Source organism: Synechococcus sp. FACHB-909 (assembly GCF_014698945.1).
In the GTDB taxonomy this organism is placed as follows: domain Bacteria; phylum Cyanobacteriota; class Cyanobacteriia; order PCC-6307; family Cyanobiaceae; genus Cyanobium.
Window position 1 is genome coordinate 1 of the sequence record NZ_JACJTY010000008.1, and the last position, 56536, is coordinate 56536.

Genomic DNA, 56536 nt, shown 5'->3' on the forward strand with positions numbered 1-56536 from the left:
GTGGGATCGAACTTCTCGACACCCCGCACCAGGCCGATGGTGCCCTCCTGGATCAGGTCCAGGAGTTCCATGTTCCGCTTGGTGTACTTCTTGGCGACGCTCACCACCAGACGCAGGTTGGCGGCCACCATCCGCTCCTTGGCGCGGCGGCCGGCGTGCAGGCGCTTGCGCAGCACCTCCGGCCGCAGGCCCGCCGCCGCCGCCAGCTCCTGCTGGCTGGGCTCGCTGCCGCCGGAGCGCATCTTCAGCTCCTCGCGCATCTCCTCGAGGGCCATCAGCTCCTGCACCTGGCGGCCCAGGGTGATCTCCTGCTCATGGCTGAGCAGCGGCACCCGGCCGATGTCCCTCAGGTAGGAACGGACTAGGTCGCCGTCCACCGGCGGCATCGAGCGGCCGGAGGAGGCGCGGACCACGGCCTGGACCGTGTCGGAAACCTGGATCGTCTCGGCGATCTGGACCGTGTCGGACGTCGAGGGTTGGGCGTAGGCGAGGGCGACGACCATGGATCCGATCCATAACTGTCTGTAAAGCGTAACATCACGAAGTGTGAACTCCTCTCAGAAACGGGAGGGCCCAGAAACGCGGTCCGGACGGGCCCGCATCAGCCGGTGCCGAGCCGGGGCAGCAGCAGCTGGGCGGTCCTGAGGTAGATGAACACGCCGGCCACGTCGGTGGCCGTGGTGATGAACGGGGCCGACATCAGGGCCGGATCCAGCCCCAGGCGGTCGAACAGCAGGGGCAGGGCCGCTCCGGCGGTGGCGGCCAGGGTGGTGATGGCCACCAGGCTGATGCCCGCCGAGGCGGCCACCAGCGGACTGCCCCCCATGGTCCAGGCCCAGGGCACCACCACCACCGCCAGCAGCCCGCCCAGCAGCGCCCCGGCGACCAGCTCCCGGCCGATCGTGCGCCAGGGGCCCAGGGACTGCAGCCGCTGGGTGCTGAGACCCCGGATGACCACGGTGGAGCTCTGGGCGCCGACGTTGCCGCCGGTGCCGATCAGCAGCGGGATGAAGGCCGCCAGGAGCACCACCTGCTTGAGCACATGCTGCTCGGAGGCGATCACGGCCGAGGTGCCGGTGTTGGCCACCAGCAGCACCAGCAGCCACACCACCCGGCGCCGCGCCACGGTGAACAGGTTGCTGCGGAAGTAGTCGTCCTCGTCACCGGCCTGCACGGCGCCGGCCGCATAGAGGTCGCGGGTGGCCTCCTGCTGGATGACGTCGATGACGTCGTCGACGGTGACGATGCCCACCAGCCGCTGCTCCCGGTCCACCACCGGCACGGCCAGGAAGTCGTAGCGCTGGATCACCCGGGCCACCTCCTCCTGGTCGGTGTCGGTGCTGACGCTCATGACTTCCCGGGTCATCACGTCCCCGAGCCGGTCCTCCGGATCGGCCGTCACCAGATCCCGCAGGGACAGCATGCCGCTGAGGTGCCGGGAGGCATCGGTCACGTAGAGGCTGTAGATCGTCTCGGTGTCCCGGGCCCGGCGACGCACGATGTCGAGGGCCTGCTGGGCGCTGTGGAATTCCTTGAGGTCGATGAACTCGGTCGTCATCAGGCGACCGGCGGTCTCGGCCTCGTAGCCGAGCATCTGGGCGGTGACCCGCCGCTCCGCCGGGCTCAGTTCCGCCAGCAGCCGCCGGACCACCTTGGCCGGCAGTTCATCGAACAGTCGCACCCGGTCGTCCGGGGACATCTCCTCCACCAGCTCCAGCACCTCGCCGGAGCGCAGCCGCTCCAGCAGGCTCTGCTGCACCGATCCGTCGAGGTACTCGTAGACCTCGATGGCCTCGTTCTTGGGCAGCAGCCGGAAGGCGAGGGCCTGGAGCGTGCGCGGCAGGGTGCCGATCGCCTCGGCGGAATCCACCGGCTGCACGGGCTGCAGCAGCAGTTTGGCGCCGTCGTAGTTGCCCGCCTGCAGCAGACCCTCCAGCTGGCGGGCCACCACCTCGGCGACGGCGGAGGCCTCAGCCATCGCTCCTCAGATGCCGGTGGGTACGAGTGTATGGGCTGAGCCGCTAGGGTCCGCGGCGTTCTCCCCTCTCCAGGAACCCATGGCCGTCAACGTGAGCGACGTGGTGGTGCGCACCGCCGCCGGCCAGGAGCGCCGGCTCGGCGAGTGGGCCGGCCGGGTCCTGCTGATCGTCAACGTGGCCAGCCGCTGCGGCTTCACCCGCCAGTACGCCGGCCTGCAGGCCATCCAGGACCGCTTCGGCCCCCAGGGCTTGGCCGTGCTCGGCTTCCCCTGCAACGACTTCGGCGCCCAAGAGCCTGGGACCCTCGACGAGATCCAGCAGTTCTGCTCCACCACCTACGGCGTCGGCTTCGAGCTGTTCGACAAGGTGCACGCCACCGGCTCCAAGACCGCCCCCTACGACACCCTCACCCAGGCCGAACCCGCCGGCGACGTGGCCTGGAACTTCGAGAAGTTCCTGATCGGCAAGGACGGCACCGTGGTGGCCCGCTTCAAGAGTGCGGTGGAACCGGACGGGGCCGAACTGACCGCCGCGATCGAGAAGGCACTGGCGGCCTGAATCAGCCGGGCAGCCAGCCCCGGCTGGCCCGGCCGTCGGCGGTGGAGGTCTCCACCCGCAGCCAGCGGCGGCCGCCGGGCTCCAGCCATTCCCGCAGCACCCGCAGTGGAGCGCCGGTCTCCAGGCGCACCAGCACCGGTGCCTGGCAGCGGGGGGCGCAGTGGAGACCGAGGCTGCCGCTGCTGATCAGGGGCTCGGCCTGGCGCTCTCGTCGCCGCACCTCCGGGAGCCGTCGCTCACCGCCGCCAGCGGGCAGGGCGGCGGGGGCCATCAGGGCGAAGCCCAGAAGGGCGGCCCAGCGCCAGGCCGGCAGAGGCATCGCAGGGCGCGGCCGCATCAGATGTCGAGCTGGGCGAAATCCAGCTCGGCGCTGTGGGTCTCGATGAACTCCCTGCGGGGGGCAACCTTGTCGCCCATCAGGATGGTGAAGATGCGGTCGGCCTCGAGGGCATCCTCGATCTCGACGCGCTTCATCATGCGGGTCTCCGGGTCCATGGTGGTTTCCCAGAGCTGCTTGGGCATCATCTCGCCCAGACCCTTGAAGCGCTGGATGTTGTAGTTGGCCTTCTCGCCGAAGCCTTCCAGCACCTTCTTGAGCTCGTTTTCGTTGTAGCAGTAGTTGTGGTTCTTACCGCGCTCCACCTTGTAGAGCGGCGGGCAGGCGATGTAGATGTAACCTCCTTCCACCAGTGCCTTCTGGTAGCGGTAGAAGAAGGTGAGCAGCAGGGTGCGGATGTGGGCGCCATCGACGTCCGCGTCCGTCATGATGACGATGCGGTGATAGCGGAGATTCTTCTCCTCGAAGTCCTCGCCCTTGATGCCCAGTCCGAGGGCCGTTATCAGGGCCTGAATCTCGGTGTTCTTGTAGATCTTGGCGTCGTCGGTCTTCTCGATGTTGAGGATCTTGCCCCGCAGGGGCAGGATCGCCTGGAAGCGGCGGTCGCGGCCCTGCTTGGCGGAGCCACCGGCCGAGTCCCCCTCAACGATGTAGATCTCCGATTCGCTGGGGTCGCGGGAGCTGCAGTCGGCCAGCTTGCCGGGCAGGGTGGAGCTTTCCAGCACCGACTTGCGCCTGACCAGCTCCCGGGCGCGGCGGGCGGCCTCGGCGGCATTGAAGGCCTGGATCGCCTTCTCCAGGATCAGGTCGATCACCTGGGGGTTGAATTCCAGGTATTCGCCGAGCGCCTCACCCACCGTGGTGTCGACAATGCCGCGCACCTCGGTGTTGCCCAGCTTGGTCTTGGTCTGGCCCTCGAACTCCGGATCCGGCACCTTGACCGACAGCACGGCCGTGAGGCCCTCGCGGATGTTCTCCCCGGCCAGGTTGGTGTCGGCGTCCTTGCGCTTGCCCCGCTTCTTGGCGAACGTGTTCAGGGTGCGGGTGAGCACCGTCTTGAGGCCCTCGATGTGGGTGCCGCCGTCGACGGTGCGGATGTTGTTGGCGAAGCCCAGGATGCTGTCGGAGTAGGCATCGACGCACCACTGCAGCGCCGCCTCCACCTGGACGCCGTCCTTGGTGGCGTTGACGTAGATGATCTCGGGATGCAGCGGATCCTTCTCCGCATTCATATACGCGACGTACTCCCTGATGCCACCTTCGTAGTGGTAGATCTCCTCGTGGGCCGCACCATCGGCGCCGGCGGCGGCGCTGCGCTCGTCGCGGAAGACGATGCGGACACCACCGTTGAGATAGGCGAGCTCCCGCAGCCGGGCGGAGAGGGTGTGGTAATCGAACTCGATCCCGCCGCTGAAGATCTCGATGTCGGGCCGGAAGCGCACCGACGTGCCGGTGTGGGCGTCGGCGGCGTCCTCGGAGGCGAGGGTGCCGATCGGCAGGCCCCGCTCGAAGCGCTGGCGGTGGACCTGGCCCTGGCGGTGGACGGTCACCTCCACCCACTCGCTGAGGGCGTTGACCACCGAGATGCCGACGCCGTGCAGGCCGCCGGAGACCTTGTAACCGCCGCTGCCGAACTTGCCGCCGGCGTGGAGCACGGTCAGCACCGTCTCGAGGGCGCTGCGGCCGGTGCGGGGATGGATGTCGGTGGGGATGCCGCGGCCGTTGTCGGTGACGCTGGCGGAGCCATCTCCGTGCAGGGTGACCAGGATCTCGTCGCAGTGGCCCGCCAGGGCTTCGTCGACCGAGTTGTCGACGACCTCATAGACGAGATGGTGGAGACCCCGGGGCCCGGTGGTGCCGATGTACATGCCGGGCCTTTTGCGCACCGGCTCCAGGCCTTCCAGCACCTGAATCTGTTCGGCGCCGTAGGCCGCTTCGACTTTGATGGCGTCGCTCATTCAGAAAAGGTTTCCCCAGGGGGCTGACAAGGGCGGCGAATCCCAGGGGCGGTGGGGCGGCAATGGGGCGAAGCGGCTCCGAAAGGACGCTGCGCAAAGGTCAATCTACCACCGCCGTCCCGTAGAGCCCCAGAGACGCCTCTGAGAACCGATTTGGATCGGGGGTGCAATCACCGCCTGCGTCCCCCTCCGGCAGGATGGCCCGATTCCCCTGTCGCGTCCGGCCTGCGGCCGCCGCTCCCGACCCCCGTGGTGTCCCTCCCCGGCGCCGATCTCCCCCTGGTGATCGCCCTGCTGGGCCCGACCGCCAGCGGCAAGACCGCCCTTGCGATCGAGCTGGCCGAAGCCCTCGACCTGGCCGTGCTGTCGGTGGATTCCCGCCAGATGTACCGCCACATGGACGTGGGCACGGCCAAGCCCAGCGCCGAGCAGCGGGCCCGGGTGCGGCACGAGCTGCTGGATCTGAGCGACCCCGACCGGCCCCTCACCCTGCAGGAGTTCACGGCCCTGGCCACCGCCGCCATCGAAGCGGAGCATCGCCGCCGCGGCGTGGCCCTGCTGGTGGGGGGCAGCGGGCTTTACCTGAAGGCCCTGCTGGCCGGCCTGCGGCCGCCGGCGGTGCCACCCCAGCCGGCCCTGAGGGCCCAGTTCGCCGCCCTGGGCCAGCCGTTCTGCCACCAGGTGCTGCGCCATGCGGATCCGGTGGCGGCCGGTCGCATCGCCGCGGCGGATGCGTTCCGCACCAGCCGGGCCCTGGAGGTGCTCTACGCCACCGGCAGGCCCCTGTCGGCCCAGCAGGGCCTCTCCCCTCCCCCCTGGCGGGTGCTGGAGCTGGGCCTGGATCCGGCCGACCTGCCCCAGCGCATCCGGCGCCGCACCGCCGCCCTGTTCGCCGACGGCCTGGTGGAGGAGACGGCGCAGCTGATCGAGCGCTTCGGGGCCGACTGCCCCCTGCTGGAAACGATCGGCTACGGCGAGGCCGCCCGGCTGCTGCGGGGTGAACTGGAGCCCGACGCCGCCGTCGCCCTGACGGAGCGGCGCACCCGGCAGTACGCCAAGCGCCAGCGCACCTGGTTCCGGCGCCAGCACCGTCCCCTCTGGCTGACGGACGCCGCCGCGGCCCCGGCTTCGGAGGCGGATGTGCTTCAGCGTGCCCTGGGGGCGGCCACGGGCGGTTTATGGTGAAGGTCTAACCGCCCCTGTGAATGCCTCCCCGTCCCCGTTTTGATCGCCGTGCTCCCGTGCGGGAGCTGCCCAACATCAACGACCGCATCAGCTACCCCAACCTTCGTGTGGTGGATGCGGACGGCAGTCAACTGGGAGTCATCACCCGAGAGGCGGCCCTCGATGTCGCCCGCGACCGGGAGCTGGATCTGGTCCTGGTGAGCGAGAAGGCCGATCCGCCGGTCTGCCGGATCATGGATTACGGCAAATACAAGTTCGAGCAGGAGAAAAAGGCCAAGGAGGCCAAGAAGAAATCGCACCAGACCGAAGTCAAGGAGGTGAAGATGCGCTACAAGATCGATTCGCACGACTATCAGGTGCGCATCGGTCAGGCGGTCCGCTTCCTCAAGTCCGGCGACAAGGTGAAGTGCACGGTGATCTTCCGGGGCCGGGAGATCCAGCACACGGCCCTGGCCGAGCAGCTGCTCTACCGCATGGCCAAGGACCTCGAGGAGAACGCCGAGATCCAGCAGCCCCCCAAGCGCGAGGGCCGCAACATGATCATGTTCCTGAGCCCGCGCAAGCAGGCGGCCGGCAAGACGCCAGCTACGGCGGCCAGCTGAGGCGCTCCGGCTGAGCCCCCCTCGCTCTCCTGGCGGAGCACGTTTTCAGCCTCCCGCCCGGTGCCTGTCGGGCCCCAGCTGGCTCTCAAACGCGTCCAGCAGCAGCGACCAACCGGCCGCCGCCGAAGCGGGGTGGTGGTCGGAGCGGGCCGCGCACATGAAACCGTGGCCCCCCTCCAGCAGCACCAGCCGGTGGAGCCCCGTGGAGGCATTGACCGCAGCCCGGGCGGCGTTCGCCGCGGCCAGGGCCGTTTCGATCGCCGCCACCTCGGCGGCCGGGATCAGGGGATCCGCCCGGCCGCAGATGCACAGCAGGGTGCCCCCGATCGTCGGCACCAGCTCGAGGCTGGGCGGGCCACCCCCAGGACGGCCCGCGGCCACGCCGGCCCCGTAGAAATCCACCGTGGCGGCCACCGCCGGCAGGCTGGCCGCGAGCAGGGCGACGTGGCCGCCGAAGCAGAAGCCCACGCACCCCAGGCCTCCGGCGGCGGCCGCGGGGGGCAGCTGCTGCTGCAGCCACGCGGCGGCCAGGCCCACATCGGCGAGCAGCTGGTCGGTGCGGGTGCGCTCCTTGTGGCTGCGCCCGAGGGCCAGCTCATCGGGGCCGTAGCCCAGCTCCAGATCGGGGGCGGTGCGGGCGAACAGGGGCACCGCCAGCGCCGCGTAGCCCGCCGCCGCCAGTCGCTCCGTCACGCCCCGGATCCAGCCGTTGAGGCCGAACACCTCCGGCAGCACCAGCACACCGGCGCGGGGAGGCCCGTCGGCGGGCCGGGCCCACCAGCAGCGCAGCGGCACCTGGTCCGGGCGGCGGGGGTCGATCGACTGCCAGGAGGCGACGCAATCGGAGGGGGACAAACCGGCACAGGGCAACCGGCACATGGTCGTATGCCAACGAGGGAATTGTCACGGGCCCCAAAGCTCCGTAGGGTGGCGGCCAAGGACACCTTGGCCACACCGGCGTGCGATTCCATATTCAGCAGGAGAGCGACATCCCGGCGTCGACCCAGCTGTACAACCAGATCTGCTTCGCCATCGCCGCCCGGCACTACCCACCGGGCCACCGGCTGCCGAGTACGCGCCAGCTGGCCATGCAGACCGGCCTGCACCGCAACACGATCAGCAAGGTCTACCGCCAGCTCGAGACCGACGGCGTGGTGGAGGCCATGGCCGGCTCCGGGATCTATGTGCGCGACCAGCAGAACCCGCGCGAGATCAAGCCGCCGCCGGGCCTGCGCAGCAAGGCCCTGCCGGACATCGACCGGGAGGTGCGCCAGAGCGTCGACGGCCTGCTAAACGCCGGCTGCACCCTGCAGCAGGCCCGGGAGCTGCTCACCCGCGAGATCGACTGGCGGCTGCGCTGCGGCGCCCGGGTGCTGGTGAGCACCTCCCGCGAAGACATCGGCGCCTCGATCCTGATCGCCGAGGAACTCAAGCCCAGCCTGGAGGTGCCCGTCGAGGTGGTGCCGATCGAGGAGCTGGAGTCGGTGCTGGAGACCTCCAGCAAGGGCACGGTGGTCACCAGCCGCTACTTCCTGCAGGAGGTGGAGCAGATCGCCAAGGTGCACGGTGTGCGGGCCGTGCCGGTCGACCTCAACGACTTCGGCCACGAGCTGGGCATGCTCAAGGAGCTGCGCCCCGGTAGCTGCGTGGGCCTGGTGAGCATCAGCCCCGGGATCCTGCGGGCCGCCGAGGTGATCCTGCACAGCATGCGGGGCAACGAACTGCTGGTGATGACGGCCAATCCCGACACCAGCAGCCGCCTCCTGGCCCTGCTGCGGGCCTCCAGCCACGTGATCTGCGACAAGCCCAGCCTGCCCCTGGTGGAGCAGACCCTGCGCCAGAACCGCGCCCAGCTGATGCGCCTGCCCATGGTGCACTGTGCGCAGAGCTACCTTGGCAGCGCCACCATTGACCAACTGCGCAAGGAGATCGGCCTCCTGGCGGCCTGACGGCGGGAATCCATGCTCGATGCACTCCGGGCCGACCTGGCCATCATCCGGCAGAGGGATCCGGCCGCCCGGGGCACCCTGGAGATCCTCCTTTGCTACCCGGGCTTCCACGCCCTGGAGCTACACCGCGTCAGCCACCGCCTCTGGCGGATGGGACTGCCCCTGATCCCCCGGCTGATGAGCCAGCTGGGCCGACTGTTCACCGGCGTGGAGATCCACCCGGGGGCCCGGATCGGCCGGGGCGTCTTCATCGACCACGGCATGGGCGTGGTCATCGGCGAGACCAGCGTCATCGGCGACAACTGCCTCCTGTACCAGGGCGTGACCCTCGGGGGCACGGGCAAGGAGCACGGCAAGCGCCACCCCACCCTGATGGACAACGTGGTGGTGGGGGCGGGCGCCAAGGTGCTCGGGGCGATCACCGTGGGCACCAACACCCGCATCGGCGCCGGCTCGGTGCTGCTGCGCAACGTGGGGGCCGACAGCACCGTGGTGGGCATCCCCGGCCGGGTGATCCACCAGGCCGGTGCCCGCATCGATCCCCTGGCCCACTCCGCCCTGCCGGATGCGGAGGCCTCGGTGATCCGCAACCTGATGGAGCGGATCGACAGCCTGGAGAACGACGTCAACCGGTTGCAGGCCTGCCTGCAGGAGGTGGCCGCCGGCCGGCCCCTGAAGGAGCCCTGCAGCGGCACGGCCCAGAACCTGCGCGACCGGGAGATCCTGGAGTTCCTGGGTGACAACCCAGAGATCCAAAACTGAAGCTGCGGAGCGCCTTCAGAACACGGCCACTTTGACGTCGGTTTGGGAGAAGTCGTCGCCCTTGAACAACAGAGGCCGATCCAGAGCCATGGCCAGCCCATAGCTGAAGCAATCCCCGAAGTTCAGGCCTGCCCGGTGGCGACCCTTGCCGTAGTACTGCCAACCATGCAAGGCCCAGCGCAGCTGGTTCGCATCAAAGCAGAGGTGTCCACCACCATCACACCGGCAACCCCTGATCGTCATAGAGCTCGTCCTGCAACTCCTTGCTGGTCACGCCCTCCGGCCACTGAATCAGGCGAAATCGCTGCAAAAGTTCCTGAAGCCGGGCATGCCGAGCCGCGACCGCACTGGCCATCTCTTCCTCTCCGTGCTGGCTACGCTCAAGCTCGGCGCTGAGGGCTTGTCGCACCGCATTGGTCACGGTGGTGGACCGGCGGGCAGCCAACTCGCGTGCCATGGCATGCACCTCAGGATCCTTGATGTTCATGCCCATGGCGCCGCCAGGGTAGAAGAGATAGAAATTCTACCCTTGCTGACCTTCAGGCCGTGACGGCCTGCGGCACCTGGGGCTGGAACATGAACATCGAATAGATCACGTTGCGGCGCATCTGGGTCATCATCTCCAGGAACATGTCGTAGCCCTCGTTCTTGTATTCGATCAGGGGATCCTTCTGGCCGTAGCCCCGCAGGCCCACCGATTCCCGCAGGGCCTCCATGGCCTGCAGGTGCTCGCGCCAGAGGGTGTCGATCTGCTGAAGGATGAAGAAGCGCTCCGCCTCCCGCATCAGGCCCGGCCGCATCTGCTCGATCTGCCCCTCCTTGATGTCGTAGGCATTGCGCATCTGCTCCTGCAGGAAGGCCTTGAGCTCCTCCATCGACAGGCCGCTCACCTGGTCGGGGGACAGATCCGCCAGCAGGTAGATGAACTCCTTGACCTTCTCCACCAGGCGGGTGAGATCCCACTCCTCGGGCGGCAGATCCGGGTTCACGTAGGCCTCGACGATGTCGTCGATGGTGCGCTCGCCGTAGCCGATCACCTGCTGCTTGAGCTCCCTTCCCTCCAGCACCCGTCGCCGTTCGGTGTACACCGCCTTGCGCTGGTTGTTCATCACCTCGTCGTACTCGAACACCTGCTTGCGCATGTCGTAGTAGTACGTCTCCACCTTCTTCTGGGCCCCCTCCAGGGAGCGCGTCAGCATGCCCGATTCGATCGGCATGTCCTCCTCGACCCGGAAGGCGTTCATCAGCCCCGCCACCCGGTCGCCGCCGAAGATGCGCAGCAGGTTGTCCTCCAGGGAGAGGAAGAAGCGGGTGCTGCCGGGGTCGCCCTGGCGACCGGCCCGGCCGCGCAGCTGGTTGTCGACGCGGCGCGATTCGTGGCGTTCCGTGCCGATCACGTGCAGGCCACCGGCGGTGCGGACCTGGGCCTCCTCCTGTTTCACCACCACGTCGTACTCGCCCCGGACCTGGGCGATCAGTTCCCGCAGCCGCTGGATCTGGGGATCGTCCGTGGGGGCCTTCTCGGCCGCCTGGGCGATGCGATCCTCAAGCTCGAGCACGGTCAGGGTGCGGTCGCCCCAGGCGGTCACCAGCTCGCGGGAGAAGCCGGAGAGGGCCTTCTCCGTGTCTTCGGAGAGGCTGCAGGGATAGAGGTTGCCGATGGCCCGGGCCTCACTGGCCGGCCTGGAGCTGGGGGCCACGGCGCCGCCGAAGCCGGCCGGCGCCTCGGTGGAGCGCTGCAGGGGCACAGGGGGACGATGGCCCTCCTCGGGGCGCACCAGCCTCGGCAGCAGCACTTCCCGCAGCTTGAGGCGGGCCATGTAATCGCTGTTGCCCCCCAGGATGATGTCGGTGCCGCGGCCGGCCATGTTGGTGGCGATGGTGACGGCACCGGCCCGGCCCGCCTGGGCCACGATCTCGGCCTCCCGCTCCACGTTCTCCGGCTTGGCGTTGAGGAGGTTATGGGGGATGTCCTGCTCCTGCAGCAGGGTGGAGAGCAGCTCCGACTTCTCGACACTGGTGGTGCCCACCAGCACCGGACGGCCGCTCTTGTGCACCTGGGCGGTCTCGGCGGCCACGGCCTGCCACTTGGCCGTTTCGGTCTTGTAGACCTGATCGGGCCAGTCGGCGCGGGAGCGGACCCGGTTGGTGGGCACCACGGCCACTTCCAGCTTGTAGGTCTTCTCGAACTCCACTTCCTCGGTCTTGGCGGTGCCGGTCATGCCGGCGAGGCGGGGGTAGAGCAGGAAGAAGTTCTGGTAGGTGATGCTGGCCAGGGTCTGGGTCTCGGGCTGGATCGGCAGGGACTCCTTGGCCTCGATCGCCTGGTGCAGGCCGTCGCTCCAGCGGCGCCCCGGCATCACCCGGCCGGTGAACTCGTCGACGATCACCGCGTCGGAGTCACGAACGATGTAGTTGACGTCCTTGACGAACAGTTCCTTGGCCTTGAGGGCGTTGTTGATGAAGTGGGCCCAGGGGTCCTGGGGGTTGAAGAGGTCCTGGACGCCGAGCAGCTGTTCGGCCTTCTGGTAGCCCTCGTCGGTGAGGGTGACGTTGCGCTGCTTCTCATCGACCTCGTAGTCGCCCTCGGGATCGATGCCGTCCTTGCCCATCTCGGCGGCGCGCTCCAGCTCCACGGCGATCCGGGCCGCCTGCATGTACTTCTCCTGGGGCCGCTCGATCTGGCCGGAGATGATCAGGGGGGTGCGGGCCTCGTCGACCAGGATCGAATCCACCTCGTCGATGATGCAGTACTGGAACTCACGCTGCACCACCTCGGCGATGTCACTCGCCATGTTGTCGCGCAGGTAGTCGAAGCCCAGCTCGGAGTTGGTGGCGTAGGTGATGTCGCAGGCGTAGTTGCGGCGCCGCTCCGGCGGGCTCATGTCCTGCTGGATCAGGCCGACGCTCAGGCCCAGGAAGCGGTGGATCTGGCCCATCCACTCGGCGTCGCGGCGCGCCAGGTAGTCGTTGACCGTGACCACGTGGACCCCGCGGCCGGTGAGGGCGTTGAGGTAGGCCGGCAGGGTGGCCACCAGGGTCTTGCCCTCGCCGGTCTTCATCTCGGCGATCTGGCCGTTGTGCAGCACCATGCCGCCGATCAGCTGCACGTCGAAGTGGCGCATGCCCAGCACCCGCTTGCCGGCCTCCCGCACCACGGCGAAGGCCTGGGGCAGCAGCTCATCGAGCAGGGCCTTGCGGCGGGCCGCCGTCTCGGGCTTCTCCAGCTTCTGGCGGAACTCGGCCGTCAGGCCCCTCAGCTCCTCGTCGCTGAGGGGCTCGATCTCCTCCTCCAGCAGATTGATGTCGGACACCAACGGCTGGTAACGCTTCAGCTTGCGGGCATTGGGATCACCCAGCAGCAGCTTGAGCATGGAGTTGGCCTGTCCGTAGTTTCTTACCCTACCATCGCAAAACCGTGGCCGAGAGCGAAGAATCGTGCTGCTGCAAGGGTTCTCGGCGTCTCCTTCGCCGGGGATCCGCACCTGGGGAGCCCACCGAGCAGGATTCGCAGCTGATGCGCCCCACCCCGGTCCGTTGAGCAGCGCCCCCCCCAGGCCCGAGGCCCCCTCCCTCGCCCCGATCCGGCTGGTCCGCCACGGCCGGCTGCGGCTGCGCCTGCGCTGGCGGTTGGCGGCCCTCCGCACCCTGCTCGATGGCCACAGCTTCTGGGCCACCGGCCGCCGGCCCGCCCAGCTGGGGCGGATGCTCGGCGGCAGCCAGGTGGTGGTGAGCGCCTGGCAGGCGGGAACCCTGGTGGGCTTCGGCCGTGCCACCAGTGACGGGGTGTTCCGCGCCGTGTTGTGGGACGTGGTGGTGGCCGAGGACCAGCAGGGCCGGGGGGTCGGCCGGCGGATCGTCGAGACGCTGCTGGCCAGCCCGGAGGTGGCGGCGGCCGAGCGGGTCTACCTGATGACCACCACAGGCGAGGGCTTCTACGAGAAGCTGGGCTTCAGCCGGGTGGACAGCCAGCGGCTGATGCTGAAACAGACAAGCGGATGAAGAGATTCGAACTCTCGACCCTCTCCTTGGCAAGGAGATGCTCTACCACTGAGCTACATCCGCAGTTCGGCCCCTTGGCCGGATCGAAGCATGCCCCATGGGGGGCCCCTCGGTCAAATGGGGACGCCGGGCGCGGATCCGGCGGCCGGGGAAGGGCGGCGACAGCGCCCATAAAGTCGGGCGGTGGCGGTGGCGGCAAGGCATGTGGTGGCGGACTCCCTGGCTGAGACAGCGACGGCTGCTGCTGGGGCTGGCCCTGTTCGACACCCTGCTGCTGCTGGGGACCTACAACAGCCTGTTCCTGCAGCGGTTCGACCGCTGGGCCGGCATCACCGGCTCGATCGTGGGCCTGACCCTGCTCTGGGTGGGAACGTCCTACCTGCTGGGGCGCTACTCCAAGCCTGACCAGGGCCAGCGGGATTCCCAGCGGCGACGGCTGGGCGCGACCGCCGTGGTCGCCCTGCTGGCGCTCGCCGTCGTCGTCGTGGGTCTCAACTGGGGCCTGAAGGTGGAGGATCCGCGGACGTTCCGGAACTTCATCCTCCCCCTGCTGGCGGCGGTCACGCTGGCCTCGGGAACGGCGCAGCTGGTCGTCACCCGGCTGCTGAGCCGCCGCCAGGCCTGGCTGCTGGTGGGGGAGACGGCGGAACTGACGGTGGTGCGGCGCGAGCTCGAACGGGACGGCGGCCACACCCAGCTGGATCTCCACTACTACGACTGCCGTGCCCTGGAGCCGGCGTTCGAGACCATCCTGCTGACGGTGGACGGCATCGCCGTGAGCGAGGCGGCCGAACTGAGCGATGTCCTGCTGCAGAAACTGCTGGCGCGGCGCGAACGGGGCGCCAGTGTCTGCAGCCTCGTCATCTGGGCCGAGCACCACCTCCAGCGGGTCCCACCGGAGCTGTTCTCGAGCCGCTGGCTGCTGCAGGCCGACGGCTTCGAACTGCAGCCCAACCGCTGGGGATGGCGGCTCAAACGCATGGGGGACGTGGTCGTCGCCAGCCTGCTGCTGATCATCACGGCGCCGGTGCTGCTGGTCTCCGCCCTGGCGATCCGTCTCGAGGGCGGCGGGGGGATCCTCTACCGCCAGGTCAGGACAGGTCTCTACGGGGAGGCCATCGAGGTCTGGAAGCTGAGGACCATGTGCGAGGAAGCGGAGGCACGGGGTGCCCGCTGGGCCAGCCGCGACGACCCCCGCGTCACGCGGGTGGGAAAGCTGCTGAGACGGCTGCGCATCGATGAACTTCCCCAGCTGATTGCCGTGCTGAAGGGTGAAATGAGCCTGATCGGCCCGAGGCCGGAGCGGCCCGAGATCGAAGACACGCTGGAGCAACAGATCCAGCACTATCGCGTGCGCCACTGGGTGCGTCCCGGACTCAGCGGATGGGCGCAGGTTTGCTATCCCTATGGCGCCAGCATCGAGGACAGCAGGATGAAACTCAGCTACGACCTCTATTACCTGCGCAATGCCAGTCTGATGCTCGACACACTGATTCTGATCAAGACGATTCGCCTGCTCGCCAGAGCCAGGGGCGCCCAGCCGGATGTGCACCCCCGGGGCTCCATGGCCCGGTTCAAGGCTCTTCCTTGAGTCTCACGGGATGGACGGCCCCTAACCGCGTAGGATCACCAACCCTTGGTCATGGTCCTTGGCGACTGTACTGATCACTGGAGGGGCTGGCTTCATTGGCAGTCACACCTGTCTGGTGATGATCGGTGCCGGCCACGACGTGGTTGTCATCGACAACCTGCATAACAGCAGCGTCGAAGCGCTCCACCGGGTGGCGGAACTCTGCCAGCTCAGCCCCTGCCGGCACGCTGTTGATCAGGACGGCGTGCATCAGGCCTGGGAAACCGCCACGGGTGATCGCCGGCTGCGCTTCATCAACGGTGACATCCGAAGCCCGGAGGCCCTCGATGGGGCGTTCCGCGCCAGCGGCGGCGGGGACGTGGCGGCCGTGCTGCATTTCGCCGGCCTCAAGGCCGTGGGTGACTCGATCCAGGAGCCGCTGAGCTACTGGCACGTGAACGTCGAAGGCACCCGCTGCCTGCTCGAGGCGATGCGGCGCCACGGCTGCCGGACGATCGTTTTCAGCAGCACCGCCGCGCTCTACGGCTGCCCGCAGGAGCTGCCGATCCCTGAGAGCGCCTGTGTCCAGCCGGCGAATCCCTACGGACAGACCAAGGCGGCGGTGGAGCGGATGCTGGCCGACACGGCCGCCAGCGAACCGGGTTGGCGGATGGCCAGGTTGCGCTACTTCAACCCCGTGGGAGCGCACCCCAGCGGACGCATCGGCGAAGACCCCAACGGGGTGCCCTCCAACCTGTTCCCCCTGATCACCCAGGTGGCCATGGGACTCCGGTCCCACGTGCAGATCTTCGGCTCCGACTGGCCCACACCCGATGGCACCGGCATCCGTGACTTCATCCATGTGATGGATCTGGCTGAGGGCCACAGGCAGGCCCTGGATCTGCTCCTGACGACGGACGAACAGATCCTCACCCTGAATCTCGGCAGCGGTCAGGGACACTCCGTGCTCGAAATGATCGAGGCCTTCGAGCGGATCAACGGCGCTCCGGTGGCCTACGAATTCGCGCCCCGCAGGCCCGGTGATGTGGCGGAGAGTGTGGCCGATTCAACCGCGGCGCAGCAGCTGCTGGGCTGGTCCACCACCCGCAATCTGGAGGACATCTGCCGTGATGGCTGGGCCTGGCGACAGCAGAACCGGCACGGTTACCGCAGCCGGAGGTAGAGCCATTTCTGCAGGGCCGCCGGCAGGAGGCGCAGTCCGAAGGCCGCCAAGGCCCACAGCAGGTTGGGCGCTGATAACAACCGCAGCTCCCGCATCGCCCTGATCCGCACATGCAGGTCGGCCCAGGCCTGCCGCCAGCCACCACGGCGCCCGAAGAACCCGGAATCCCGCTGGAAGTTCAGCAGCGGTTCCGCCAGGTTGGCGAACACGAAACCCGATCCCGCAGCCGAGATCCAGAGGTGATAGTCCTCGGTGCGTTTCACATCCTCCCGGTACCGCAGGCCGGATTCAAAGACACGGCGCCGCAGCATCACCGTGGGGTGGTTCAGGGGATTGCTGCGCGGCAGGGTGGCCACAATCACCCGATGGCTGAGGGGCATGCGCTTGAGCTGCAGATCGGCGCCGTGCTCATCGACCTCATGGCAGGCCGTGCCAAGGATGTCGACCTCCGGGTGCTCCGCCAGGAACCGGCGCTGGCGCTCCATCCTTCCGGGAAGGGATTCGTCGTCGGCATCCATCCGCGCGATCAGAGCAATGCCGGAATCGCGCAGCACCTCCTCCAGCAGCTGGTTGAGGCCGTGGGCCAGCCCCCGTCCCTCTGCCACTTCCCGAAGCACCAGCCGGGCCGGGGCGGCGGCGGCACGGAACAGCTCTGGATCGTTGAGGGTCCCCCCATCCACCCGCAGGTAGAGGAGATCGCCGGGGGCCAGGCTGGCGGCCGTGCTGCGGATGGCCCGCAGGGCCAGGGCAGCCGGGGTGTCCCCCTTCATGCAGAGCAGGGTCGCGATGGGCGCGGTCACAGCGCCGAAGCGGACTGCAGGGGAAGCTCGATCTCCTCGTGGGCGGCCCGGGGAACGAAATCCTTCAGGGCCGCCACATCCACCCGCTGCCCCGCGAGGAAACGTTCGAGCAGGGCCTCGCTGGAGTAGTCATCGGAGGCGCCGGCCCGGTTGTCGAGAATCGTCTGCACCTTGTTGATGGGTGCGCAGAAGGCCACCGACTGCTCGAAGCAGAGCAGGTCAGGCTTGCCCAGGGCGAAGAGGGAACTGGAGGAGGAGAGCACCTGTTCCAGGCGGTTGGGGTTGGTGTAGGGGAGCGTCCGCAGCAGGCCGATCAGATCGGCGAGGCGGTAGACGGAACTGGACACCTCGACCGGGTAGCCGAAGTCGCCGGTCTGGCCCACCCAGCGAAAGCGCAGACCCGAAGCCACCGGCTGGAAATCCGGCAGCGGCTGGGCACAGTTCATCGAATAGCAGCGCGTGGTGTTGCGGCCGACGCGCAGGGAGAAGCCGATGACGGAGGGCTGCTGCTCCAGGGCCTCCACGATCGATCCCAGCGAAAAGGGCCGCACGAAGATGTTGTCATCGACGAGAAACAGCAGCTGGTCACAGCGCGGACGCCAGGAGCGCAGCCGCAGCCGATCCAGGATCCGGCGCCAGCGGGACGCAGCCGGTGGTTGCCGCAGGCAGGCCAGCAGATCGTGGCGAAAGGAGCGCTCCTCCACCCAGTCGATCAGGAGCCGGCCCTGGAACTCCTCCCGCAGCTGGGCGTACCCCCGGGAGAACGGCTCGGAGCTGGCCCGGTAGAGCACCGTGATCGGCGTCTGCGCCGCCTCCCGGCAATGCAGGGCGAAGGAGGCCAGGGTCGCCTGCAGCTGCAGCGGCCGATCCTTGGAGAAGATCAGGGTGAGGAGGCGCATCAGAGCTGGGGGGGAGCCGGGAACTGGTCGTGGATCGCCTCGCCATCCAGAAGGGAGCGGTAAAGCCGTTCGTACTGGTCGGCGATGCGCTCCCAGGTGAAGTGGGCCTGCCAGGCCCGGTGGGCTGACTCGGCCATCCGGCGGCGGCCGGGGGCGTCGGCCACCAGCGCCTCCAGCCGCTGGGTTCCGGCGGCCACATCGGCCCGCACGCTGCCTTCCCGGTCGTCACTGCGCTCACCGGGCAGCAGCTCGCCTCCCCCGGTCCAGGCGATGATCTCGGCCGCATTACCCACCGGCGTGACCAGGAACGGCGTGTGGGAGGCGGCGGCTTCGAACAGCACCAGGGGGGAGCACTCGATCCAGGAGGGGAACAGCAGCAGGTCGGCCTCGAGGAAGGCGCTCACCGTGTCCTCGCGGGAAAGGGCATGGCCGAGGACCTGGCGGCCGGCCGCCGCATTGCGGCGCCGGTTGAGGCGCTTCATCACCTGCAGCTGGGTGGGGAAGGCCAGGGCCCGCAGCCCCTTGCCCCGCAGCAGGTGGTAGAGGCCCCGGGCCAGCTGCCGCGGCGTCAGGGAGCGGGCCAGGGACTGGGAGAAATCCGGGCTGACCAGCAGCAGGGTGGACTGGCGCAGCTGGGAGCGGGAGAAGATCTCGAGGGCCTCGGCCTGCCCCTTGGCCACCGACAGGTAGCCGGAGACATGCAGGATCAGGACATCGTCTTCGGGGATCCCGAGCCGGGCCCGCAGGCCGGGATCCCGGGGACGGACGAACTCCTCGGCCGCCGCCCCGTTGGGAATGATGGCGATGCGATCGACACCCTCCCGGCGGGCGAAATCGATGTCGCGGTAGGAGTCCGAAAGAAAGACGCAGGTGTCATAGCTGCGCATCCATTCGCCCATGGCGGCGAAGTAGGCGGCGAAGGTGGGATCACCCAGGGCGGAGAACCCCGTGGGAACAAACACCTTGCGGGCCTTCAGCTGGGGCAGCAGCGGCAGCATCAGATCGGTGGCCCACTGCTGCGCCGCGAAATTGACGATCACGTCGGCATCGGAGCCGAGCAGGTAACGCTGGTAGCCGGAGACATCCCCCCAGACCCCCACCGCACTCTTCCCCTGCACATCGAAGCCCCTGACCTTCACCCCCTCGATGCTGTCGCCGGTGCGGGCCGGGTCGGAACGGGTGGCCACGGTGACGTCGTGGCCCCGAGCCACCAGCCGCTCGGAGATCTGCCGCACCACCTCCGACATGCCATGGCGGGCCGGCAGATAGGACTCGACCGTATGGAGGATCTTCATGGGCCGGCGGGGCTGGGGCGAACCTACGCCGCAGCCGGGGCGGTGGAGTAAAGCAGGGTCATGCCCGGCAGGCTGAGCCCGGAATGCACCGCCTGGAAGCGGCCGGGGTAAGCGGCCAGGGACTCCTCGACGGCCTGGCGGGGCCCGACGTTGTAGCCGGACTGGGGGGACTGGAGGAAGGTGTCGTGCAGCAGCAGCACCGGGTCGGGGACGGCCGCCAGGATCCCGTCGATCTCCCGCCTGACGCTGGCGTGGCTGTGGTCCCCATCGAGGAAGAAGAGGGGAGAAGGGGGACGCCCCGCCCGCTCCCACAGCCCGAGGGAGGTGGTCAGACCGTCGCCCTGATGCAGCTGGACACCCTCCAGGCCCCGCACCATGGCGCCCCGCTGGGCGTGGGGGTGTTCCACGTGGTCGACGTCGTCGGGGAGGTCGCAGGAATGGATGGTGGTGGGGATATGGAAATACTGGGCGATTTCATGGAAGATCCGCGCCGATTTGCCGATGTTGGTGCCCCATTCGAAGATCAGGGAGGGCTGGAAGCGACACACCGTCGCCGTCATCAGCATCAGTTCCTGGAGGGGGAAGGGATGGACGCCGACGACGGGAACCAGGGTGCGGGCCACGAACGCGGAGGTGACCCAGCCGTCCACCTCAAACTCCCCACAGGCAGGATTGCGGGAGGGATTGGCGGTGCTGAGGAAGGGATCCAGGGATGTCGAACGTTCGGCGGAGGACCCACGCAGATCCAGCAGCCGAGTAAGGAGTCCCATGGTTGTGAATCGGGCGGGCAGGGGGAGTCCTCAGGTGGAGGAGGACGCCATCAGGGCATGATCCCACATCTCTGAGAGACCGCGCCGGAGAGATACATCCGGACGCCATCCGCAGGCGGAGCAAAGCTTCCGGGCATCGAGCACATTGGCCTCCACATCGAATCGGCGTGAGGGCAGATGGCGCACCTGGATGGTGTGTCCGGCCGCCTCGGCCAACGGGCGCAGCAGGGCGATCACATCGAGATTGCTGGCGCCGATGCCGGTGCCCAGGTTATAGATTTCACCATCTTCCCCGAAGTCCAGAGCCGCAAGAATGCCGCTGGCCACATCACTGACGTGAATGTAGTCACGGATGGTTCCGGCATCGCCGTAGATCTCGATCTCGCGTCGCGTAAGGATGGCGTCGATGGCGGCGGCGAGGAAGCCCTGGCCGGTCCTGGAACGCTGCTGGACGCCGTAGGCGTTGGCCGGGCGCACCACCACCACCGGTAGATCACGGGTGTGATGGAACATCAGGGCGTAGTGATCGATGGTCAGCTTGGTGATGCCGTAGGGGCTGATGGGGGCCGTCGGGTGGGATTCCGGAATCGGCAGGGTGGCAGGGGGGCCGTAGACCGTGCCCCCGGACGAAACGAGCAGCAGGCGGCGGACCCCTACCGCCATCGCCTCCTCCAGCAAGCCGACGCTGCCGGGCAAATTGGCGAGCAGATCGAAGACGGGGTCGCCGTAACTGGTTTTGGGGACGGTGGCATAGGCCAGGTCGATCACTTCGCAGCCAGGCTCAAGGATCTCCCGCATCTGGGCCCGGTTGCCGAGATCAGCGCAGCGATAGGCACACGGCAACGCGGCCGTGTGGGCGCCGGGGGGACGCCGTCCCACGACGGTCACCTCACGGCCGGAGGCGATCAGAGCCTGGCTGACCAGGGAACCGATGAACCCGGCACCGCCGATGACGATCGTCTTCATTGGGGCCCCCTGAGCCGTTGCGCCAGGCGCCAGAGGCGCTTGGCGAGAGCCCGGAAGGGTCCCGCGGTATGCAGAAGTTCATAAGCGGGAGACGCACGAACCATCCAGGCCCCTTTCATGGCCTGGACGCGGGCAACGGCGTCCTGGCGGAGAGGCTCTTGTGCTGCACCGGTGGCCAGGTTCTGGATGGCCAGGAGCAGAACCATCTGCATGCGTCCGAAGTCGAGGGGGGGCTGCAAAGAAGACGCGTCGCCATGGGTGAGCGCAGCGATGGCCTTCACAGAGGAATCATCATTGGGCAAGCCTGCAGCAGCAGCGATGTTCTCCGCGCAGATCGTGATCAGGCGACTGCGGAATGGTGACGGTCCGACTCGAGACATGCTGCCGGGAATCTCCCGGTAGACGAGCAGAACCTGTCCAACGTTAGCCACGGAACCGATCCGAGAAAGGCGTGACCACAACTCGTAGTCTTCCGGGGGCTGCCGGGCTGGGTCCATCGTGTAGCCGCCGACCTGCTGAAGCGCGGAACGTCGCAGGAGAACAGAGCTATGGACAAACGGATTGTTGAACAACAACTGATAGCGCAGGTTTGGCTCGTCAACAGGATGGCGGTGAAACCGTTCCACGAGACGATCCACCTCCATGATCTGGGCCCATGAACCGACCAAGACACAGTCCTGATGAGCATCCATGTGTGCGACCTGCAAGGCCAGACGATCTGGATGGGAGAGATCATCTTGATCCTGTCGGGCCACGTAGGTGCCACGGGCCAGGGAAATACCGTGGTTCAGGGTGCGGGCAAGTCCCTGATTGGCTTGCCGGAGAAAGCGGATGCGCTGATCATCAAACTCCTCGAGGACAGAAGCCGACCCATCAACAGACCCATCGTCAATAACGATTAGCTCAAAGTCGGTAAACGACTGAGAAAGGATGCTGGAGATGGCAGCATGCAGGTAAGGAAGACCGTTGAAAACGGGCAAGACGACGGAAACACGAGGAGGAGGAGAAGTCATCTAACCCCCATGATCCGCAGACGCGAGGTCTTTGGTCGCCTTGACATGCCAGCCATAACAGCTGTAATCACAAGATCCTCGATCAAGAGATGAACACATCTGCAGGAATCTCAGAATGGCGAGCATCGCCAAGCGGATACGCCACGATTCCTGCACAAGGGAGTAGGCCTTGGCCATCTGTGGCAGCCGCCTTATTTCCTGGGCAAGATACTCAAAGTAGTTTCCATTCGGTGTCATCTCAACGCAGCGAAAACCAAGATCCTCCAGATGCCTGGAATACCAGTTACGTGAGAAGCCAGTTGAAAAGAAATAGGGCGAAAAGTGCGTAAAGCTGCAGAATGGAGCCGTCAAGAGAAGCAGCCCACCAGGCCGCAAGATACGAGCAAGCTCCGTGATGGCAGCTACAGGGTCGGGCAGGTGTTCCAGGACCTCAGTACATAACACGACATCAAAAGAATCATTAGGTGCCGGAATTTCCACGATATCGCAGACATAATCCGTGGAACCATAAGTCCAGCTTTCAACATGACCCCCCTGGCCATCGCCCTTGCCGTCATAGGCCGCATTGTCCTGTGAGACGTATTGAAGATGCGAGCAGAATCTTCGATACTTCTGCTCGCCAGAGCCGGCGTCCAGTAATCGCGACATCGGTGGAACATCAGCAAGAACCGATTGGACCCACTGGTCACGGTTAATGGAATTCGTCGTGCCGACAATCAGATAGGGATCCTGGAGACGACGGGAAACTGAGATCCACTGCCGGAAAGAAGTCTGGGATTCTTTCCTGAATTGATTGCAAGCATAAAACTGACGGTCAAGACACCGCTTGAGCTGGACAACGGGAGATAAAACATGCTTCAGAGAGCTGGGGGTTGTCATGGATCAACCCAGGTCGCGGCGTCGACGAGGACGCTATTAATGAATGTATTGGCAAACAACATGTAGCCGTGCTGGCACAGATAGTCTGTCACACCCAAAGGTCGTCTGGTAGTACGAACTGTGCTGTACTCCAGGTCTTCCACACATAGGAGGGGAGGACGAAAGCGGGCAATGTCCCAGCTGGACAACACATCAAGATCACCTCCCTCGACATCGATGCAAAGGAGTTCAGGCACACCGTTCGCCTCAAACAGCTGATCAAGGCTTGTCGGCTCCACCCGTATCTTGTCAACCACCGAAGCCCCAGGAGTCTTCAATGCGCGACTCAAAGCATCGGGATCAAAGGTGCTGAGAGTCGAGGGCTCGAGCACATAGAAGGTCAGCGGATCCCGTCCCGACGAAATGACATTCGTCAGCACCTTGTCGCGAGGGCGTGCCGCGGCAAACTCCTGGGCTAAAAAAGGGATGGGCTCAACACAGATGCCAGCCGCACCTCTCGCGTAAAAGAGATGGGTGTTGCTGTAATGGAAGGGATGATTGGCGCCAACGTCGAAATAGCTCTGAATCTCGATGCCACACTGACGGGCAACAAAGTCAATGATCAGGTCTTCACCGCACTGGGAATAGCTTTCTCGAGTATAAGGCGCAGAAGCAGTAGGAGTGGAAACTTTCTGGAGAGGTTTCTGGCGATACTCAGGAATGATTGATTGCAAACGACGTCGTATTGCGCCAAGCATACAAGAACTTAGGCAAGAGCTTGATCCTTTGGAAGATCGAAAGCCGTGAGGCGCATAAGATTAGCACAATGCCTTGCATAAGCCACGGCATAGGGTCGTAGTGCCTAGCCGTCGATCCAGCTGCACCCTTGACGGGGCGTACCAACTCATCAATACCGTAAGTCGCCAGGCACTCAGGCAGGAAATGCGATCTATAATTCAACAAGTTAGACATTATAAATGCAACGTCCATCCAGTCAAAGGAGAGGTTAAGCTCATTCCACCTACTGAGACTGGATCTCAGCAGGAGATCACGCCTATACATTCCATAAAAGTAGGAAGAGATCGGAACCTCCAGATATCGACATACATTCTCATAGCATGAACTGCTGAACTGAACTTTCGGGAATGCGTGGGGGACCTCGGCAACCTCTGTAACATAGTTGTGGACAACGAAACCCCACCCGAGATAGTCCAGGCCCGGGAAAGTGCAAAGGCATTCTTGACTTCTGGCAATCAGGCTTGGATCAAGTACATCATCATCTGCAAGCCACAGAAAGTGATCAGCCGAAGACTCAGCCACTAAGCTGAGGAAGTTATGTGTAGGGCCCAAGACCTTCTCTCGCTTTATATAGCGCATACACGGTATGCGGCTTCGCCACTCAAGATAGATTTCTCGGGACTCCAGACCGTCAGAGTTATCCCCGATAAGCACCTCATCTGGCAAACACGTCTGACTTGCTATGGAGGCCAGCGCACGTCTCAACAGGATCGGCCTATTTCGAGTGGGTATGCCAATGCAGATTGTCAAGAGTCGTTCGCCCTCACATGCCAATGATCCCACATCATATCAAAGGCATGAAATCGAGAGAGCTTAGAATTCTGATGAGACATAGGCGACCAGGATCTCACGCGAATGAAGACATTCAAAGGCATCTATCTCAGAGGTGTGCGAGAAGAACGAAACGGCTAAGGTACTACCAGCAGCATCTTTATCCTGTCCATGAATAGTGGGGAACAACCATTTGAATATCGTGGCGTGAAACAGGAAGGGGAGGCCGCTCGGCATGCAGCATGCATTGGCAGGACACAACAATGGCGTAGAGAAGTTAATGAGCAAGGCCCAAAGCGAAGTATCAATGCTCCTGTAAACGCTCACCACGACACTATCACTGAAGCGGAGAGGATCTGCTGCCGATGGAAGGGCGCAGGCGCCTGATAAAGGATAGGCATGTAAAGGAAGCAAAATCCGAACAGAACCCAGTTTGATATTGTTCAGACAGCCTATTCTTCTCGTGATAAAGCCAGGGATGAAGTGAGAATCTGAAAAAGTCGTAACCGAGGTCGCACTGAAGACCAACCGGAGGAGAGGGATAGCAAACCAAAAGGCAGGCAAGCGCCACAGATTCCTAGTGCAGAGCTAGGGATAACGGGGACAAGAATGCCGTGCAGCAGTCGACTGGTGTGCGTCTCGGTAATCGCAGATAGACAATAGGGACACCATTGGCGAATGGTCATCGCCTGGACCGGGAATGGAATACATGCATACGGGATTTGAGCTGGAATCCAGCCCACGCACTAATACACATGATGGAGAAAGATCCCAATTGCAGCGAGTGCAAACCCTCAGGATCTCGGTTGGTCGAAATGTCTAAGAATGCATTAGCCGTCGATGCTGTGTTAGCGATTACACGCCTTGATCATGGGAGGACGTAGGACTGAGTTCTGCTTCTGCCAAATAGCAGATGGTTGCGCCTAGAGGCATCCAGATATCGGCATCCACGAGGATATCTCTAGCATGAAGCGGATTCAGCCCAGGATAAATCCTACGAATTGAATCAGGACAGTCCTCAGGTGCAAGGACCGGAACGCCGAGATAGTCCTGGCCTTGGAGATACCTATTTCGATCCAGAAAGCAGAGAGGCCTCTGATGAAGCCGAGAGGTGATCAATGCGCCGTAAAAGCCAGCGCCGTAAATCGCTGTCGGTACATGCCCCGCAACTTCCTGATCAGCGTCAAGAGAACCCAAGGCCTTGGACCAGAAAGCCAGTGCATCAAGGGCTTGAATGATGACTGAGCCTACATCAGTCTTGATGCCACCACTGGACGAGTCAGAAACCGCCGCCCGCTCCGCAATCACAACGTAGGCACCACGGAACAGATCACTGGAGAGCGTGTGCGCGACAAGACCGGCAAGCTCGCATGTCTTGATCAGACTCGAGGCCGTGAAATGGTTGACATGATCCACCACCAGAAAGTCGCCGGTGTTACTCAGAGGATCTGGAACTGTGAAAAACACCTTGCCGCCAGGAGCCAGCAATTCGGCAAGACGCTTCAGTGTTTCGATGGGATCGACAACATGCTCAAGAACAAAATGGGCCGTGACGAGGTCAAAGCGAGCTTGCCAGTCAGTAGGAAGACAATGGATCGCCTGTTCGGAAGCGGGGACCCAGCCCTGCCAGAAGCCAACATAATCATGACTGACATCAAAGATGGATGGACGCAGATCAGGCCTTGACTCCAGGAAGGTCCGCAGAGTTGTTCCCTTTGCGGCACCAAAGTCGAGTACCCGTGCGTTCAGGGGCAGACCAATGGCCGCCAGCATCTCGGCTTGGCGATGTGTTCGAAAAACAGGCTGGCCGTCACGGACCTCATAGAGTTGGTCGTGTTGATCCGATTGCAACGAAATACGATACTGCGTGTCATAGAACTCTTGAATCTTTGGCAAGTCTGGAGATTGTCCATGACCACAGATTCGACAGATATAGGTCTGGGTGGGAATCGCGAGATGGGTGGAGATCGAAGTAATCGCTGGCGCAGCGGCAGAGTAGTCAGGGGGCGAGAGAGTTGCGCCACAAATACGACACTGGGTCATCATATTGCTTTCAGATCGCGACTTCTGCTTGATCAAGAATAGCACGGAAGTCTTGGCCACCCGCAAACGAGCCCTTCCAGCTGATCTTCACTCCTAATGGATTCGCAAAGTTGAAGTAACGGAATTGGATCGACCATCGAGGATAGGCATCGACATTCTCGCCGGACTGATGCAGTGTGAGAAAGTCCATCAGCAGCAGATCTCCGGGTTCCGTAAGCGGAGATTGACGCTGGTACTTTGCCAGCCGATCCTCCTCACCGACAAGGCGAAGGGCGTAGGCCCCCTGCTGAGCAGAGTCCGACGCTGTATGGACAGGAACGATGCCTTCACGATGGGATCCGATACAGACCTCTACCGGGCCCAGCGATGGTCGGATCGAGACAAGGGGTGTCCAATAGACAATGCCATCAAGACTGCGCAACTGGGCAGGAAACTCCTGATGCCAAGGAGCACGGAATGTGGACTCACCTGGACAATCGATGCGAATGCCATAGCCGCCAGCAGCCAGTCCGGGTATGGATCCTGAGCGAAGTTCACGAAACAAGCATGAATTCCGCATGTCGCTGACAAGCTGCATGAACTCCGGGATCTGCTTGACCGCGTCATACACTTCTCCGCCGTAGGCACGATCACGCCGGATCAGGGCCATGAACCCCTCGGTCATGGCGAGATCAGCAGTCTGGGTGGGGGCTTCAACCTGGTACTTGATACATAAGAGTTCTATGATGACTCTGATTCCTTCAAGAATCGGGGCGACTTGGGTTGATTGATCGTAGAAGCCCTTGAGGAGCAGAATTCCGCTATCCCGAAAAGCATCTCTCTCCAGGTCGGTGACTAACGACATTCCAATCTCCTTAGATGCTCTCTCCAACCGACAGTGGCTGGGCGAAGATGCTGCAAGGCAACCGAGGGATCAACCGAAGAGTAGAGGTCGAGATTGGCAACGTAAGGTGTAAAGAAGGCATCACCTTGATCCCACGGAACTGGATCATAAACCATATACTCCACCCCAATGGACGCAGCCTCAAAAGCCTCATGGCAAAGGTAAGCAGCGGCTCCATGACCCGTTACGTAACGCGTTCCTCCAACCGCCTGCACCAAGCTGAGCACACGGTTCCAGGAGGTGCCCTCCACACCCATGGCTGAGGATCTCATCCTCCTGGCTGGCAAAATTCCCCAGCGCTCGCCGGGAATCTCAGCGCTGGCAATCAGCCGACCAACCACGGACCCGGGGACCATCGTCTCATCGAAGAGCTTGAGGGCCTGCTGCCGATAGGGTCGGACCCTCAAGCTCTGTGACAGCAGGGCGCGATGGGCCAGAAACAACTCCTCCCCCGGCAGCCCCAGATCCATGATCCGTGGAAACGATGCGCCGCGCACCAAAGGGATGGTCATCCACTTGGTCGTCTGACCATGTCTGACCTGCACTCGATTCGTAAACGAGCCCTTGGAGAACTGAGCATCATCCAGCCAGATCAGAACATCCGCAAAAGCCATCTGGGCCATGAAGCCGACCCAGGGGTAGTACATGGGCTGACTGATGACAACCGTAGTCATACGGTCTCCAGAAGTGTCTCCATCATCGTGACATCATGGTAGTGGTTCCCATCAAAATAATGCTGCTTGAGATGGCCAACCATCCGATACCCAATCGAGGCGTAAAGGTGTAAGGCGATCTGATTATCCGACCTCACCTGCAGCATCAGCTTGCGAAGACCAAGATGGACTCTCGCCTCTTCCGCCAAGGCCACCATGGCGCGGCGGCCCCAACCGGATCCTTGCCAACGGGGATGCAGGGCAATGCCCACCCAGGCGTACCGATCCAGACCATGGCGGTCCGTCAATTGCACAAAGCCCGCGGTGCTACGGCCATCCAGCTCGATCACCCGAAACCAGCCCATGGTTTCTCTTCGGCTGACCCAGGCCTGGACATCGACCGTCGCCTCAGGGTCAGGATGGGCCAGAAGTCGATGCTGCAAGGGGATGTCCGTGCGCAGCTCCCTGAGGACCTCTTCATCGGCGTGGGGGATATACCGACGCAATTGAAGGGTCATGATCGGCAGCGCAGGTAGCCACCGGGGGATGAGGAAAGGACGAGCTTTCCATTCAGGACCGGATCCGGCTCGAAGCGATCCTGCTCCTGCAGGTAGTCCCGCAAGGCCGACAGAGGTTCGTCTCCCTTGTACCAGATCTTGGAGCGCTTCTTCGGCGCCTGGTCCTCCTCCACATGGCCCACCAAGGTGTCGGCAACCACCAGATAGCATCCCTTGGTCACCAACGGTCCATAGGCGCGGCACTCCTCAAGAACATGCTGGCGGCTGTGATCGCTGTCAAGCACCACCATCACTCGTGCCCCTTCAGGGATCAGACGACGCACCTGCTCAAGGGTTGGGATGTCAACCGATCCACCCTCAATCAGATCCACCCTGTGGGCCAGTGGATGGCTCTGAATCGCCTCGCGATTGTGCGGTCGAATGTCGATATCCACTCCGATGACCCTGCCATTCCCAAGAATTTCCAGGATCGAGGCCATGAACAGGACCGATCCACCCCTGGCGACTCCGGTCTCGATAATGATGTCGGGCTTGCTGTTCCAGATCACTTCCTGTGTGGCGAGGACATCGGCTGGCATCTGGATGATCGGGACACCCATCCACGTCCAGAGATAGGAGTAGTCGTAACGATCAAGTTCGGTGATCAGCGCAAGCGAATGGGAGAACGCCTCATGATCCTGTCCTAAAGCCAGGCAGTTTTGCTCTCTGGACTGCTCAAACTGCTGTCGGTCATCAGTCGTCATGGGGTCAGGATCGATGATAAGGAGAACAAAAATGCAGAACAGGCGAGTGGCGGATACCCCTATCCCGTCAGGTGCTGTTGCACGAGTTGATGAATACGCTCTGCGTCCTGCTGGGAAAAACCAGAGTAACTAGGCAGATTAATACTTCTCATATGGATTGTCTCGGAAAGAAAAGGCTGAGAAGAGGCCTTTCGCCCAGGAACAGACGTGGAACTTAGAGGCCAGAAAAAGACACGACCATCAATTCCATGCTCCTGAAACTGCTTCAGCAGTTGATCCCGGTCAAAGGCCACCGAAGGATCCACCACCATGGTCGGCATCCAGTAACCATTGACCACGTGGGACGGCTCCGGGTTCATCTTGACAGGGAGAGATGAAAAGAGCTTGTGGTAGCGGGAGAACGTCTGACGCTTCTCATTGATGAGTTCATCAATTCGCTCTAGTTGCGCACAACCTATGGCAGCCTGGATGTTGCTCATCTTGTACTTGAATCCCACCCGCTCAGGCCAGAACTGCCTGGTTTCACCTTTGGCACGGCCATGGTTGGACAAGGTGAGCACCTGTTCGTAGAGCTGGCTGTCGTTGGTGACGAACATGCCACCTTCCCCGGTGGTCAGTGTCTTGGTGCCATGAAAGGAAAAAACACCGAAACGGCCCAGGCTTCCTGCCCGCCTGCCATGCCACTGGGAGCCAATCGCTTCTGCGGCATCTTCGATCACAGGGATGCCATAGCGCTCACCGATCTCCAGAAGCCGATCCATGGCGCAGAGGTTGCCGTACAGGTGAACCGCCACAATCGCCTTGGTTCTTGCCGTAATCCCCGCTTCCACCTGATCTGGGTCAAGGCACCAGGTATCGGCAAGAATGTCGACGAAGACCGGCTGGGCCCCCAGATGGACGATGGGCGCGGCCGTGGCCACCCAGTTGGTGTCCGCCATGATGACTTCGTCTCCAGGGCCGATCCCAAGGGCGTGCAAGCCCATGTGCAGCGCTCCCGTACAGCTGCTCGTAGCAAGGGCATGGCCGACGCCGAGGTGCTGACGAAAAGCCTCCTCAAAACGGAAGATATAGGCGTAGCAATGCTCACCCCAACCATTGCGGGCAGCATCCGTGGCGTAGGCCACCTCCAGCTCCGTGATTGACGGCCTTGTGTAGGGAATCCTGGGGGGGGAGAAGTCGTCCATGAATCAGATGGCCGAGAGGATGGGGATCGCCACCTTCACGGGGACGTCGATCCTGCCTCTGAGCTGGGCCTTCACTTCGCCCGCCAGGTTCCATGGAAGCACAAGGAGCTCATCAGGCTGCCGCTCCAGAAGATCATCAACATCAATGATGGGAATGTGGCTTCCTGGCAGCCATTTTCCAATCTTGCTGGGGGCCAGATCGGCCACCGCTTCCAGCAGGTCGCTGCGGATCCCGGCGAAATTCAGCAGGGTATTTCCCTTGGCCGCGGCACCATAGGCAAGCACCCGCTTCCCGGACCGGCGGGCAGCCAGCAGATACTCCATCAGCGCAAACTTGGCTTCCAAGGCGCGCTTCTGGCAGCGGTCGTAAGCCTCCAGGGACGTGAGCCCGGCCGTGGACTCCTCCGCAAGGACCCCCTCCACAGCCTGCCGTTCCCGCGGCGTCTGGGCAGCAGCCGCAGGATCTCCGCTACGGGCAAGCCATACCCTCAGGCTTCCGCCGTGGGTGGTGATCTGCTCGGCGTCGAGCACCATCAGCCCGGCATCCTCCGCCATTCGCTGCAGAGTCGTAAGGCTCAGGTAGCTGTAGTGCTCGTGATAGATCGTGTCGAACTGGTTGCCGTCAAGCAATCGCAACAAGTGGGGAAACTCCACAGAGGCCACACCAGATGGCTTGAGAACACGGGAGATTGCCGCCAGGAAGTCATTGATATCTGGGACATGAGCCAGCACGTTGTTGGCCACCAACAGATCGGCCCTGAAACCCTGGGAAACAAGCTCGGCCGCAAAATCTCCTCCAAAGAATCTCTCGAGCGTGTCGATACCTTTGCTTCTCGCAGCCTCCGCCGTAGCGCGGGTTGGCTCGATGCCGAGGCACGGAATCCCTTGCGCCTTCACGTACTGGAGCAGATAGCCATCGTTGCTGGCCACCTCCACAACCAGACTGCCTGGACCGAGCGAAAGTCGATCGACGGCCGCCTTGACGAACCGCTCAGCATGCTGACACCAGGTGATCGAAGTGCTGGAGAAGTAGGCATAATCCGCGGTGAACAACTCATCGGCTGGTGCATGCATGGGCAGCTGCACGAGCCAGCAGTTCGAGCACACATACACGCGCAGGGGAAAGGTGACTTCCGGCAGACTCAGCTTCGCCTCGCACAGGTAGGCATTGCTGGGCGGCTGATGGCCGAGGTCAATGACTTCATGCTCCAGTGGAGTCCCGCAGTGTCGGCAGTGGTGGGTCACGGCAGGCTCTCCAGCAGGGGCAGCGACCGGTCACGCTCACTCAAGTCCCTGGGCTGCATCGGCCAGTCAATGCCGAGTTGGGGATCGTCCCATCGCACACCGGTCTCCTCCGAAGGGCGATAAGGAGCTCCGTGAAGGTAAAGCAAGGTGCTGTCAGGCTCCAGCACCTGAAACCCATGGGCACAGCCCGTAGGGATCAGCAGTGAGTTCCCGGCTTCGGCGCTGAGGTCCACCGCCACCCAGTGGCCACGCGTGGCGGAGCCCGGCCGCAGGTCAACGGCCACGTCCCAGACACGCCCCACCACGCAGGTGACCAATCGGAGCTCCGGAGGCGCCCCCCGTTGGAGATGCAGGCCTCGAAGCGTTCCGGGGCTTGGGTTGTGGCTGAGATTGACCTGCTCGATCGGCCGATCCCCTCCCCAGAGCTGGCTCCAGTCCTCTCGCCGGAAGACATTCAGGAAGCGGCCACGGTGATCGCCATGCGGCCGGCGGGTGATCTCCACCACACCCTCGAGGGCCGTGGTGCGGTGGCTGGTCTCGGCCATCTCAGGCGAGAGCGGGACGATGCAGCACGGTGAAGGCGTCGAGATCCTCCAGACCCCAGCCATCGGCGATGCCACTGAGGCGCTGAAACGCCACGTCCAGACAGGCCTCCTCTGCAAACCCTCGCATCCGCTCGGCGGTCATGTCGCTGCGGTTGCCGGGATTGTGGGCCCAGTCGCTGTTAGGAGCCACCGTCCCGTAGTTGGAGTGGTGCAGGAACGCACTGCCACCGGGCCGCAGGACGCGCGCAATCTCATGGACATAGGCCCGCACCACGGACGAATCGAAATGAACCATGGAATCAAAGGTATAGACAAGCGACTGGGAACTCGAATCGACCATTGAGAGGGAATCACCATCGGTAACGAAGTAGCGGAATTTGCAGCCGTCACGCTGCTCACCGAACCGCTCCCTGCAGGCCTCGATGCAATTGGGATTCACATCAATGAGCGTGATCGATCCAGCCAGCCTACGTAAATGCTCTGTATTCCGGCCATGGCCCGGAGCAAGCTCAAGAACGTCAGTGAAGTCAAGATCCTTGATGATGGGCCAGATTACCCCCTCCCACTGCTTCTGGATGTAAGGCTCAGCGTCCCGGTAATAGTTGCCTTCTGCATGGGCGTCACGACACTGGGCAATGGTTTTGAGACGAATCATCTCAAGTGCCAAATCACCGCAGACGGAAGCTGCATCCTCCTGATCAAGCCGTCTGGAAGCCTGCAGAAGATCAGCAGCCATTCGATTCTGAAGCTCCTCCTGGAAGCAGAGAATCACGCCACGACGTGTCAGATCATGGGACAGAACCTGTTCGCGGAGGCTGTCGGGAAAGTCAGCCTTGACAATCCCGATGAGATCAAGCCAGGGCACCAAGCGGCCTGGACTTTTCTGGACCCGCTCGATGGCCTGTCTCCTGGAGGTCGGAGGACGACTGGCCGACGCTGCGGCGATACGACCCAACTTCCTCCTGATCCTGGCAGCCAGCGAACGCATCGAAATCCGATCCACGTCAGAACTCCATTCTCCCATGACATCTGCCCGGATGCCAGACAGGAGCCATCAACGCATGCTCCAGTTCAGCTGCGGCCTGACGGCCCCTGGCACGAGATTGACAGCGCCATGCCGAGACTCATCATGCAAGTCTTCGATCACCTGAAAGCAGAACTTATCCTGAATGTGAAAATGGATACAGAGAGGCATGGCTGTTGTCGCCGCAAAATTCACTGAATATGTACCTTCATTGAGAAATCGCTCTGGCAGCCATACAGTCACCCGGTGTGTTCCAGGGGCTTGAGGCGACGGCTGGCGAGGACTCGTTACGAACGCACATTGCCCCCCGATAAAGAAGTGAATGTTGGGAATGACAGGTGCGGTCGATGGCTCAAGAAGTTCGTACGTCATTTCCAGACCAAACTCGCGATCGATATAGACAAAGCTGAGTTCGTTCCCGGTCCGATCCACCAGCCTGGCTCCAAGCATGCGACAACAAGCGTCTCCAAGTGGATCAGCCGTGAGATCCAGTACAGAACTTGCCGTCTCCTCGCTGCTGGCGAAATAGGAGGCAGTGACGGACTCCGTGGGGCCAATCTGGGTGACCCTGCCATTCTCCAGCAACATGCACGAATCGCAGAGACTGTTGACCGTGCTGAGGCTGTGGCTGACAAAGAGAACCGTTCGACCCTGCCCGGTGACATCCTTCATCTTGCCGAGGCACTTCTTCTGAAACTGAAGATCACCCACGGCCAGCACTTCATCGATGATCAGGATGTCTGGCTCCAGGTGGGCGGCGACGGCAAAGGCCAGACGCACATACATGCCACTGGAATAGCGCTTTACCGGGGTATCAATGAAGCGATGCACCTCGGCGAAATCAACGATCTCATCGAAGACCCGGTCAATTTGCCGTCGCCGCATGCCCAGCAGCGTGCCATTGAGATAGATGTTCTCGCGGCCGCTGAGCTCGGGGTGAAAACCGGTACCCACTTCCAGCAGGGAGCCCACCCGGCCGCGAATCTCGGCCATGCCTGTGGTGGGCTCCGTGATCCGGGACAGGATCTTCAGCAGGGTGCTCTTGCCAGCCCCGTTCCTCCCGATCACTCCAAAGACCTTGCCCCGGGGAACGTCGAAATCCACATCCCGCAAGGCCCAGAAGGTCTCACTGCTCATCCGCTGGCGTTGCCCCTTGCCCTGCCAGGGCCAACGTCGCCAGGAGCCGCCATCGGCGGCCTCGACTGGGGGCTCCACCACGCCCAGATGATCAATCTTGTAGGACTTGCCCAGGGAGCGAACCGTGACGGCAATATCTGAAGTCGAAGTCATACGATATCGGCGAAGCCCCTCTCAATGCGCAGGAAAACTGCCATGCCAATCACCAACGAGGCGACAAGCCCGGCCAGCATACTCGCCATCATGGTGACTGTGATCGGCACACCGCCCAGTACCGACCAGCGGAAACCCTCAATCAGTCCCACGGTGGGATTCAGGGAATAGAGAAAAAGCCATTTCTCCGGGATTAATGATGAAGAATAGACAATCGGTGTCAGATAATTCCAGGCCTGCAGAGCGAATGGCACGGCATAGCCGAAGTCCCGATGGTAGACATTCAAGGAGGCCACAATCAGGGTGAGCCCCAGTCCCATCAGGAACGCAGCCAGCAGAAAGAAAGGGGCGGCCAACAGATGCCAGCCCAGGCCGATGCCGAAAAGGGCCAGCAGAACCACCAGGACCCCGAGGCTGACCAGGCCATCCACAGCCACCGACCCCATCGAGGCCAGGGGGATGATCAGACGGGGAAAATAGATCTTCGACAGCAGTCCCGCATTGCCCACGAGGCTGCCACCGGCCCTGCCGATCGTGTTGCTGAACAGACTCCAAGGAATCAGGCCCGTGAACACCATCAGCAGATAGGGCTGACCATTGCTGGGCAATCGGGCGAAGTTGCCGAACAGCACGGCAAAGATGATCGCCGGCACCAGCGGCTGCAGGATGACCCAGACAACTCCGAGACTCGTCTGCTTGTAACGCAGCTTGATGTCACGAAGCGAGAGGTAATACAGGAGATCGCGATACTCGACGATCTCCTTCCACTCAAAGAATGAAAAGCGGCGCCTGGGCTGAATGCGAGTGACGCTCATATGGCGGGACTGGGTGATCAGGGGAGGCTGTCACGCCGTCACCCTGTCGACCTCAGACCACCAGCAGGCTCATGCCCCAGTTGACCAGCACCAGGGCCACCCAGGCGGCGCCGCCGATCAGAATCAGGCGGTTGGAGCGGCCGCTGTCCTCGGTGCTCGCGTAGAGCACCGGCACCGCCACGATCAGGGCGAAGGACATCACCACCAGGGCCAGAACGGTGAGGGTATTGAGGATCTGCATGGGGCAGGAAGGCTCGGGGCCGGATCAGGCAGCGTTGGGGATCCTGCCATGCAGCGCGGGGCCCTGCCCGCCGCCGGAGCCATCCTTCACACGTTGTCGGGCGCGAACAGATCCCCGGCGGCGGCCAGGGCCCCCAGACCGGGGGCGGCGGCGTCCTTGGGGGCCAGCAGGGGCTGGTGGGGCGCCGGCAGCTCCCCCAGGGGCCAGTCGATGCCGATGGCCGGGTCGTTCCAGGCCAGGGAGCGCTCGCACTCCCGGCTCCAGTAGCCGGCGGTCTTGTACTGCACCTCGGCCACCGGGCTCAGGGTCAGGAAGCCATGGGCGAAGCCCACCGGCACCCAGAGCTGGTGCTGGTTCTCGGCGCTGAGCCGCTCGCCCACCCACTGGCCCAGGGTGGGGGAGTTCCGGCGCAGGTCGACGGCCACATCGAAGACCTCCCCGACGGTGCAGCGCACGAGCTTGCCCTGGGGGTGGGGCGCCCGCTGGAAATGCAGGCCCCGCAGCACCCCCTGCCCGGAACGGGAGTGGTTGTCCTGCACGAACTCAGGGGCGTCGGCGTCCTCCTTGCCGAGGGCCTCGGCGAAGCGGCGCCGGTTCCAGCTCTCGCTGAACCAGCCGCGCTCATCGGCGTAGACCGCCGGGGTGAGCAGCAGGGGGCCGTCGATGGCCAGGAACTGAACGTTCATCGTTGGGGCTCCAGGGCCTGGTGGTCGCTGGCGGCCTCCTGCAGCAGGCGCAGCAGGTAGTCGCCGTAGCCGGATTTCTTCAGGGGCAGGGCCAGCCGCTCCAGCTGGCTGTGGTCGATCCAGCCAAGGCGCCAGGCCACCTCCTCCGGGCAGCCCACCTTGAGGCCCTGGCGCTTCTCGAGGGTGCGGATGTAGCTGGCGGCCTCGTGCAGGGAGTCGGGTGTGCCGGTGTCCAGCCAGGCCATGCCGCGGCCCATCAGCTCCACCCGCAGCAGGCCCTCATCGAGATAGAGCTGGTTGAGGTCGGTGATCTCCAGCTCGCCCCGCGGCGAGGGACGCACCTGGCGGGCCCGCTCCACCACCGTGTGGTCGTAGAAGTACAGGCCCGTGACCGCATAGCGGCTGCGCGGCTGGGGCGGCTTCTCCTCGATGCTCAGCACCCGGCCGTCGCCGCTGAACTCCACCACCCCGTAGCGCTCCGGATCGCTCACCGGATAGGCGAACACCGTGGCCCCGGGCCGCTCGCCGTTGGCCCCCTGCAGCTGGGGGATCAGGTCGTGGCCGTGGAAGAGGTTGTCCCCGAGCACCAGGGCCGCCGGTGCGCCGTCGAGGAACTCGGCGCCGATCAGGAACGCCTGGGCCAGCCCATCGGGGCTGGGCTGCACCGCATAGCGGATCTCCATGCCCCAGCCGGATCCGTCCCCCAGCAACCGCTCGAAGGCCGGCTGGTCGGTGGGGGTGGTGATCACCAGCACCTCGCGGATGCCCGCCAGCATCAGGGTGCTGAGCGGGTAGTAGATCATCGGCTTGTCGTACACCGGCACCAGCTGCTTGCTGACGGCGGTGGTGAGGGGGGCCAGGCGCGTGCCGCTGCCCCCCGCCAGGATCAGTCCCTTACGGTTCATGGCGTCGGCTGCGGCAGTGCGGCCATCAGGCTGCCCATCTCCAGGGCCTGGAGGCCGTAGCTCCAGCCCAGGTTGCTCTTGATGCCGGCCCGCTCGAGGGCCTGCTGCAGGGTGTCGGTGGTGAGCACCCCGAAGATCACCGGCACGCCGGTGTCGCGGGCCACGGCGGCCACCCCCTTGCTCACCTCGGCCACCACCACGTCGAAGTGGGGGGTGTCGCCCCGGATCACCGCCCCCAGGGTGATGACCACCTGGTAGCGGCCGCTGGCGGCCAGCCGCTGGGCCACCAGGGGAATCTCGAAGCTGCCCGGCACCCAGGCCACGTCGAGCTGGGTGCTCTCGGGGCTGACGTCGATGCCGTGGCGGGAGAGGGAATCGAGGCAGCCGCTGAGCAGCTTGCCGGTCACCAGATCGTTGAAGCGGGCGATCACCAGGCCGATCCGCAGACCGGCGACATCGGTGAAGCGACCTTCGAAAACCGTCAAGGGGTCAGACCACGAAGAAGCTCATGCCCCAGTTGAGCAGCACCAGGGCCACCCAGGCCAGCCCCCCGACCCGATCCCCTTACGATCGGGACGCTCCTGACGGCGGACCCATGGCCAGGGAAGTCCAGCAGCAGCTCACGCTCGCGGACGATCCGGCCCTGCAGGGGGACCTGTTCGGGGGCACGCCCGAGCCCACCGTGCTGGCGCCGGAGTCGGCTTCAGCGTCGGAGTCGGATGGGGACGCCCCGGACGACCAGGCCCTGCTGGCCGACGCCAGCGCCCGGCCCCGCCCCCGACGGCAGCGGCCAGCGGCCACGGCCACCGGCACCGAGGGCGACGGCGAGCAGGCCGGTGACCCGGGCGGTGGCGACGCCAGCGGCGCCCAGGAGCCCGATGGCGACCTGCCCCGCTGGCACCACCATTCCCTGGTGGACCCGGAGGCGCTCACGCCGGTGCTGCGGCACTACGTGGAGCTGAAGACGGCCCATCCGGACCGGGTGCTGCTCTACCGCCTCGGCGACTTCTACGAGTTCTTCTTCGAGGACGCGATCCTGCTCTCGCGTCTGCTCGAGCTCACCCTCACCGGCAAGGACGCCGGCAAGGCCCTGGGCCGGGTGCCGATGGCGGGCATCCCCCACCACGCCGCCGAGCGCTACTGCGCCGACCTGGTGCGCCGCGGCCTCAGCGTGGCCCTCTGCGACCAGCTGGAGGCCACCCCCGCCAAGGGGGCCCTGCTGCGCCGCGGCATCACCCGGGTGCTCACCCCCGGCACGGTGCTGGAGGAGGGCATGCTGGCGGCCCGCCGCAACAACTGGCTCTGCGCCGTGGTCCTCGACGGGGACGGCAGCCACGCCGGCCGCTGGGGCCTGGCCGTCGCCGACGTCAGCACCGGCGAGTTCCGGGTGACCGAGCGCACGGGCAGCGGCAGCCTGCACCAGGAGCTGCTGCAGCTGGAGCCCGCCGAGGTGGTGTGGCCCGGCCCGGCGGAGGCGCCCGCCTGGTGCCCCGAAGGTCTGCGGCTCACCCCCCTGGCACGCACCCCCTTCGACGCCACCGAAGCCGCCGCCCTGCTGCGCCGCCGCTTCCGCCTGGCCAGCCTCGATGGCCTGGGGCTGGGGGAGGCGCCCCTGGCGCTGCGGGCCGCCGGGGGCCTGCTGGCCTACCTGGACACCACCCAGGCGGCGGCGGCGGAAAGCGCCGCGGCCATCCCGCTGGAGATGCCGCGGCTCTGGCACGCCGGCGACCAGCTGGTGCTCGACGCCCAGACCCGCCGCAATCTGGAGCTCACCCGCACCCAGCTGGGCGGCGCCCTGCAGGGCTCCCTCCTCTGGGCCCTCGACCGCACCGCCACCGCCATGGGCGGCCGCTGCCTGCGCCGCTGGATCGAGGCCCCCCTGGTGGATCGCGCCGCGATCCTGGAGCGGCAGGAGGCGGTGAGTGAGCTGGTGGAGCAGCGGCCCCTGCGGCTGGGGCTGCGCCGGCTGCTGCGGCCCATGGGGGATCTGGAGCGCCTGACGGGGCGGGCCGGCGCCGGCAGCGCCTCCGCCCGCGACCTGGTGTCCCTGGCCGATGGCCTCGAGCGGCTGCCGCGCCTGGCGGCCCTGGTGGCCCCCTGCCGCAGCGGCCCCCTGGCGGCCCTCAAGGGTCCCTGGCCCGAGCTCGCCGCCCTGGCAGAGGAGGTGCGCCACCACCTGGTCGACACCCCGCCCCTGTCGCTGAGTGAAGGCGGGCTGCTCCATGACGGGGTCGATCCGGTGCTCGACGGCCTGCGCAACCAGCTCGACGACCAAGAGGCCTGGCTCTCCCGGCAGGAGGCGATCGAACGGCGGGCCAGCGGCAACCCCAACCTGCGCCTGCAGTACCACCGCACCTTCGGCTACTTCCTGGCCGTGAGCCGCGCCCGGGCCGCCGCCGTTCCGGACCACTGGATCCGCCGCCAGACCCTGGCCAACGAGGAACGCTTCGTCACCCCGGATCTCAAGGGCCGCGAAGGCCGGATCCTGCAGCTGCGGGCCCGGGCCTGCCAGCGGGAGTACGACCTCTTCTGCGACCTGCGCCGCCGGGTGGGGGAGGCGGCCGGGCCCGTGCGGGCAGCCGCCCGGCGGGTGGCGGAACTCGATGCCCTGGCCTCCCTGGCGGAGGTGGCGGCCACCGGCGGCTACTGCCGGCCCGAACTCAGCGAGGGCCGCGAGCTGGTGATCGAGGCGGGGCGCCATCCGGTGGTGGAGCAGCTGCTGGTCGATGCGTCCTTCACCGCCAACGACCTGCAGCTGGGGTCTCCGGAGGCCGACGGAGCACCGGCGCCGGACCTGATCGTGCTCACCGGGCCCAATGCCAGCGGCAAGAGCTGCTACCTGCGCCAGAGCGGCCTGCTGCAGCTGATGGCCCAGATCGGCAGCTGGATCCCGGCCCGCTCCGCCCGCCTCGGCATCGCCGACCGCATCTTCACCCGGGTGGGGGCGGTGGACGACCTGGCCAGCGGCCAGTCCACCTTCATGGTGGAGATGGCCGAGACCGCCAACATCCTTCACCACGCCAGCCCCCGCTCCCTGGTGCTGCTCGACGAGATCGGCCGGGGCACGGCCACCTTCGACGGCCTCTCGATCGCCTGGGCCGTGGCGGAACACCTGGCCGAGGGCATCGGCGCCCGCACGATCTTCGCCACCCACTACCACGAGCTCAACGAGCTCGCCGAGCTGCTGCCCAACGTCGGCAACGCCCAGGTGCTGGTGGAGGAGACCGGCAACGACCTGGTGTTCCTGCACCGCGTCTGCCGGGGGGGCGCCAGCCGCAGCTACGGCATCGAGGCGGCCCGGCTGGCGGGCGTGCCCGCCTCAGTGGTGCTGCGGGCCCGCCAGGTGCTGGGCCGCATCGAGGCCAACAGCCATGTGGCGGTGGGACTTCAGGGGGGACCCAGAGCGGCCTGATCCAGCCAGGCCCGCCGCAGCAGGGCATTGGCGGCGGCGCCCACCAGTCCGGCGCCGCCCTTGCTGCCCTCCAGGCGGATCTGGGGGAGGGCACTGGCGGCGAGATGGCGCTTGCTCTCGGCCACCCCCACGAACCCCACCGGCATGCCGATCACCAGGGCCGGGGCGGCGATGGTTCCGGCCTCCACCAGCTCCAGCAGCCGCTCCAGGGCCGTGGGGGCGCTGCCCACCAGCACCACCGCGCCCGGGTGCTCCAGCAGGGCCCGCTCCATGCCCGCCGCCGCCCGGGTGCCGCCGGCGGGGGCGACGGCGGGGGCCCAGGCCAGCACCGAAAGGACCGGATTGGCGAAGGTGCGCCGGGCCATGGGCGCCACGGCCGCCGCGGCCATCGCCGTGTCGGTGAGGATCGGCGCGCCGGCCGCCAGGGCGTTGAGGCCGGCGGCGCAGGCCCCCGGCCCAATACGCAGATCCGGCGCCAGGGCCAGGTCGCCGCTGCTGTGGACCAGGCGCTCGAGCACCTCCTGCTCCACCCCCTCCAGGCCGGTGGGCCCCAGCCAGGCGCGGATGCGGCGCACACTCTCCCGGAAGATCGGATGGTCGAGGGAGGCCTCGAAGCTTTTGCTCGCCTGGCGCGGCATGGGGGCACCGGGACGGTAAGCGGCGAGGCTACGAGATGCGCCCTGGCCGTACTCCCGGTGGGCGGGGGCCTCTGCCGAGCCAAATCAAAACCTGTACATTGTGTACAGAACTCGAATTCGGCCGCCAACACCATGGACACCCTCGGCGTCCTGGAGGCCAGGAAGCGTTTCCCCGAGCTGCTTGATCGTGCCCACGGGGGCGAGGAGACCCTGATCTCGCGCCACGGCCCCCGGTGGCGGCCCTGGTGCCGCTCTGGCGTCGCCACCGTCCCCAGCGGCAGGTCCTGATCGCCCTCAAGGGCAGCGGCCGCGACTGCTGGCCGGACCCGCTCCCGCCGAGCCAACCTTGGCCGGTCCAGCCCCTGGACAGCGCCGCCCACCTGACCCTCGGTTCGGCCGTGGCCATCGACGCCACGGTGCTGATTCCCTGGCTGCGCGGGGACGCCAGCGGCCGCCGGCACGAGCCCCTGATCGCCGCGATCGCCGCCGGTCACTGGCGCGGGGTCCTGAGCATGGCCACCCTGAGGACGCTGGTGGCGGGGCCGCTGCTCCGGGGGGACGAGACCCTGGCGGCCCGCTACGAAGCCGTGTTCAGCGATCCTGCGGCCTGGACCCTGGTGAGCCTCACGCCCCAGGTCGCCCTGGCGGCGGCACGCCTGCAGCGGCCCGGCACCGGGCCGGCCCTGGGGCCCGATGGCGCCCTGGAGCTGGCCTCGGCCCTGCATGGCGGGGCCACGGCGATGATCAGCCGGGACCCCCGCCTGCTCGCCTCCCTGCCCCTGCCGGCGGGGCCGCCCCTGCCCTGATGCCGATCCACCTTTACTGGGGCGACGACGAGGCCGCCCGCCAACGGGCCCTGGCGGACCGGATCGAGGCCCTGGTGGATCCCGCCTGGGCTTCGATCAACCTCAGCCGGCTGGATGGGGCCGATGCCGTCCAGGCGGCCCGGGCCCTCGAGGAGGCCCGCACCTCCCCCTTCGGTGCCGGGGCCCGGGTGGTGGTGCTGCAGCGCAGTCCCTTCTGCCAGGCCTGCCCGGCGGAGCTGGCGGCCCAGCTGGAGGCCTCGGTCGCGCTGATCCCGGACGACTGCCACCTGTTCCTGGTCAGCGACGGCAAGCCCGACGCCCGGCTGCGCACCACCAAGCGCCTGCGGACCCTGGCCGAGGAGCAGTCCTTCACCCTGCCGCCGGTCTGGGACGGGGCGGGTCAGATCGAACGGGTGGAGAGCGCCGCCCGGGCCCGGGGCCTGACCCTGGCGCCGGCGGCGGCCGAGGCCCTGGCCGAGGCGATCGGCAGCGACGGGATGCGGCTCGCCAGCGAGCTGGAGAAGCTGGCGCTCCACGCCGGCGGCGGTGGCAGCGGCCGTGGTGGGCCGATCACCGCCGAGGCGGTGGCCGCCCTGATCGGCGGCCAGGTCACCAGCAGCCTGGCCGTGGGCGACGCCCTGCTGGCCCAGCACCCGGCCGAGGCGATCGCCCTGGTGGAGGCCCTGCTGGAGGTGGGCGAGCCCGCCCTGCGCATCGTGGCGGCCCTGGCCAGTCAGATCCGGGGCTGGCTGTGGGTGTGCCTGCTGGAGCGCAGCGGCGAGCAGGACGTGGCCGTGATCGCCAAGGCCGCAGGGATCGGCAATCCCAAACGGATCTACGTGATGCGCAAGCAGATCCGCGGCCGCAGCCCCGACCAGCTCCTGGCCCTGCTGCGCCGCCTGCTCGACGTGGAGGCCGCCCTCAAGCGCGGCGCCGACCCCGGCGACGCCTTCCGGGATGGTTTCCTGCTGGCCGCCCTGGCCCAGCCCGGGAGCGCCCCGCGTCGATAATCGGGCCGGATGCGCCGGCAACGCGGGAATGGCCCTGTTGATTCAGAAGTTCGGAGGGACCTCGGTGGCGGACACCGAGCGGATCCGGGCGGTCGCCCGCCGCATCGCCGCCAGCCGCGAGGAGGGCCACGAGCTGGTGGTGGTCGTGTCGGCCATGGGTCACACCACCGACCAGCTGACCGGCATGGCCGCCAGCCTCTGCAGCGATCCCCCCCGCCGGGAGATGGACATGCTGCTGGCCACGGGCGAGCAGGTGTCGATCGCCCTGCTGTCGATGGCCCTCCATGCCGAAGGCGTGCCCGCCGTCTCGATGACCGGCACCCAGGCCGGGATCATCACCGAATCGGCCCATGGCCGGGCCCGGATCCTGGAGGTGCGCACCGAACGGCTGCGCCGCCTGCTGGAGGACGGCCATGTGGTGGTGGTGGCCGGCTTCCAGGGCACCAGCAGCGGCCACGCCGGCACCCCGGAGATCACCACCCTGGGCCGCGGCGGCTCCGACACCTCCGCGGTGGCGCTGGCGGCCGCCCTGGGCGCCGACGGCTGCGAGATCTACACCGACGTGCCCGGGGTGCTGACGACCGACCCCCGCAAGGTGAGTGACGCCCAGCTGATGGAGAGCGTCAGCTGCGACGAGATGCTGGAACTGGCGAGCCTTGGTGCTGCGGTGCTCCACCCCAGGGCCGTGGAGATCGCCCGCAACTACGGGGTGCCCCTGACGGTGCGCTCCAGCTGGAGCCAGGCCCCCGGCACCCGGCTGACCAGCGGTCCGGCCCGCCCGATCGGCAGTGAGGGGCTGGAGCTGGGCCGGCCCGTGGACGGGGCGGAGCTCGAGGCCGACCAGGCCGTGCTGGCCCTCTCCCACGTGCCCGACCGGCCGGGGGTGGCCGCCACCCTGTTCGAGGCCCTCGGCGGCGCCGGTCTGAACGTGGACCTGATCGTCCAGGCGATCCACGAGGGCGCCAGCAACGACATCGCCTTCACCCTGGCGGCGTCGGAGATGGAGCGCGCCCGCCAGGTGTGCCAGGAGGTGCTGGCGGCCATGGGGGCCGATGGGGCCCAGCTTTCGGCCGAGGCGGGCATGGCCAAGCTCAGCATCGCCGGGGCCGGCATCCTGGGCCGCCCGGGCGTGGCGGCCCGCCTGTTCGACACCATGGCCCGCCTCGGCATCAACCTGCGCCTGATCGCCACCAGCGAGGTGAAGGTGAGCTGCGTGGTGGATGGCCAGCTGGGCGCCCGGGCCCTGCGGGCCGCCGGCGAGGCCTTCGAGCTCGCCGACCAGCAGCTCCGCCACGATCCGCCCCCCTGCCACCTGGGGGATCCGGCGGTGCGGGGCGTGGCCCTCGACCGCGACCAGGTGCAGGTGTCGGTGGGGCGGGTGCCCGACCGGCCGGGGGCGGCCGCGGCCATCTGCCGGGCCCTGGCCGATGCGGGCATCAGCCTCGACGCCATCGTGCAGTCGGAGCGCACCCACGGCGGGCCGGAGGACCGGCGGCGGGACATGAGCTTCACCCTGCGGCGCGACGACCGGCCGGGGGCCGAGCGGGCCCTGGCCCCGATCCTGCGCCAGTGGGACGGCGCCTGCTTCGAAGAAGGCCCGGCCATCGCCAGGGTCAGCGCCGTGGGAGCCGGGATGGCCTGCACCGCCGGCACGGCGGCGCGGATGTTCCGTTCCCTGGCCGATGCGGGCATCAACATCTCCCTGATCGCCACCAGCGAGATCCGCACCAGCTGCGTGGTGGCGGAGGCCGATGGGGTGCGCGCCCTGCAGGCGGTGCACCAGGCCTTCGGCCTTGGTGGCGCGACTCGGCATGCGGCCCAGGGGACAGAAGCTCCCTAGGCTTGGGGCCGCGCCAGGGTCGGGGCATGTTGGTTCGGTTCTGGGGAACCCGCGGTTCGATCGCCAAGCCCGGCCCGGACACCTTCCGCTTCGGCGGCAACACCTCCTGCGTCGAGGTCCGCTCCGATGCCGGCACCCTGCTGGTGATCGACTGCGGCACCGGCGCCCACGGCCTGGGGCAGGCCCTGATGCAGGAGCGGCCCGACGGCATCGAAGGCTCGCTGCTGATCAGCCACACCCACTGGGACCACATCCAGGGCTTCCCCTTCTTCGCCCCCTTCTTCGCCCCTGGCCACAGCTGGGACGTCTTCGGACCCAGCGGCCTCTCGGGAAGCCTGCGCAGCGTGCTCTCCGGCCAGATGCAGCACGCCTACTTCCCCGTCACCCTCGAGCAGTTCGCCGCCACGATCCGCTACCACGACCTGCACGAGGGCACCTTCCGGATCGGGGACGTGACGATCACGACCCACCTGCTCAACCATCCCGCCCTCACCCTGGCCTACCGGCTCCAGGCGGACGGGGCCACGGTCATCTACTGCTGCGACCACGAACCCCACGCGCCCGAACTGGCCAGCGGCATCGGTCCCCTCTCCGGCCAGGACCTGCATTACGCCGAGTTCATCGAGGGGGCCGACCTGGTGATCCACGACGCCCAGTACACGGCCCTGGAGTTCCCGGCCAAGCTCGGCTGGGGCCACAGCTCGGTGGAGTACGCCGTGCGCATCTGCGAGGAGGCCGGGGTGGCCCGGCTGGTGCTCACCCACCACGACCCGCTGCGCAACGACGCGACCATCGACCTGATCCTGGCCGGTGTGCGCGCCGATCTGGCCGAGCGGGGCGCGCCCCTCGAGGTGCTGGCGGCCTCGGAGGGCCTGGTGCTGCGCACCACCCCCCGCACCCCGGAGACCGCAGCCGGCGCTCAGCCGGCCGAAGCTGGGGCCGAAACGGGGGAGGCGCCCGGACCCGGGGCCCTCAGTGGCGATCCCGGCGGCCCCCCGGCCCTGGTCTGGGTGACGGACAGGGATCTGGAGGCGGCCCTCACCACCGCCCTGCGGCTCGAAGGTCTGCCCTTCCATGTGGCCGGCGGCGAAGCCGATCTGGAGCAGCGTCTCGAGCGCGACGGGGCGTCCCTGCTGCTGCTGGAGCAGGCACTCCCCGTCCGCGATGGCCCCGGGCTGGTCCGCCGGCTGCGGGAGTCCGCGGCGACGGGGCTGGCCGAGACCCCGGTCGTGATGCTGGCGGCCGTGGAGGAGCAGGCCCGCTACGACGATCCCCTGGTCAGCGAGTGGCTGGTGCTGCCCGTCTCCGAGAGCTTCCTGCGGGCCCGGCTGCGGGCCTGGAGCCTGCGCACCCCCTGCCGCTGGGAGCGGGCCCGGCCGCCGCAGGACGAGGAGCGGCGCCTGCGGCGGCTGGCGGAGCTGGACCTGCTGGACACGGAGCGGGAGGAGCGCTTCGACCGGCTGACCCGGATCGCCGCGGCCGCCTTCGATGTGCCGATCGCCCTGATCAGCCTGATCGATGCCGAGCGGCAGTGGTTCAAGTCCTGCCATGGCCTGGCCACCTGCCAGACCTCCCGCGATCTGGCCTTCTGCGCCCATGCGATCCTCCAGCGCTCGGACCTGCTGGTGGCGGACACCTGGCTCGACGAGCGCTTCGCCGAGAATCCCCTGGTGCTGGGGGAACCCCGGATCCGCTTCTACGCCGGCTCGCCCCTAATCCTCGAGGACGGCACCTGCCTGGGCACGCTGTGCCTGATCGACACCCGCCCGCGTCAGCTCAGCGGCGCCGAGCTCTCCCTGCTCCACGACCTGCGCGATCTGGTGCTTCTGGAGCTGTCCCCCCAGCCATGGCCCGTCGCCGTCCACCACTCCTGAACGGTCTGGCCGGGGTCCTGCTGCTGCCGGCCCTGGCCAGCTGCCAGCCCGCAGCCGTCTCCGCCCCGGTGCGCAGTGTGCCGGTGGTGGGCGGCCTCGAGCACCCCTGGGCCGTGGCCTGGCTGCCGGGCGGCGACCTGCTGATCACGGAGCGGCCGGGCCGGCTGCGCCTGGTACGGGGCGGCGTGCTGCAGGCCGAGCCGATCCGCGGCGTGCCGGAGGTGCTGGCCGCCGGCCAGGGGGGCCTGCTGGACGTGGCCGTCCATCCCGACTTCGCCACCAACCGCTGGATCTATCTCACCTATGCGGCCGGCAGCGCCGAGGCCAACCACACCCGGCTGGCCCGGGCCCGCTTCGACGGCCGCGCCCTCAGCGATGTGCAGGTGCTGTACGCGGTGCCGCAGCGCAAGAGCGGCGCCCAGCACTTCGGCTCCCGCCTGCTCTGGCTCCCGGATGGCACCCTGCTGCTGGCCATCGGGGACGGGGGCAATCCTCCGATCGAACTGGAGGGGCAGCCGATCCGCACCCAGGCCCAGAACCCGGGCAGCGCCCTGGGCAAGGTGCTGCGCCTGAACGCGGACGGCACCGCCGCCAGGGGCACCCCCTTCGCCGCCAAGCCTGGTGCCCTGCCGGGACTCTGGAGCCTCGGGCACCGCAACATCCAGGGGCTGGCCCTCGATCAGCGAACGGGCCGGGTCTGGGCGAGCGAACATGGCGCCCGCGATGGCGACGAGCTCAACCGGATCGAGGCCGGCGTGAACTACGGCTGGCCGCGGGTGACCCACAGCCGCGAGTACTTCGGCCCGCCGATCGCACCGGCCACCAGCGCCCCGGGCCTGCGGGATCCGATTCTCGTCTGGACGCCCGCCATCGCCCCCTCCGGCCTGGCGGTCTACGACGGCGATCGCTATCCGGGCTGGCGCGGTGATCTCTTCGCCGGCGGACTGGTGTCGCGGCAGGTGCATCGGCTGCGCCTGGATCCGGAGGGATCGGTGACACCCCAGCAGGAGATTCCGATCGGCGCCCGGGTGCGGGACGTGCGCCAGGGACCGGATGGATTCCTTTATGTGCTCACCGACGGGGCCGGCGATGGCCAGCTGCTGCGCCTGGAACCCATCGGAGCGCCCTGATGTCTGGATTAGGGTTCAATCTCTTTCGAACCATCACCTTTCCCATGGGACGGAGATTCTCATGATCCGACCCGAGGAGATCGCGGAGGGCCTGGCGAAGGGTGAGTTTTTTCTCGAGTATCTGCCGATCCTGTCCCTCCCGGATCTCCGCTGCATCGGAGCCGAAGCCCTGATCCGCTGGCGGCGGGCCGATGGCTCTCTGGTGATGCCCGGAGAGTTCATCCCGTCCCTGGAGTCCACCCCCGCCGCGGGTGTGCTCACCTACTGGGTGATCGAGACTGCGGCGGCGGAACTCAAGGACTGGTTACGGCGCCATGCCGACGTGCATCTCAGTCTCAACGTTCCACCGGAGATCACCGGACGGGGCGGGGTCTATTACGCCGCGATGAAATCCGGCCTGGCCGACATGATTCCCCAGCTGATTCTGGAGGTCACCGAGCGGGGGCTTCCCGATGCCTTGGGCCTGGCGGGCATGTTCCAGGCCCAGCAACTCGGCATCAAGATGGCGCTCGATGACGTCAGCCTGCTGCGGGGCGCCAATCTCGCCATCCTCGGCCGTTGCCCCTTCGACATCATCAAGGTGGATCGCGAGATGCTGGCCATGATCACCCCGGAGACGCCCAATCCTGAGTGGCTGGACGGACTCACCGCCCTGATCCGCTCGTCCCGGCTGATGGTCATCGCCGAAGGGGTCGAGACGGACCAGCAACTCCAGGTGCTGATGCAGGCGGGGGTCCAGGCCGCCCAGGGCTTCCTCCTGTCCCCTCCGATCTCCGCCGCCGCCCTGATCGGCTTCCATCAGCGAACCAATGGTCCGCAGGACGCCGACGGGGACCTCCAGCCGTGAGGTAGGAAGGACGACATTCACGCAAGAATCCCATGGCCCGGCGCGCCGCCACGTCCTTTCTGAGCGACTTCAAGGCGTTCATCAACAAGGGCAATGTGGTCGATCTTGCGGTGGCCGTCGTCATCGGTGGTGCCTTCGGCAAGGTGGTGGATGCCATCGTCAGCCTGGTGATGACCAACCTGCTGGAGCCGGCCCTGAAGGCGGCGCAGGTGGATTCGATCAGTGCCTGGCCCGCCGGCACGGTGATCGTGGCCCTGATCAACTTCCTGGTGATCGCCTTCGTGGTGTTCCTGATCGTGCGGGCCATCGAGGCGATGAAACGCCAGGAGGAGATCAAGGCCGCCGATGCCGGGCCCGATCCCCAGGCCGAACTGGCGGCCGCCGCCAACCGCCTGGCCGAAGCCCTGGATCGGCGGGCGCTCTAGGCCGCGGAGGCGGCGGGTGCCCTAGGCCGCCGGCCGGCCCACCAGCTTGTGGCGCAGGTTCTTGATCCGGTCCCTCAGGTTGGCAGCCTCCTCGAACTCCAGGCCCTTGGCCGCCGCCTTCATCTTCTCCTCCAGCTGGGTGATCAGCTCGGGCAGGGCGTCGAGGGGCACCTCGTTCTGCTCGGCCTGCTCGGCCGCCACCTCCAGCTGGTCGTCGGTGAGCCGGCGGGAGAGCTCCAGGAAGGAGAGGATCGCATTGCCCGCCCGCTTGCCGGCGGGGGTGGGGGTGATGCCGTGGCGTTCGTTGTAGGCGTGCTGGATGACCCGCCGCCGCTCGGTCTCGGAAATCGCCTTGGCCATCGAATCGGTGAGGTTGTCGGCGTAGAGCAGCGCCACCCCATCGATGTGGCGCGCCGCCCGGCCGATGGTCTGGATCAGGGAGCGCTCCGCCCGCAGGAAGCCCTCCTTGTCGGCATCGAGGATCGCCACCAGGGACACCTCGGGCAGGTCGAGGCCCTCCCGCAGCAGGTTGACGCCCACGAGCACGTCGTAGGCGCCGTTACGCAGGTCCTGGATGATCTCGATCCGCTCGATCGAATGGATCTCCGAGTGCAGGTAGCGCACCCGCACCCCGTTCTCGGCCAGGTAGTCGGTGAGGTCCTCGGCCATGCGCTTGGTGAGGGTGGTGACCAGCACCCGCTCCTGCCGATCGGCCCGCACCCGGATCTCGCCGAGCAGGTCGTCCACCTGACCCTCCGAGGGGCGCACCTCCACGATCGGATCGAGAACGCCGGTGGGGCGGATCACCTGCTCCACCACCTGGCCCTTGCTCTGGGCCAGCTCCCAGGCCCCGGGGGTGGCCGAGACGAAGATGGTCTGGCGGGCTTTTTCCCAGAACTCGTCCCCCTTGAGGGGCCGGTTGTCGGCGGCGCTGGGCAGCCGGAAGCCGTGCTCGATCAGCACCTGCTTGCGGCTCTGGTCGCCGTTGTACATGGCCTGGAGCTGGGAGCAGGTGACGTGGCTCTCATCCACCACCAGCAGCCAGTCGTCGGGGAAGTAGTCGATCAGGCATTCGGGCGGCGTACCGGCCTCCCGGCCCGCCAGATGCCGGGCGTAGTTCTCCACCCCGTTGCAGTAACCCACCTGCTCCAGCATCTCCAGGTCGTAGGTGGTGCGCTGCTCGAGGCGCTGGGCCTCCAGCAGACGCCCCTGGCCGTTGAGCAGCTCGAGCCGTTCGCGCAGTTCGGCCCGGATCGCCTGGATCGCCCCCTGCAGCCGCTCCTTGGGGGTCACGAAGTGCTTGGCCGGGTAGATGTTGATCGTCTCCAGGCTCTGGAGGATCTCGCCGGTGGTGGGATCGACGTAACGGATCGCCTCCACCTCATCGCCGAACAGCTCAATTCGCACCAGCCGGTCCTCGTAGGCAGGGCCGATCTCCAGCACGTCGCCCCGCACCCGGAAGCGGCCGCGGCTGATCTCGATGTCGTTGCGGGAGTACTGGTTGTTGACCAGATCCCGCAGGGAGCCGCGCAGATCCAGCTTGTCGCCCACCTCGAACTTGACGGCGGCCTTGAGGTATTCCGAGGGGATGCCGAGGCCGTAGATGCAGCTGATCGAGGCCACCACGATCACATCCCGCCGCTCGAACAGCGACCGGGTGGCCGAGTGCCGCAGCATGTCGATCTCCTCGTTGATCGAGGCGGTCTTGGCGATGTAGGTGTCCGAGACGGGAACGTAGGCCTCGGGCTGGTAGTAGTCGTAGTAGGAGATGAAGTATTCGACGGCATTGTTGGGGAAGAACTCCCGCAGCTCGTTGCAGAGCTGGGCCGCCAGGGTCTTGTTGTGGGCCAGCACCAGGGTGGGGCGCCCGGTGCGGGCGATCACGTTGGCGATGGAGAAGGTCTTGCCGGTGCCGGTGGCGCCGAGGAGGGTCTGGAAGCGTTCGCCACCGTCGACGCCCTTCACCATCGCCTCGATGGCGGCGGGTTGGTCGCCCTTGGGTTCGTAGGGCGCGTGAAGCTGGAATGGCATCGGACCATTCTGGCGGTCACGAACGGGGAACGGCCCGGCAGGAAAACCGGTCAGCCCACCCCGGAGGCCGCCGCCATCGCCCGGGTCAGGGGCACATCCAGGCCCATCCAGCCCAGCACCACGCTGCTCAGCACGCTGTAGGCCAGGGCCCCGAGGATGGCGCTGATCAGGCCGTTATGGAGCCGGAACCCCTTGATCAGCCAGGCGGCCAGGCTGAACAGGATGATCGTGATCAGCCAGTTGAACAGGAACGACACCGGGCTGATCAGGCCTCCCAGGGAGGAGACGAACCAGACCGGCCCCAGCAGGAGCTTCAGGGGGAGGATCAGCAGGGTGCCCAGCAGGGCGATGACAATGGCCGACAGCAGGGCGGCGGAAAAGCTCGCCAGCTCCACCCCCACGGGCAGTCGCGCCACCAGCAGCAGAATGAGGGCCCGGATCGGCCATTGAAGGAGCCAGGTGAGGGAGCCCATGGGGAGCGATGCCGCAACCCTTTCACCTTACTGAGGCTGTTCGCTTTGAACCATCGACGCCACGGGCAGGGCCTCCCGCAGGGCACGCACCACCGCCACCATGGCGAGCTCATCGTCGAGGCGGTTGACGGCGGAGCCCACGCCCACACCGGCGGCACCAGCGGCCAGGGCCATGGGCACCGTGACAGCGGAAAGGCCGGAGGCACACAGCACCGGCACATCCACCGCCCGGCTGATGGCATGGGCGGCCGCCAGGGTCGGGGCGGCCTTCTCGATCAGGCCCAGGGCACCGGCGCTGAGGGGACGGGCGCTGGTCCCGCCCTCCGTCTGGATCAGATCGGCGCCGGCGGCCACCAGCTCCACCGCCAGCCGCTCCTGCTCGTCGAGGGGCAGGGTGTGGGGCACGGTGACCGAGAGCACGGTCTCCGGCAGCAGCGCCCGGGTGCGACGGGTGAGCGCGAGCACTTCGTCGGCACCGAAGATCCGCCCCTGGGGATAGAAGCTGTCGTAGTTGCCGATCTCCACCATGGCGGCACCGGCCTCGACGGCGGGCGGGAACAGGGCGGGATCCACGGCCGAGACGCAGACCGGCAGACCCGGTGCCAGCGCCACGGCCAGGCGGACGAGGGTGGGGTCGCAGGCCAGATCCACCAGGTCGGCGCCGCCGGCGGCGGCGGCCCGGACCACCCGCTGCACCCGGGCCGCGTCGAAGTTGTCGAGGCCGGCGATGACCTTCAGCGCCCGCCCCTGACGGATCGCCTGCTGCAGGGCGGTGGGCAGGCTGGAGAGGCGGGTCATCGGCGGACGGAAGGACGCATGCCGTGATTCTCCCACCCGACCCCTGCCAGGGCCGGCGGCCCTGGGGAAGCGACCAGGCGCGCCTACACCGGCACCTGCTGCGCCAGCCCGCCCTGCTGCCGGCGGGGGGGTCGCTGCTGCTGGCCGTGTCCGGCGGGCAGGACTCCATGGCCCTCACCACCCTCCTGCTGGACCTCCAGCCCCTGCACGGCTGGCGGCTGCAGCTGTGGCACGGCGATCACGGCTGGCGCCCCGACGCGGCCCAGCAGGCCGGGGAACTGACCCGGTGGGCCCGGAGCCAGGGACTGGACCTGAGGCTCGACCGGGCCGATCCGGTGCCCGGCAGCGAGGCCGCGGCCCGGGACTGGCGCTACGGCTGCCTGGCCGCGGCGGCCCTCCAGGGGAACTGCACCCATGTGGTGACGGGCCACACCGCCAGCGACCGGGCCGAGACCGTGCTGCTCAACCTCGCCCGCGGCAGCCACCTGCGGGGCCTGGCCAGCCTGGGGGCCAGCCGGCCCCTGGACCCGGCCGCCGGCCACCTGCAGCTGGCCCGACCGCTGCTGATCTTCGACCGCGGCGACACCGGCCGCCTCTGCCGGGAGCGGGGCCTGCCCGTCTGGCCGGACAGCAGCAACGCGGATCTGCGCTTCGCCCGCAACCGGCTGCGCGCCGACGTCATGCCGGTGCTGGAGGCCCTCCATCCCGGGGCCAGTCGGCGGATCAGCGCCCAGGCGGAGCGCCTGGAGGCGCAGTTCGCGGCCGAGACGGAACTGCTGGACCTGGCCCTGGCGGGACTGCAGCAGGGAGAGGACCCCGCTCGGTTGGCGCGCCGACGCCTGGCCAGCCTGGCCCCGGCCAGCCAGCGACGGCTGCTGCACCACTGGCTGCGGCGGCACCTGGGGCGGGATCCGGGAGCCAGAGGCCTCGAAACCCTGGTGGACCGGCTGGCCCGCGGGCGGAATCCGGGCCGGCTGGATCTGGCCGAAGGATGGCAACTGCACTGGGATCACAGCACACTGTGGGTCCGCCCACCCGACCCGCTCCATGGCTGAGACCAGCGCCAACGACGCCGCCCAGCGCTATGCGGTGATCGAGCAGGCCTACTCCAGGGAGAAGTGGGGCACGGTGGTGGGCGATGGGGGGGAGCTGCTGCAGGAACTGCAGCAATCGGACAACCCCCAGCTCACCGGGCTGAAGCTGCGGCTGCAGCTGCTGCTGGGCCACACCCAGCTCTACGGCTACGGGGACAAGGCCACCGCCGCCGGGTACTACGGAACCGTGGCCGAGCAGAACAGCGAGGCCGCCCTCACCAGGATCGCCGAGCAGGGTCTCAAACAGTGCGCCATCGAGGAGGCCGCCGCCGCCCCGACCACGGGGCCAGCGGCGGCTGGCAGCGCCGCGCCCTCCCCCGGTTTCCTCGCCGAGGGGGCCACAGCCCCGGCGGCAACCGCTCAGGCGGTCACCGGCCCGGCGGCCCCCTGGCTGACCAAGACGGGGGCCGCAACCGCGGCAGCGGCAGCCGCGTCCCCGGCCGCCGATCTGGAGTCGGCACCCGCCGAGGAGGGCCCGGATGCGGCGACGGCCGCGACGCCGGCGGCCCCCTGGAGCGAGCCCTCGCTGATCCCGGAGGTGGTGGAGGAGCCCGAGCTGATCGAGCTGCACCAGGCGGACCCGACCCTGGCCGACGACGTGGAACTGAGCTGGCAGGAGTCCAGCCCAGCCACGGCTGCGCCGATGAACAAGGAGGACGAGGAGCTGCTCAGCGGCCTGATGCTGGTCAGGGTCCGCTGAGCCTGCCCCCGGGCGATCAGCCCGCCGCCGCGGCCGAGCGGCGGCGACGGACGCGGCCGGTGGGTTCCGGCTCTTCAACGGGGGCCTTGCTGGCCGCCGCCACGGGGGCCGGCGCTGCGACGGTGGCCGTGGCCGTGGCGGCCGCCGGGGCGGCGGCGGTCACCAGCTGGCGCTGGGGCACGGCGGCGGGCTGGCGCCCACCCCCATCCCTGCGGCCGCCGCGGGGCGCCGGCCGGGTGTCTGGCTCGGCATCGGCCCGACCCTTGTAGGCCGGGGTGCCGGCGGGGGCGGGCTGCACCAGGCAGATGATCAGCGGGTCCACCTGCAGCTCGCGGCGCAGGCGGCGCTGCAGGCCCACCTCCACTTCCCGCTGCACGCCCACCCAGTCGACATCGGGGGCCTTGCCACCGGTGTTGCGGGCCAGCTGGTTCCAGCGGTTCTCCAGCACCCAGGTGATCTCCCGCTCGGCCCAGACCGAGAGCTTGCGGGCATCGGCGGCCGTGACCACACCGCGCAGGTTCACCCGCGGCGGCGCCGCCATCACACCGTCGGTGGTGATCACCGCCAGCAGGGTGATGACACCGTCCTCGGCCAGCTGCTGGCGCTCCTTGAGCACCCGGGCATCGACGATGCCGTTGCGGGAGGCGTCGAGCAGCTCGATGCCGGCCTTCACCGGCTCACCCTTGTTGATGGAGTCAGGGGTGAGTTCGACCACGTCGCCGTTGTCGATGATCAGGATGTGATCGGCCGGGATCCCCATCGACTGGGCCGTCTTGGAATGGCAGACGAGCATGCGGTGCTCGCCATGCACGGGCACGAAGAATTTCGGCTTGGCCAGCGCCAGCATCAGCTTGTGGTCCTCCTGGCAGCCGTGGCCGGAGACGTGGATGCCCTCGCCCTTGCCATACACAACCTTGGCCCCCATCATCATCAGTCGGTCGATGGTGTTCACCACCGAGATGGTGTTACCGGGGATCGGGCTGGCCGAGAAGATGATCGTGTCACTGGACTTCACCTGCACCTGGGGATGCTCACCGCGGGAGATGCGGCTGAGGGCCGCCAGCGGTTCGCCCTGGCTGCCGGTCATCAGCAGCAGGGTTTCGCGGTCGGGCAGGTCACGGATCTGCTTGATGGGAACGAACAGATCATCGGGGGCGCGCATGTAGCCGAGCTCCCGGGCCTTGGCGATCACGTTGAGCATCGAGCGGCCCAGCAGCCCCACCTTGCGGCCGTTCTTCATCGCCAGTTCCAGGATCATCGACACACGATGAATCGAGCTGGCGAAGGTGGTGATGATCACCCGGCCTTCGGCCTGGCTGATGTGGCGATCCAGGTTCGGGAACACGGCCCGCTCCGGCGGCGTGAAACCGGGGATCTCGGCGTTGGTGGAATCGCTGAACAGGCAGAGCACCCCCTGCTCGCCGTAATGGGCCAGGCGCTGCAGGTCGAAGGCCTCGCCATCGACGGGGGTGTGGTCGAACTTGAAGTCACCGGTGAAGATGACGACGCCGGCGGGGGTGGTGATGGCCAGCGTGAAGCTGTCGGCCATCGAGTGGGTGTTGCGGATGAACTCCACCTTGAAGTGCTGACCCACATGCACCACATCCCGTGGGCCGACCGTCTGGATGGTGGTGCGGTCGGTGACGCCCGCCTCCTCCATCTTCCCCTGCAGCATCGACATGGCCAGCCGGGGGCCGTAGATGATGGGGATGTTGAAGTTCTTGAGGTGGTGCGGGATGCCGCCGATGTGATCTTCGTGGCCGTGGGTGACCACCATGCCGCGGATGCGCTTCTGGTTCTCGCGCAGGTAGCTGGTGTCGGGCATCACCACGTTGACGCCATGCATGCCATCGCTGGGGAAGGCGAGACCGGCATCGACGAGCATCAGCTCATCGCCGTATTCGAAGACGCAGGTGTTCTTGCCGATCTCGTGCAGGCCGCCCAGGGGGATGACGCGCAGGCCCTGGTGCTTGGCTTTGGCGCCGTTGCCGGAGCGGACGATGGGATTGACGTTCTGACTGGACATGTAGTTAGGGACTCGGGGGTGGCGATGGAAAGGAACGGGAAGCGGAGATGACTCTGGACATCAGCCTTGGCGTCAGGTGGGACGCAGGGCAGCCAGGATCGAGGAAAGGCGCTGTCGCACGGCGGTATCGGCGGAAAGCAGGGGAAGTCGGGGGGCACCCACCGGCCAGCCGCAGATCTCCAGGGCGGCTTTGACGGGGATGGGGTTGGTGGTGCAGAAGAGCGCCCGGCACAGGGGCAGCAGCTGCTGGTGCTCGTCGAGGGCGGCGGCGACGTCGCCGCTCAGGAAGGCCTGGACCATGGCCCGGATCCGGGGACCCACCAGGTGGCTGGCCACGCTGACCACGCCCACCGCACCCACCGCCAGCATCGGCAGGGTGAGGGCGTCGTCGCCGCTGTAGAT

At 66.6% G+C, this 56536-nt stretch carries 55 protein-coding genes and 1 tRNA gene (1 of these 56 cut by a window edge); 18 read left to right on the forward strand and 38 right to left on the reverse strand.

The annotated features are described in order from the left end of the window. Both H6G99_RS12990 and mgtE read right to left on the reverse strand, forming a co-directional pair. Positions 1-386 (reverse strand): sigma-70 factor domain-containing protein (locus tag H6G99_RS12990; protein WP_286191156.1); only part of this gene is annotated, 386 nt, incomplete at its 3' end. A 215-nt stretch (positions 387-601) separates the two neighbouring features. Beyond that, on the reverse strand, positions 602-1978 hold the full coding sequence (gene mgtE, locus H6G99_RS12995; RefSeq protein ID WP_094584276.1) for a magnesium transporter: 1377 nt from the start codon (positions 1976-1978) through the stop codon (positions 602-604). 79 nt (positions 1979-2057) lie between these two features. Here mgtE and H6G99_RS13000 point away from each other — a divergent pair, with 79 nt between their 5' ends. Beyond that, positions 2058-2537, forward strand: a complete 480-nt coding sequence (locus tag H6G99_RS13000; RefSeq protein ID WP_190611904.1) for a glutathione peroxidase — start codon at positions 2058-2060, stop codon at positions 2535-2537. Position 2538: 1 nt separating this feature from the next. Here the strand turns inward: H6G99_RS13000 and H6G99_RS13005 are convergent, their stop codons facing one another. Both H6G99_RS13005 and gyrB read right to left on the reverse strand, forming a co-directional pair. Next, a complete protein-coding gene (locus tag H6G99_RS13005; RefSeq protein ID WP_094584274.1) occupies positions 2539-2856 on the reverse strand; it encodes a hypothetical protein in 318 nt (105 codons plus the stop codon). Between the two features lie 17 nt (positions 2857-2873). Beyond that, entirely contained in the window at positions 2874-4832 is a 1959-nt protein-coding gene (gene gyrB, locus H6G99_RS13010) for a DNA topoisomerase (ATP-hydrolyzing) subunit B (protein WP_190611906.1), read from the reverse strand. A 252-nt stretch (positions 4833-5084) separates the two neighbouring features. Between gyrB and miaA the strand changes: the two genes are divergently transcribed. Next, the gene (gene miaA, locus H6G99_RS13015; protein ID WP_190612048.1) at positions 5085-6017 is read left to right on the forward strand and encodes a tRNA (adenosine(37)-N6)-dimethylallyltransferase MiaA; all 933 of its coding nucleotides are present in this window, start codon (positions 5085-5087) and stop codon (positions 6015-6017) included. 20 nt (positions 6018-6037) lie between these two features. Next, positions 6038-6619: a translation initiation factor IF-3 gene (gene infC, locus H6G99_RS13020; protein WP_094584272.1), complete on the forward strand. Its 582-nt coding sequence runs from the start codon at positions 6038-6040 to the stop codon at positions 6617-6619. A gap of 45 nt (positions 6620-6664) precedes the next feature. Here infC and H6G99_RS13025 read toward each other — a convergent pair whose 3' ends face one another. Further along, on the reverse strand, positions 6665-7474 hold the full coding sequence (locus H6G99_RS13025) for a dienelactone hydrolase family protein (RefSeq protein ID WP_286191150.1): 810 nt from the start codon (positions 7472-7474) through the stop codon (positions 6665-6667). A gap of 104 nt (positions 7475-7578) precedes the next feature. Here H6G99_RS13025 and H6G99_RS13030 point away from each other — a divergent pair, with 104 nt between their 5' ends. Both H6G99_RS13030 and cysE read left to right on the forward strand, forming a co-directional pair. Continuing rightward, positions 7579-8568, forward strand: a complete 990-nt coding sequence (locus H6G99_RS13030) for a GntR family transcriptional regulator (protein WP_015109798.1) — start codon at positions 7579-7581, stop codon at positions 8566-8568. Positions 8569-8580: 12 nt separating this feature from the next. After that, entirely contained in the window at positions 8581-9330 is a 750-nt protein-coding gene (gene cysE / locus H6G99_RS13035; protein ID WP_094584270.1) for a serine O-acetyltransferase, read from the forward strand. A 217-nt stretch (positions 9331-9547) separates the two neighbouring features. Here cysE and H6G99_RS13040 read toward each other — a convergent pair whose 3' ends face one another. Then, a complete protein-coding gene (locus H6G99_RS13040) occupies positions 9548-9823 on the reverse strand; it encodes a type II toxin-antitoxin system VapB family antitoxin (protein WP_190611909.1) in 276 nt (91 codons plus the stop codon). Positions 9824-9869: 46 nt separating this feature from the next. After that, positions 9870-12704: a preprotein translocase subunit SecA gene (gene secA, locus H6G99_RS13045; RefSeq protein ID WP_190611911.1), complete on the reverse strand. Its 2835-nt coding sequence runs from the start codon at positions 12702-12704 to the stop codon at positions 9870-9872. 163 nt (positions 12705-12867) lie between these two features. Here secA and H6G99_RS13050 point away from each other — a divergent pair, with 163 nt between their 5' ends. Continuing rightward, on the forward strand, positions 12868-13332 hold the full coding sequence (locus H6G99_RS13050) for a GNAT family N-acetyltransferase (protein WP_190611913.1): 465 nt from the start codon (positions 12868-12870) through the stop codon (positions 13330-13332). Here H6G99_RS13050 and H6G99_RS13055 read toward each other — a convergent pair. Beyond that, positions 13324-13395: transfer RNA gene (locus H6G99_RS13055), tRNA-Gly, on the reverse strand. The two genes, H6G99_RS13050 and H6G99_RS13055, sit on opposite strands and share 9 nt — an antisense overlap. 139 nt (positions 13396-13534) lie before the next feature. Between H6G99_RS13055 and H6G99_RS13060 the strand changes: the two genes are divergently transcribed. Both H6G99_RS13060 and galE read left to right on the forward strand, forming a co-directional pair. Next, complete coding sequence (locus tag H6G99_RS13060; RefSeq protein ID WP_286191151.1) at positions 13535-14923, forward strand: exopolysaccharide biosynthesis polyprenyl glycosylphosphotransferase; 1389 nt, start codon at positions 13535-13537, stop codon at positions 14921-14923. A gap of 58 nt (positions 14924-14981) precedes the next feature. Then, positions 14982-16085 (forward strand): UDP-glucose 4-epimerase GalE, encoded by a 1104-nt coding sequence (gene galE / locus H6G99_RS13065; protein ID WP_190611921.1) that lies wholly within the window; start codon positions 14982-14984, stop codon positions 16083-16085. Here the strand turns inward: galE and H6G99_RS13070 are convergent. The 24 genes from H6G99_RS13070 to ribH all read right to left on the reverse strand — a co-directional run bounded on the left by H6G99_RS13070 (position 16067) and on the right by ribH (position 37515). Further along, positions 16067-16885 carry a glycosyltransferase gene (locus H6G99_RS13070; protein WP_190611922.1) on the reverse strand — a complete coding sequence of 273 codons (819 nt, stop codon included), beginning with the start codon at positions 16883-16885 and terminating at the stop codon, positions 16067-16069. The two genes, galE and H6G99_RS13070, sit on opposite strands and share 19 nt — an antisense overlap. Beyond that, positions 16882-17784, reverse strand: a complete 903-nt coding sequence (locus H6G99_RS13075) for a hypothetical protein (protein WP_190611924.1) — start codon at positions 17782-17784, stop codon at positions 16882-16884. The genes H6G99_RS13070 and H6G99_RS13075 overlap by 4 nt, the downstream gene beginning before the upstream one ends. Next, on the reverse strand, positions 17784-19079 hold the full coding sequence (locus H6G99_RS13080) for a glycosyltransferase family 4 protein (protein WP_190611926.1): 1296 nt from the start codon (positions 19077-19079) through the stop codon (positions 17784-17786). Before H6G99_RS13080 ends, H6G99_RS13075 begins: the two co-directional genes overlap by 1 nt. 23 nt (positions 19080-19102) lie before the next feature. Continuing rightward, positions 19103-19849 carry a class I SAM-dependent methyltransferase gene (locus tag H6G99_RS13085; protein ID WP_094584260.1) on the reverse strand — a complete coding sequence of 249 codons (747 nt, stop codon included), beginning with the start codon at positions 19847-19849 and terminating at the stop codon, positions 19103-19105. 30 nt (positions 19850-19879) lie between these two features. Next, positions 19880-20815 carry an NAD-dependent epimerase/dehydratase family protein gene (locus H6G99_RS13090; protein WP_190611928.1) on the reverse strand — a complete coding sequence of 312 codons (936 nt, stop codon included), beginning with the start codon at positions 20813-20815 and terminating at the stop codon, positions 19880-19882. Then, a complete protein-coding gene (locus H6G99_RS13095) occupies positions 20812-21828 on the reverse strand; it encodes a glycosyltransferase family 2 protein (RefSeq protein WP_190611929.1) in 1017 nt (338 codons plus the stop codon). The genes H6G99_RS13090 and H6G99_RS13095 overlap by 4 nt, the downstream gene beginning before the upstream one ends. Next, positions 21829-22707 carry a class I SAM-dependent methyltransferase gene (locus H6G99_RS13100; RefSeq protein ID WP_190611930.1) on the reverse strand — a complete coding sequence of 293 codons (879 nt, stop codon included), beginning with the start codon at positions 22705-22707 and terminating at the stop codon, positions 21829-21831. It lies immediately after the preceding gene. Continuing rightward, a complete protein-coding gene (locus H6G99_RS13105; protein ID WP_286191152.1) occupies positions 22704-23444 on the reverse strand; it encodes an FkbM family methyltransferase in 741 nt (246 codons plus the stop codon). Before H6G99_RS13105 ends, H6G99_RS13100 begins: the two co-directional genes overlap by 4 nt. After that, entirely contained in the window at positions 23401-24267 is an 867-nt protein-coding gene (locus H6G99_RS16630) for a glycosyltransferase family 2 protein (protein WP_353617248.1), read from the reverse strand. Before H6G99_RS16630 ends, H6G99_RS13105 begins: the two co-directional genes overlap by 44 nt. Before the next feature lie 843 nt (positions 24268-25110). Then, on the reverse strand, positions 25111-26358 hold the full coding sequence (locus H6G99_RS13115) for a class I SAM-dependent methyltransferase (protein WP_190611935.1): 1248 nt from the start codon (positions 26356-26358) through the stop codon (positions 25111-25113). Beyond that, the gene (locus H6G99_RS13120; protein ID WP_190611937.1) at positions 26309-27142 is read right to left on the reverse strand and encodes a phytanoyl-CoA dioxygenase family protein; all 834 of its coding nucleotides are present in this window, start codon (positions 27140-27142) and stop codon (positions 26309-26311) included. Before H6G99_RS13120 ends, H6G99_RS13115 begins: the two co-directional genes overlap by 50 nt. Continuing rightward, a complete protein-coding gene (locus H6G99_RS13125) occupies positions 27133-27855 on the reverse strand; it encodes a WbqC family protein (RefSeq protein ID WP_190611938.1) in 723 nt (240 codons plus the stop codon). Before H6G99_RS13125 ends, H6G99_RS13120 begins: the two co-directional genes overlap by 10 nt. After that, positions 27852-28352, reverse strand: coding sequence for a GNAT family N-acetyltransferase (locus H6G99_RS13130; protein WP_190611940.1), 501 nt, complete (start codon positions 28350-28352; stop codon positions 27852-27854). The genes H6G99_RS13125 and H6G99_RS13130 overlap by 4 nt, the downstream gene beginning before the upstream one ends. Next, positions 28349-29095 (reverse strand): cephalosporin hydroxylase family protein, encoded by a 747-nt coding sequence (locus H6G99_RS13135; RefSeq protein ID WP_106222057.1) that lies wholly within the window; start codon positions 29093-29095, stop codon positions 28349-28351. The genes H6G99_RS13130 and H6G99_RS13135 overlap by 4 nt, the downstream gene beginning before the upstream one ends. A 59-nt stretch (positions 29096-29154) precedes the next feature. Next, positions 29155-30279, reverse strand: coding sequence for a DegT/DnrJ/EryC1/StrS family aminotransferase (locus tag H6G99_RS13140; RefSeq protein WP_190611942.1), 1125 nt, complete (start codon positions 30277-30279; stop codon positions 29155-29157). A gap of 3 nt (positions 30280-30282) precedes the next feature. Beyond that, a complete protein-coding gene (locus H6G99_RS13145) occupies positions 30283-31524 on the reverse strand; it encodes a methyltransferase domain-containing protein (protein ID WP_190611943.1) in 1242 nt (413 codons plus the stop codon). Then, on the reverse strand, positions 31521-32069 hold the full coding sequence (locus tag H6G99_RS13150; protein ID WP_190611944.1) for a dTDP-4-dehydrorhamnose 3,5-epimerase family protein: 549 nt from the start codon (positions 32067-32069) through the stop codon (positions 31521-31523). Before H6G99_RS13150 ends, H6G99_RS13145 begins: the two co-directional genes overlap by 4 nt. A gap of 1 nt (position 32070) precedes the next feature. Continuing rightward, the gene (locus H6G99_RS13155) at positions 32071-33057 is read right to left on the reverse strand and encodes a class I SAM-dependent methyltransferase (protein ID WP_190611946.1); all 987 of its coding nucleotides are present in this window, start codon (positions 33055-33057) and stop codon (positions 32071-32073) included. Between the two features lie 66 nt (positions 33058-33123). Next, positions 33124-34383, reverse strand: a complete 1260-nt coding sequence (locus H6G99_RS13160) for an ABC transporter ATP-binding protein (RefSeq protein ID WP_190611947.1) — start codon at positions 34381-34383, stop codon at positions 33124-33126. Further along, complete coding sequence (locus H6G99_RS13165; RefSeq protein ID WP_190611949.1) at positions 34380-35198, reverse strand: ABC transporter permease; 819 nt, start codon at positions 35196-35198, stop codon at positions 34380-34382. Before H6G99_RS13165 ends, H6G99_RS13160 begins: the two co-directional genes overlap by 4 nt. Positions 35199-35250: 52 nt before the next feature. After that, positions 35251-35439 carry a photosystem II reaction center protein PsbZ gene (gene psbZ, locus H6G99_RS13170; RefSeq protein WP_094584244.1) on the reverse strand — a complete coding sequence of 63 codons (189 nt, stop codon included), beginning with the start codon at positions 35437-35439 and terminating at the stop codon, positions 35251-35253. Positions 35440-35525: 86 nt separating this feature from the next. After that, positions 35526-36125 carry a dTDP-4-dehydrorhamnose 3,5-epimerase gene (rfbC, locus tag H6G99_RS13175; RefSeq protein ID WP_190611950.1) on the reverse strand — a complete coding sequence of 200 codons (600 nt, stop codon included), beginning with the start codon at positions 36123-36125 and terminating at the stop codon, positions 35526-35528. After that, positions 36122-37030, reverse strand: a complete 909-nt coding sequence (gene rfbA / locus H6G99_RS13180) for a glucose-1-phosphate thymidylyltransferase RfbA (RefSeq protein ID WP_190611951.1) — start codon at positions 37028-37030, stop codon at positions 36122-36124. Before rfbA ends, rfbC begins: the two co-directional genes overlap by 4 nt. Next, positions 37027-37515 (reverse strand): 6,7-dimethyl-8-ribityllumazine synthase, encoded by a 489-nt coding sequence (ribH, locus tag H6G99_RS13185; protein ID WP_094584241.1) that lies wholly within the window; start codon positions 37513-37515, stop codon positions 37027-37029. Before ribH ends, rfbA begins: the two co-directional genes overlap by 4 nt. A gap of 110 nt (positions 37516-37625) precedes the next feature. Here ribH and mutS point away from each other — a divergent pair, with 110 nt between their 5' ends. Next, the gene (gene mutS, locus H6G99_RS13190; protein WP_190611953.1) at positions 37626-40442 is read left to right on the forward strand and encodes a DNA mismatch repair protein MutS; all 2817 of its coding nucleotides are present in this window, start codon (positions 37626-37628) and stop codon (positions 40440-40442) included. On the opposite strand, the gene H6G99_RS13195 is transcribed toward mutS, so the two are convergent. Further along, the gene (locus H6G99_RS13195) at positions 40418-41080 is read right to left on the reverse strand and encodes a precorrin-8X methylmutase (RefSeq protein ID WP_190611954.1); all 663 of its coding nucleotides are present in this window, start codon (positions 41078-41080) and stop codon (positions 40418-40420) included. The genes mutS and H6G99_RS13195 overlap by 25 nt on opposite strands. A gap of 233 nt (positions 41081-41313) precedes the next feature. Between H6G99_RS13195 and H6G99_RS13200 the strand changes: the two genes are divergently transcribed. From H6G99_RS13200 to mscL, 7 genes are all read left to right on the forward strand, one after another. Continuing rightward, positions 41314-41886, forward strand: coding sequence for a type II toxin-antitoxin system VapC family toxin (locus H6G99_RS13200; RefSeq protein ID WP_190611956.1), 573 nt, complete (start codon positions 41314-41316; stop codon positions 41884-41886). Then, complete coding sequence (gene holA, locus H6G99_RS13205) at positions 41886-42896, forward strand: DNA polymerase III subunit delta (protein ID WP_190611958.1); 1011 nt, start codon at positions 41886-41888, stop codon at positions 42894-42896. Before H6G99_RS13200 ends, holA begins: the two co-directional genes overlap by 1 nt. 28 nt (positions 42897-42924) lie before the next feature. After that, positions 42925-44736, forward strand: coding sequence for an aspartate kinase (locus H6G99_RS13210; protein WP_190611959.1), 1812 nt, complete (start codon positions 42925-42927; stop codon positions 44734-44736). A gap of 26 nt (positions 44737-44762) precedes the next feature. Next, positions 44763-46610, forward strand: coding sequence for an MBL fold metallo-hydrolase (locus tag H6G99_RS13215; protein ID WP_190611963.1), 1848 nt, complete (start codon positions 44763-44765; stop codon positions 46608-46610). After that, positions 46583-47740 carry a PQQ-dependent sugar dehydrogenase gene (locus tag H6G99_RS13220; RefSeq protein WP_190611965.1) on the forward strand — a complete coding sequence of 386 codons (1158 nt, stop codon included), beginning with the start codon at positions 46583-46585 and terminating at the stop codon, positions 47738-47740. Before H6G99_RS13215 ends, H6G99_RS13220 begins: the two co-directional genes overlap by 28 nt. Positions 47741-47801: 61 nt before the next feature. After that, a complete protein-coding gene (locus H6G99_RS13225) occupies positions 47802-48587 on the forward strand; it encodes an EAL domain-containing protein (protein ID WP_158219479.1) in 786 nt (261 codons plus the stop codon). A 32-nt stretch (positions 48588-48619) separates the two neighbouring features. After that, the gene (gene mscL / locus H6G99_RS13230) at positions 48620-49012 is read left to right on the forward strand and encodes a large conductance mechanosensitive channel protein MscL (RefSeq protein ID WP_094584232.1); all 393 of its coding nucleotides are present in this window, start codon (positions 48620-48622) and stop codon (positions 49010-49012) included. Between the two features lie 21 nt (positions 49013-49033). Here the strand turns inward: mscL and uvrB are convergent, their stop codons facing one another. From uvrB to H6G99_RS13245, 3 genes are read right to left on the reverse strand one after another with little or no spacing between them, the layout of a single operon-like run. Further along, on the reverse strand, positions 49034-51043 hold the full coding sequence (gene uvrB / locus H6G99_RS13235; protein ID WP_190611966.1) for an excinuclease ABC subunit UvrB: 2010 nt from the start codon (positions 51041-51043) through the stop codon (positions 49034-49036). A 50-nt stretch (positions 51044-51093) separates the two neighbouring features. Further along, the gene (locus H6G99_RS13240) at positions 51094-51516 is read right to left on the reverse strand and encodes a phage holin family protein (protein WP_094584230.1); all 423 of its coding nucleotides are present in this window, start codon (positions 51514-51516) and stop codon (positions 51094-51096) included. A 27-nt stretch (positions 51517-51543) separates the two neighbouring features. After that, on the reverse strand, positions 51544-52314 hold the full coding sequence (locus H6G99_RS13245; protein ID WP_094584229.1) for a DUF561 domain-containing protein: 771 nt from the start codon (positions 52312-52314) through the stop codon (positions 51544-51546). Between the two features lie 23 nt (positions 52315-52337). On the opposite strand from H6G99_RS13245, the gene tilS reads away from it, so the two are divergent. Together tilS and H6G99_RS13255 are read left to right on the forward strand one after the other, a co-directional pair. Next, a complete protein-coding gene (gene tilS, locus H6G99_RS13250; protein ID WP_353617249.1) occupies positions 52338-53369 on the forward strand; it encodes a tRNA lysidine(34) synthetase TilS in 1032 nt (343 codons plus the stop codon). Continuing rightward, complete coding sequence (locus H6G99_RS13255; RefSeq protein ID WP_094584228.1) at positions 53362-54108, forward strand: hypothetical protein; 747 nt, start codon at positions 53362-53364, stop codon at positions 54106-54108. The genes tilS and H6G99_RS13255 overlap by 8 nt, the downstream gene beginning before the upstream one ends. Positions 54109-54124: 16 nt before the next feature. Here H6G99_RS13255 and H6G99_RS13260 read toward each other — a convergent pair whose 3' ends face one another. Both H6G99_RS13260 and dapA read right to left on the reverse strand, forming a co-directional pair. Continuing rightward, on the reverse strand, positions 54125-56134 hold the full coding sequence (locus H6G99_RS13260) for a ribonuclease J (RefSeq protein WP_286191153.1): 2010 nt from the start codon (positions 56132-56134) through the stop codon (positions 54125-54127). A gap of 72 nt (positions 56135-56206) precedes the next feature. Further along, on the reverse strand, positions 56207-56536 hold the final stretch of the coding sequence (dapA, locus tag H6G99_RS13265) for a 4-hydroxy-tetrahydrodipicolinate synthase (protein WP_502707690.1). 585 nt of this gene lie beyond the right edge of the window; only the last 330 of its 915 coding nucleotides appear in the window; its start codon lies beyond the right edge, outside the window; it ends in the stop codon at positions 56207-56209.

What these genes read in the sequence shown, in the direction of transcription:
- mgtE (WP_094584276.1), bottom strand. Translation starts at nt 1,978, where the DNA reads ATGGCTGAGGCCTCCGCCGTCGCCGAGGTGGTGGCCCGCCAGCTGGAG.
- H6G99_RS13000 (WP_190611904.1), top strand. Translation starts at nt 2,058, where the DNA reads ATGGCCGTCAACGTGAGCGACGTGGTGGTGCGCACCGCCGCCGGCCAG.
- H6G99_RS13005 (WP_094584274.1), bottom strand. Translation starts at nt 2,856, where the DNA reads ATGCCTCTGCCGGCCTGGCGCTGGGCCGCCCTTCTGGGCTTCGCCCTG.
- gyrB (WP_190611906.1), bottom strand. Translation starts at nt 4,832, where the DNA reads ATGAGCGACGCCATCAAAGTCGAAGCGGCCTACGGCGCCGAACAGATT.
- infC (WP_094584272.1), top strand. Translation starts at nt 6,038, where the DNA reads ATGCCTCCCCGTCCCCGTTTTGATCGCCGTGCTCCCGTGCGGGAGCTG.
- cysE (WP_094584270.1), top strand. Translation starts at nt 8,581, where the DNA reads ATGCTCGATGCACTCCGGGCCGACCTGGCCATCATCCGGCAGAGGGAT.
- H6G99_RS13040 (WP_190611909.1), bottom strand. Translation starts at nt 9,823, where the DNA reads ATGGGCATGAACATCAAGGATCCTGAGGTGCATGCCATGGCACGCGAG.
- secA (WP_190611911.1), bottom strand. Translation starts at nt 12,704, where the DNA reads ATGCTCAAGCTGCTGCTGGGTGATCCCAATGCCCGCAAGCTGAAGCGT.
- H6G99_RS13060 (WP_286191151.1), top strand. Translation starts at nt 13,535, where the DNA reads ATGTGGTGGCGGACTCCCTGGCTGAGACAGCGACGGCTGCTGCTGGGG.
- H6G99_RS13075 (WP_190611924.1), bottom strand. Translation starts at nt 17,784, where the DNA reads ATGCGCCTCCTCACCCTGATCTTCTCCAAGGATCGGCCGCTGCAGCTG.
- H6G99_RS13080 (WP_190611926.1), bottom strand. Translation starts at nt 19,079, where the DNA reads ATGAAGATCCTCCATACGGTCGAGTCCTATCTGCCGGCCCGCCATGGC.
- H6G99_RS13085 (WP_094584260.1), bottom strand. Translation starts at nt 19,849, where the DNA reads ATGGGACTCCTTACTCGGCTGCTGGATCTGCGTGGGTCCTCCGCCGAA.
- H6G99_RS13090 (WP_190611928.1), bottom strand. Translation starts at nt 20,815, where the DNA reads ATGAAGACGATCGTCATCGGCGGTGCCGGGTTCATCGGTTCCCTGGTC.
- H6G99_RS13095 (WP_190611929.1), bottom strand. Translation starts at nt 21,828, where the DNA reads ATGACTTCTCCTCCTCCTCGTGTTTCCGTCGTCTTGCCCGTTTTCAAC.
- H6G99_RS13100 (WP_190611930.1), bottom strand. Translation starts at nt 22,707, where the DNA reads ATGACAACCCCCAGCTCTCTGAAGCATGTTTTATCTCCCGTTGTCCAG.
- H6G99_RS13105 (WP_286191152.1), bottom strand. Translation starts at nt 23,444, where the DNA reads ATGCTTGGCGCAATACGACGTCGTTTGCAATCAATCATTCCTGAGTAT.
- H6G99_RS13120 (WP_190611937.1), bottom strand. Translation starts at nt 27,142, where the DNA reads ATGTCGTTAGTCACCGACCTGGAGAGAGATGCTTTTCGGGATAGCGGA.
- H6G99_RS13125 (WP_190611938.1), bottom strand. Translation starts at nt 27,855, where the DNA reads ATGACTACGGTTGTCATCAGTCAGCCCATGTACTACCCCTGGGTCGGC.
- H6G99_RS13130 (WP_190611940.1), bottom strand. Translation starts at nt 28,352, where the DNA reads ATGACCCTTCAATTGCGTCGGTATATCCCCCACGCCGATGAAGAGGTC.
- H6G99_RS13135 (WP_106222057.1), bottom strand. Translation starts at nt 29,095, where the DNA reads ATGACGACTGATGACCGACAGCAGTTTGAGCAGTCCAGAGAGCAAAAC.
- H6G99_RS13140 (WP_190611942.1), bottom strand. Translation starts at nt 30,279, where the DNA reads ATGGACGACTTCTCCCCCCCCAGGATTCCCTACACAAGGCCGTCAATC.
- H6G99_RS13150 (WP_190611944.1), bottom strand. Translation starts at nt 32,069, where the DNA reads ATGGCCGAGACCAGCCACCGCACCACGGCCCTCGAGGGTGTGGTGGAG.
- H6G99_RS13155 (WP_190611946.1), bottom strand. Translation starts at nt 33,057, where the DNA reads ATGCGTTCGCTGGCTGCCAGGATCAGGAGGAAGTTGGGTCGTATCGCC.
- H6G99_RS13160 (WP_190611947.1), bottom strand. Translation starts at nt 34,383, where the DNA reads ATGACTTCGACTTCAGATATTGCCGTCACGGTTCGCTCCCTGGGCAAG.
- H6G99_RS13165 (WP_190611949.1), bottom strand. Translation starts at nt 35,198, where the DNA reads ATGAGCGTCACTCGCATTCAGCCCAGGCGCCGCTTTTCATTCTTTGAG.
- psbZ (WP_094584244.1), bottom strand. Translation starts at nt 35,439, where the DNA reads ATGCAGATCCTCAATACCCTCACCGTTCTGGCCCTGGTGGTGATGTCC.
- rfbC (WP_190611950.1), bottom strand. Translation starts at nt 36,125, where the DNA reads ATGAACGTTCAGTTCCTGGCCATCGACGGCCCCCTGCTGCTCACCCCG.
- rfbA (WP_190611951.1), bottom strand. Translation starts at nt 37,030, where the DNA reads ATGAACCGTAAGGGACTGATCCTGGCGGGGGGCAGCGGCACGCGCCTG.
- mutS (WP_190611953.1), top strand. Translation starts at nt 37,626, where the DNA reads ATGGCCAGGGAAGTCCAGCAGCAGCTCACGCTCGCGGACGATCCGGCC.
- H6G99_RS13195 (WP_190611954.1), bottom strand. Translation starts at nt 41,080, where the DNA reads ATGCCGCGCCAGGCGAGCAAAAGCTTCGAGGCCTCCCTCGACCATCCG.
- holA (WP_190611958.1), top strand. Translation starts at nt 41,886, where the DNA reads ATGCCGATCCACCTTTACTGGGGCGACGACGAGGCCGCCCGCCAACGG.
- H6G99_RS13210 (WP_190611959.1), top strand. Translation starts at nt 42,925, where the DNA reads ATGGCCCTGTTGATTCAGAAGTTCGGAGGGACCTCGGTGGCGGACACC.
- H6G99_RS13215 (WP_190611963.1), top strand. Translation starts at nt 44,763, where the DNA reads ATGTTGGTTCGGTTCTGGGGAACCCGCGGTTCGATCGCCAAGCCCGGC.
- H6G99_RS13220 (WP_190611965.1), top strand. Translation starts at nt 46,583, where the DNA reads ATGGCCCGTCGCCGTCCACCACTCCTGAACGGTCTGGCCGGGGTCCTG.
- H6G99_RS13225 (WP_158219479.1), top strand. Translation starts at nt 47,802, where the DNA reads ATGATCCGACCCGAGGAGATCGCGGAGGGCCTGGCGAAGGGTGAGTTT.
- mscL (WP_094584232.1), top strand. Translation starts at nt 48,620, where the DNA reads ATGGCCCGGCGCGCCGCCACGTCCTTTCTGAGCGACTTCAAGGCGTTC.
- uvrB (WP_190611966.1), bottom strand. Translation starts at nt 51,043, where the DNA reads ATGCCATTCCAGCTTCACGCGCCCTACGAACCCAAGGGCGACCAACCC.
- H6G99_RS13240 (WP_094584230.1), bottom strand. Translation starts at nt 51,516, where the DNA reads ATGGGCTCCCTCACCTGGCTCCTTCAATGGCCGATCCGGGCCCTCATT.
- H6G99_RS13245 (WP_094584229.1), bottom strand. Translation starts at nt 52,314, where the DNA reads ATGACCCGCCTCTCCAGCCTGCCCACCGCCCTGCAGCAGGCGATCCGT.
- H6G99_RS13255 (WP_094584228.1), top strand. Translation starts at nt 53,362, where the DNA reads ATGGCTGAGACCAGCGCCAACGACGCCGCCCAGCGCTATGCGGTGATC.
- H6G99_RS13260 (WP_286191153.1), bottom strand. Translation starts at nt 56,134, where the DNA reads ATGTCCAGTCAGAACGTCAATCCCATCGTCCGCTCCGGCAACGGCGCC.